The following is a 56,242-nucleotide window of genomic DNA, read 5'->3' on the forward strand; positions in this document are numbered from 1 at the left end:
GGAAGCCGAGGCCGGGCGTGATGCCGTCAGCCGTGATGACGCGGCGCGACTTGAACAGCACCTCTTCCTGGCTCACATAAGGCTCCCAGGTCGACCAGGCGTCGACCGAACCTTGCGTGTAGGCGACCTTGGCATCCGACGGCGCGAGGAACACGATCTGCACGTCGTTCGCCTGCCAACCCCTGGATTCCAGCGCCGCCAGGATCAGCTGATGGCCGATCGAGCCGCGGCCGGTTGCGATCTTCTTGCCGCGCAGATCGTCGAAGCTCTTGATCGCGGAGTTCTCCGGCACCACGACCGCGAGCCCGTCGCGCGACTGCCGCACCGCGGCGATCGCCTTGACCGGAATTTTGGCGGCCGCCGCGAAGGTGAACGGCGCGTCGCCGACCAGCCCGGTATCGATCGCGCCTGCGCCCAGGGCCTCCAGCAGCGGCGCGGCTGCGGCGAACTCCTTCCACTCGATCTTGTAGGGAACGTCCTTGAGCACACCGGCCGCTTCCATCACGGCCTGCGAATTGCCCTTCTGGTCGCCGACGCGCAGCGTGGTCTGCGCGAAGGCCGCGTCGACGGCGACGAGCGCAAGCACTGCCGCAACAATGAGACGGATCATTCGGCGGCAATCCCCCGCTGCTGGTCGCGCGCTTCGATCAGCTTGCGGGTCAGCGGGATCAGCGCCCGGCCATAATCGATCGCATCGACCAGCGGGTCGAAGCCGCGGATCAGGAAGTGGCTGACGCCGAGATCGTAATAATCGCCGAATACCTCGGCGACCTGCTCGGGTGTGCCGACCAGCGCGGTGGTATTGCTGTTGGCGCCCGTCAGTTTGGCGATCTCGGTCCACAGCCGCTTGTCGATGCGCGTACCCTGATCGGCGAGCGCCAGCAGCCGCTTGGCGCCGTCGGTCGCGTGGTTGGGACGGCGATAGCCGGTCTGGTCCTGCAGCGCGGTGGCGCGCTCGAGGATATGTTCCGCCTTCTTCCACGCCTTCTCTTCGGTGTCGGCGAGGATCGGCCGCACCGACAGACTGAAGCGCGGCGTCGGCCTTCCGTGCCTGGCCGCGGCGGCGCGCACCCGCGCGGTGACGTCGCGCACCTGCGCGTAGGACTCGCCCCACAGCGCGAAAGTATCGGCGTGCTTGCCCGCGACCTCGACCGCGGCGTCCGAGCCGCCGCCGACGAAGGTGTAGATGCCGCCCTTCTGCAACGGCTTCACCTGCGAGAAGCCGTTCTCGACGTTGTAATACTTGCCGCTGTAGTTGAACGGCTTCTCGCTGGTCCACTCCAGCCGCACCACGTCGAGGAATTCGCTGGTGCGGGCGTAGCGCTCGTCCTTGTCGTCGAGCGTGTTGCCGTCCTGGCGCAGCTCGATGGCGTTGCCGCCCGTGATGACGTGCAGCGAGACGCGGCCGCCGTAGAACTGATCCAGCGTCGCGAGCTGGCGCGCCAGCAGCGTCGGCGCGGTGAAGCCCGGTCGCTGCGCGATCATCACCTTGAGCTGCTTGGTGATGGTCAGGACATGCTGCGCGACCTGCAACGCATCCGGCGTGGTGGAATGGAACGCCAGCAGCGCGCGATCGAATCCGGCGAGCTCATGCGCCTTGGCCACCGTCTCGATATAGGGTGGATCGAGCACCGGGCCTGAGCGGACGATGGTCTCGGAGGCATTGTTGTTGGTGATGAAGCCGATGAACTCGACCGGCATAACGGGAACTCCGTTGTTGTTGGCTGTTGTTTTCAGACGCCCAGCGCGGAGCGTCCGGCGGAGACACGGGTGGCATCGTCTTGCGGGGTATGGACGCGGCCGCACAGCACGTCACGGTAATGCCGCTCCAGCGGATTGGTGCGCGACAGGCCGTGATTGCTGGTCAGCGACAAGGCATCCTCCACCACTGCCGCGGCGTTATTGGTCACCGTCAGCTTGATGATGTTAGACTCGATCGCGGACAGCGGGAAGCCGTTATCGAAATCGGCGGCGAAGCTGTCGATCAGGCGGGCATTGACCGCAAGCCGCGCCTCGATCGCGCCGACGACCTCCTGCATCCGCGGCAAGGTCGCGAGCGCCGCGCCGAGATTGGCGGGCACCCGCTGCTTCAGGAATGTGACCAGCCAATCGCGGGCCGCGCGGGCGATGCCGTCATAGATCGCGGCGACGAAGATCGCATGCACGGTCGCCTGGGTAACGTCAGGAACCTTCCAGTCGTCGGGCGTGCGCACGTCGATCTCGTAATCCAGCGGAAACACGACGTCGTCGAAGATCACGGTGTGGCTGCCGCTGGCGCGCAGGCCGAGATGGTCCCAGGTCTCCTCGATCCGCGTTCCCGGCAGACCGGCGGGAACCAGAAACAAGCCGACACGGGTCTCCTGCTCGTCGGTCTTCGCCCAGACCGAATACCATTTCAGGATCGGCGCGCCGGTCGAATAGATCTTCTTGCCGGTCAGCCGCCAGCCGGTCTCGGTGCGGCGCGCCGTCGTCGCCGGCAGGCCACCGCGCGCGGGCGAGCCGAGCTCGGGCTCGACGCGCAATGCGTTGATCAGCGCCACGCCTTCGACCGTTTCCTTGGCGAGCTTGCGCGACAGCCGGCCCGGCCAGCGCGTGCTGCGCGCCATCACCAGATGCTGGATGTAATGCATCGACAGCACCAGCGCGGTCGACGGATCGGCCTTGCCGATGATGCCGAGCACGCGCGTGGCGTCGCGGGCGCCCGCTCCGCCGCCGCCGAGCGCCGCCGGCACGGTCAGCGCCAGCAGGCCCTCGCGCGACAGATCGGCGAAATTCTCGAACGGAAAGCTGGCGTCGCGGTCATGCGCCGGTGCACGCGCCGCAAACACGTCGGCGAGCCGCAACGCGCGCGCGATGTGCTCCGGCCCGTCCGCCGGATGCAGCTCCCTCGCCGCAGATCTCACCATGTCGCCTCCAGTCCGAGCAGGCCGAGAATCTGCTTGCGCAGCTCAGCCAGATAAGGGTCGCCGCGATGCCGCGGATACGGCCGGGCGACAGCAATGTCCGCCTTGATCCGCGCCGGCCGATCGGAGAGCACGATGACGCGGTTGGCGAGCACCAGCGCCTCCTCGACGTCATGGGTGACCAACAGCGTGGTGAAGCCTTTGCGCTGCCACAGCGCGACGAGTTCTGACTGCATGGCGATCCGCGTCAGCGAATCGAGCTTGCCGAGCGGCTCATCGAGCACCAGGATCTTCGGATCGTTGACCAGCGCGCGCGCCAGCGCCACGCGCTGCGCCATGCCGCCGGACAGCTGGTGCGGATAAGCGTTGCGGAACGAGGACAGGCCGACCAGCTCGATGACGTCATCGACGCGGTGGCGCTGCGCCTTCAGAATGCCCTGCGCTTCGAGGCCAAGCGCAACATTGTCCCACACCGTGCGCCACGGAAACAGCGTCGGGTCCTGGAACACGACAACCCGCGACGGATGCGGTCCGGCGATGCGGACTTCATCCTCGCGCAGCGTGCCCGCGCGCGGCTTCTCCAGCCCGGCCACCAGCCGCAGCAAGGTCGACTTGCCGCAGCCGGACGGGCCGAGCAGCGCGACGAACTCGCCCGGCGCGATCGCGAGGTTGACATTGTCGAGCACCGGCAGCGTGGCGCCATCGATATCGAAGGCGTGGCTGACGCCTTCGATATCGAGCTCGGCGCCGACCGCCAGATAGGTGATCGCCTCAGCTGCGGACTGCGCTACCATTTGACGACGCCCTTCTGCCAGACCAGCAGGCGGTCGCGGGTGCGGAACAAGAGCGTGATCGCGCCGGAGCAGAGCAGCGACATCACGATCAGCGCCGCATACATGTTGGCATACGCCGCCCAGCCCTGCGCCCATTGCAGGTACCAGCCGAGCCCGGCCTTGACGCCGATCATCTCGGCGACGACGAGCACCGCGAAGGACGAGCCGAGCCCCATGAACAGGCCGACGAACACATGCGGCAGCGCGGCGGGGATCGCGACCTTCAGCACCAGGAATGACGGTTTTGCGCCGAGCGTGCGCGCGACGTCGTAATAGGCGCTGCTGACGCTCGCGACGCCCGACCAGGTCAGGACCGTCACCGGAAAGCCGGTGGCAAGCGCGATCAGGAAGGTCGAGGCGCTCCAGCTCGACGGAAAGGTGAAGAAAGCGATCGGCAGCCAGGCGGTGGCCGGCAGCGGGCCGATGAAGCGCAGCACCGGATGCACCCAGTAACCGATCTTCTGCGACCAGCCGATCGAGACACCGGTGATAAAGCCGACGGTTGCGCCGATGATGTAGCCGCCGAGCTGCAGCTTGATCGAGGCGAACACGCTATCGAGCAGTTTCGGCAGATCGTCGGTATAGACCTCGAGGATCGACTGCGGCGGCGGGAAGAACGGCAGCGGCAGCCAAGCGAACTTTGCGGTGGCCACCTCCCACAACGTCACGAAGGCGCCGAACGCCACCAGCCATGGCGCGCGCTTGCGCAACGCCTGCCCGGCGCCGCCGAGATAATCCGCGCTGAATGTGCCGAACAGGATGAACGCGGCGATGACGATCGCGCCGATGCCGAGCGATCCGGTCCGCGACCAGTCGCCGACATCGGGCCAATAAAGGCATGAGAGGCCGAATGCGAGCCAGACGAGGCTCGCCGCAAGGCCGACACCGTAACTGCCGGAGAGGTTCGAGAACGTGACCGCCGCACGCGGCGCGGCCGCGGCCGTCGCGTCAGACACTGAATACGTCGACATAGATCCGCTCCGCGAATTTGGCCGTGTCGGTGCTCTGCTTGAACACCTGCACCGTCTTGAGGTCGTCGGCGTAGCCCTTCAGCTCGCGCTTGAGCACCTCGCCGGTCGGATGATGGTGATGGGTGTGGTAGCGCGCCATTGCCTCGAGATCGGCGAGGCTCGCCGCCTTCGGCGCATAGGGCTGGAACGACTTCGCCGCCTTGTCCGGGTTCTGCGAGGTGAACATCGCGGCGTCGAGCAGCGCCTGGGTGATGGCGCGCGCGACTTGAGGCTCCTCGCGCACCAGGCTGCCGCGCAGGCCGACGATGCAGCAGCTCTTGTCGCGATATTCGCCGTCGAGGTTGGAGGCGACCTCCTTGTACTGCGCATCCTTCAGCCAAAGATAGGCCAGCGGGTCCGACGACAGGAAGGCCTGCACCTCGCCCTTCTCGACCGCGACATTGAGCAGATTGCCGGGATAGGCGCGCCAGTCGACGTCCTTGATCGGGTCGATGCCGAGCTTGGCAAGCTGGATCGAGAAGAAATTCTTGTCGGGACCGGCGAGATCGCCGACCGCGACGATCTTGCCCTTGAGATCGGCGAGCTTGTCGACCCCGGAATTAGTTCGGGTCAAGACGCGCATGCAGCCGCCATGGGTGCCGGCAGCGATCTTGACGTCAAAGCCCTGCTCCAGCGGCTTCAGCCAGCGCAGCGCCATGCCGAGACCGGCGTCGCTCTTGCCGGTGGCGATCGCCTCCAGCAGCTGGTCGGTCGAGCCCGAATAGTTGACCAGCTCGACGTCGAGATTCTGTTTCTGGAAGAAGCCGTGGTCGATCGCGACCGGCAGCGGCGCAAGGCAGACCGCGCCGGCGTTCCAGGACAGCTTCAGCTTGCGCGGCGCGCCGGTCAAAGCCGGTGCATCGGATGCGGTCTTGCAGACCGGGAATTCCGAGAAGTCGATCGCCGGCGTGACCGCCCGCGGCGCGAACGCCTGCGCACTATACGCCCCGATCGGCGCGGCAAAGGCCGCGGCGGCGCCCGCACGCAGCAATGTGCGGCGATCCATCACCGTCTTCTTGTTATCCGTCGACATCTTCACTCCTGCATTTCGGCAAGGCTCCGCCCCGCGCGCAAAACGTCTCCGTTTGAACGCCCCGTCGTTCGAAGCACATGGTTCAGAAAAAAGCGGATTTCTCCGGCGCGATTGCACTCAAAGCAACATGCAAATGATGCGGCGCGACAAGATCATCGTCAATGAAATGGAATTTCGAATGTTGTCGGCGCCACAGCTGAACTCTCCACGATCGCATCGCGCGGCGATGAAAGGATTTTCACGATCGTCCCAGACGGAGATGCGGCGCGATCACCCGTGACTGCATCAAATCTAGGCGTTTTGCGGCCGCATGCGCGATGTCTTCTACGCGCGGCCTGCTTGACGAGATCATCCTTGCCACGCAGCCGGCGAATTCAGATTTCCGTTTCGTTGACGGCGAACGGCTTGCTCATAGACTTGATCGAACGCTGCCGCGCGTTCCGCGGCGCAGCGAATGAATCAGGAAGAAAATTCATATGCGCAAACTGACCCGCTCGGGCCCTGCCTATTCTCTCACCCGCCGCACGGCGGCAGCGCTGATCACGGCCGTGATCACGCTGTCGACATCGGCTGCGGCGCTCGCGGCCGACGCGATCGTGCTGCGCGTCGGCGACCAGAAGGGCGGCAACCGCTCGCTGCTGGAGATTTCCGGCCTCGCCAAGGATCTGCCCTACAAGATCGAGTGGTCGGAATTCCCCGCCGCAGCCCCGATCCTGGAAGCAATCAACGCCGGCGCGCTCGACGTCGGCTACACCGGCGATCTGTCCTTCCTCACGGTCTATGCGTCGGGCGCGCCGATCAAGGCGATCGGCGGCACGCGCTCCGATGCGCGGACGCAGGCGATCCTGGTGCGCGGGGATTCGCCGATCAAGACCGCGGCCGATCTGAAGGGCAAGCGCCTCGCCGGCACGCGCGGCGGCTGGGGCCAATTCCTGATCAACGCGACGCTGGAAAAAGCCGGCAGCAGGATCGAGGACGCGACCTTCGCCCCGCTCGGCCCGGTCGACGCCAAGATCGCGCTGCTCGCCGGCTCGATCGACGCCTGGGCGGTGTGGGAGCCGTATATCTCCTACGCCACGCTGAAGGACAAGGCGCGCGTCGTCGCCGACGGCGAAGGGCTGACGCCGACCATCACCTTCATCGTCGCCTCCGACAACGCGATCGCAACCAAGCGCGCGGCGGTGCAGGACCTGGTGCAGCGGCTCAACAAGGCGCGGCTGTGGTCGCTCGACCATCTCGCCGAGTACGCCAGGAACACGGCCGAGCTCACAAAACTGCCGGAGGACGTGCTGCTCGCCGCCTACACCGCTCAGAAGACGAGCCCGATCGCGATCGACGAGGCCGTGGTGAAGGAGGTGCAGGCCGCCTCCGATCGCGCCACGCGCTACGGTATCCTCGGCAAGACGCTGGATGTCGGCAAGGCCGTCGACCGCAGCTTCACGGCAAGCGCGCGCTCGAACTAGCGGCGCGCGTGAACCGGGCACGCTCTTTCCTCACCTCCCCTTGCAAAGGGGAGGTCGGATTGCACAGCAATCCGGGTGGGGATCCTGCCTCCACAGACGCCGGCGTCGGTGGAGAGCAACCCCCACCCCGCCCTCCCCCTTTCAGGGGGAGGGAGACAGACGGCGGTGCTCGCCTGACGACAAAAAAGATGCGCACCACCATGGAGATCTCCGATGTCCGGTCCGCTCCATCTCGCACTGATTGTCACAGCACACCTGCTCTGCATGACCTTGTTGGTCGCGCTGTCGGTTTGATAGCGTCCTCTCCGGGCCAGCCCCAGGGAGAACAACAATGAACCTATCAATGAAGGACCGCGTCGCGGTGGTTACCGGCGGCAGCAAGGGCATCGGGATCGCGGTGGCGCGGCGGTTTGCCGAATCCGGCGCCAGGGTCGCGATCCTCGCCCGCGGCGCCGCCGATCTCGCTGCGGCGCGCGAAGCGCTCGCCAGGGACGGCCTTGTGGTACGCGATTATGTCTGCGACGTCGCGAAGGCTTCCGACATCAGCAAGGCCCACGACCAGATCGTCGCGGATCTCGGCAAGATCGACGTGCTGGTCAACAACGCCGGCACGGCACGCACGCTGGCGTTCGAGAGCATCAGCGACGAGGCCTGGCAGGAAGACCTCGACCTGAAACTGTTCGCCGCGATCCGTTTCAGCCGCCTGGTGTGGCCGGGCATGAAGCAGCGCAAATGGGGCCGCATCATCAACGTGCTCAACACCTTCGCCAAGGCGCCGGCCGGCAATTCCGCGCCGACCTCGGTGTCGCGCGCGGCCGGCATGGCGCTGACCAAGGTGATGGCCAATGAAGGCGGCGAGCACAACATCCTGGTGAATGCGCTGCTGGTCGGCCTGATCATGAGCGATCAATGGGTCAAGCGGCATGCTGCCCAGGCGCCGAGCACGGATTTCGGGGAATTCGCCAAGGGCCTTGCCAAGGGCACCCCGCTCGGCCGCATCGGCACGGCGGAGGAGTTCGCCAACCTCGCCTGCTTCCTGGCCTCGGAGCAAGGCTCCTACATCACCGGCACCGCCATCAATGTCGATGGTGGCCGGTCGCCGGTGGTCTAGAACTCCGGTGATCTAGAACTCCGGTCCTGGCTCAGCCAGAACCGGAGCTCCGGATGCTTGCTTTGGCGCGTTTCCACATGCGAGCCGGTGTCCATTGCGCTCGAACACTCTCGCGGGCAGGCAACCTACTGCGGCTGGCTAACGGCTCAAAAGCAAAAGGCCTCCGTCACCGGAGGCCTTTCATCTTAAACCGCGTCCTTGGCGGCCTTGACCGGCCGTGCGCGGACGATCTTCCGGGCCGGCTTGGCCTTGAACATCATCTCTTCGCCGGTGAAGGGGTTGGTGCCCTTGCGCGCCTTGGTCGCAGGCTTCTTGACCACAACGAACTTCGCGAAGCCGGGGACGAGGAACACCCCGGCCTTCTTCAGCTCCTTGTGGCCGACATCGACAAGCGAGTCCAAAACGTTCTTGACGTCGCGCTTGGAGAGTTCGGTGGTGGTCGCGATCTTCTCGATCACTTGCGACTTCGACAGTTGGGTAGCCATGGTTGCTCCATTGATTCTGGAGTGGCACGATATGGCGGAAAACGCCGAGAAAAACAGTGTTTTCTGCACTCCCCACCACAATATCGCTGTGGACAGCCGCCGAATCAGGGTTTTTTCCAGTGTTTTTTCAAGTCAAGGCGCTTCCGACCCCTAAAATTACAGGGTTTGCGCGGCTTCGGCGCTCCCGAAACGTCCCTTCGAGAGAATCACCAGACGCAACTCGCGCGGCCCAAACTGCGACAATGCGGCGCCCGATCCGGGTTGCGAAGCGTCGCAATGCGCCACTTCAGGTTTCGGAAACGATCCTCCAAAAGGCCGAGGCGTTAGAAAATGACTCGGGTTCCCATTCCATCGTAACATCGCAAAGCGGCGCCACGACCGATCCGGCTGGTCGCCCGATGCAAGCCTTTATGTAAGTACCGGAGACCCGCGTATGGATTTGAGCCGCCTCGAGATCAACCGCCGCACGGCCCTTCTGACCTCGGCCGCGATTGCGGCCAATGTCATCAATCCGATGCGGGCCTTCGCGCAGGAGGCCCCGCGCAAGGGCGGCGTGTTCAACGTCCATTACGGCGCCGAGCAGCGCCAGCTCAACCCGAGCATCCAGGCCTCGACCGGCGTCTACATCATCGGCGGCAAGATCCAGGAGAATCTGGTCGACCTCGACGCCGACGGCCAGCCGGTCGGCGTGCTCGCCGAGAGCTGGGAGGCGACCCCGGACGGCAAGACCGTCACCTTCAAGCTGCGCAAGGGCGTCACCTGGCACGACGGCAAGCCGTTCACCTCTGATGACGTCGCTTTCACCGCGATGAACATGTGGAAGAAGATCCTCAACTACGGATCGACGCTGCAGCTGTTCCTCACATCGGTCGATACGCCCGATCCGCAGACCGCGATCTTCCGCTACGAGCGGCCGATGCCGCTCAACCTGTTGCTCCGGGCCCTGCCCGACCTCGGCTACGTCTCCGCCAAGCATCTCTACGAGAGCGGCGACATCAGGCAGAACCCGACCAATCTGGCGCCGGTCGGCACCGGCCCATTCAAATTCGTCAAATACGAGCGCGGGCAATACATCATCGCCGACCGCAACCCGGACTACTGGCGGCCGAACGCGCCCTATCTCGACCGCATCGTCTGGAAGGTGATCACCGACCGCGCCGCCGCGGCCGCCCAGATGGAGGCCGGCGAGCTGCACTACAGCCCGTTCTCGGGCCTGACGATCTCGGACATGGCGCGGCTCGGCAAGGACAAGCGCTTCGTCGTCCAGACCAAGGGCAACGAGGGCAACGCCCGCACCAACACCATCGAGTTCAACTTCCGCCGCAAGGAACTGGCGGACATCCGGGTCCGCCGCGCCATCGCGCACGCGATCAACGTGCCGTTCTTCATCGACAATTTCCTGGGCGATTTCGCCAAGCTCGGCACCGGCCCGATCCCCTCGACCTCGACCGACTTCTATCCCGGGCCGAACACGCCGCAATATCCCTACGACAAGGCCAAGGCGATCGCGCTGCTCGACGAGGCCGGCTTCAAAGCCTCCAGCGGCAACCGCTTCTCGCTGAGACTCCTGCCGGCACCGTGGGGCGAGGACATCTCGCTGTGGTCGACCTTCATCCAGCAGTCGCTGGGAGAAGTCGGCATCCAGGTCGACATCGTACGCAACGACGGCGGCGGCTTCCTCAAGCAGGTCTATGACGAGCACGCCTTCGATCTCGCGACCGGCTGGCACCAGTATCGCAACGACCCCGCGGTCTCGACCACGGTATGGTACCGCTCCGGCCAGCCCAAGGGCGCGCCGTGGACCAACCAGTGGGGCTGGGAGGACAAGACCGTCGACAAGACCATCGACGATGCCGCCACCGAAGTCGATCCGGCCAAGCGCAAGGCGCTCTATGCCGATTTCGTCAAGGAGGTGAACACCGAGCTGCCGGTCTGGATGCCGATCGAGCAGATCTTCGTTACCGTGATCACGGCCAAGGCGCGCAACCACTCCAACACGCCGCGCTGGGGCTCGACGAGCTGGCACGATCTTTGGCTGAGCGCATGAGGCCACATCTGCGCTAGGCGTGGCGCCCTCTTCTCCCTCGCCCCGCTCTTGCGGGAAGAGGGTCGGGGTGAGGGGCTCGCTCCACGATATTGCTCCATCGATAGACCTGTACCCCCTCACCCGGATCGCATCTGGCGATGCGATCCGACCTCTCCCCGCAAGCGGGGCGAGGTAAGAAGGGGCCGGTGCCCACCCCGAACCGGTGTCCACATCGTTCGAAAACGCTATAGATAAAATATGCGTATCCTGAGCCTTGCGGGGCGGCGGCTCGCCGCCTCGATCCCGACCCTGTTCCTGATCCTGATCGGCGTGTTCCTGCTGCTGCAGCTCGCGCCGGGCGACACCGTCGATGCGCTGATGGCGCAGATGGGCGGCGGCGACGCCGCGACCGCCGAGGCGCTGCGCAAATTCTACGGGCTGAACCTCTCGGTTCCGGCGCAGCTCGGGAACTATCTGTGGCACCTGGTCCGGCTCGACCTCGGCTTCTCCTCGATCTACGGCAAGCCGGTGGCGACCGTGATCCTAGAACGGCTGCCGCCGACCATCCTATTGATGACGGCGTCGCTGTCATTCGCGTTCTTCTTTGGCCTCGTGTTCGGCGTGATCGCCGCGCGCGGTGTCAACCGCTGGCCGGACACGATGATCTCCACCCTCGGCCTGATCTTCTACGCCACGCCGTCGTTCTGGTTCGGGCTGATGGCGATCGTGGTGTTCTCGGTCTATCTGCAGTGGCTGCCGCCGGGCGGCTTCGAGGATATCGGCAACGTCCAGACCGGAATCTGGCGCATGCTGGATATCGCGGCGCATCTGGTGCTGCCGACGCTGACGCTCGGGCTGATCTTCCTCGCGATCTATTTGCGCATCATGCGCGCCTCGATGCTTGAGGTCCTGAACCTCGATTTCGTCCGCACCGCCCGCGCCAAGGGGCTGGACGAGACCCATGTCATTACCCGCCATGTGCTGCGCAACGCGCTGCTGCCGATGGTGACGCTGATCGGATTGCAGGCCGGCACCATGCTCGGCGGCTCGGTCGTGGTGGAGAGCGTGTTCTCGCTGCCCGGCCTCGGCCGTCTCGCCTATGAATCGGTGGTGCAGCGCGACCTCAACACCCTGCTCGGCATCGTCTTCGTGTCCGCGCTGCTCGTCATATCCGTGAACTTCGTCGTCGATCTGCTCTACGCGCGGCTCGATCCGCGCATCGCGGCGGAGGGCTGACGATGGATGCCGTGAAGCGCTACTTCCGCAGCCCGGCCGCGGTGATCGGCCTGATCCTGCTGCTGCTCGTGATCGCGATGGCAATCAGCGCGGGTCTCCTCTATCCGCGCGATCCGCTCGCCCTTGCCGGCCGGCCGCTGATCTGGCCGTTCTCCAATCCGCGCTTCCTGCTCGGCACCGACAATTCCGGCCGCGACATCGCCGCCCAGATCTTCTACGGCGCGCGGATCTCGCTGCTGATCGGCGGCGTCGCCACCGTGATCGCGATCCTGATCGGCATCCTGGTCGGCGCCTTCGCCGGCTATTACGGCGGCTGGGTCGACAATGTGCTGATGCGGATCACCGAGGCGTTCCAGACGCTGCCGAACTTCGTGCTGCTGCTGGTCCTGGTCGCGGTGTTCGGCTCGACCCTGACCACGGTGACCATTGCGGTCGGCGTGGTGTCATGGCCGGCGCCGGCGCGGCTGACTCGCGCCGAGTTCCTGTCGCTGCGCAACCGCGAATTCGTCCAGGCCGGCAAGACGCTCGGCATGAAGGACGTCCAGCTCATTCTCGGCGAAATCCTGCCCAACGCGCTGCCGCCCGTCATCGTCTATGCCAGCGTGGTGATGGCGGTCGCGATCCTGCTGGAAAGCGCGCTCGCCTTCCTGCGTCTGTCCGATCCCAACGTCGCCTCCTGGGGCAATCTGATCGGGCTCGGCCGCGACGTGCTCCGGGTGCAATGGTACGTCTCGGCAATCCCTGGCATTGCGATCCTCGTCACCGTGCTCGCGGTGTCGCTGGTCGGCCAGGGCCTCAACGATGCGCTCAATCCGAGGCTGAAGAGCCGATGAGCGACACGGTCCTTTCGCTCGACGCCCTGACGGTGCGCCTGCCCAAGGGCGCCGACCGGCCGCATGCGCTGTCCGACGTTTCGCTTTCAATTGCGTCGAACGAGATCCTCTGCGTGGTCGGCGAGTCCGGCTCCGGCAAATCGATGATGGCGAACGCCATCATGCGGCTGCTGCCGAACGAGGTGACGATCGAACGGGGCCGGATGATGTTCGACGGCCGCGACCTCTGCGCCGCCGACAGCGCCGAGATGCGCGATGTGCGCGGCGCCGGGATTGCGATGATCTTCCAGGAGCCGATGACCGCGCTCAATCCGCTGCGCACGATCGGCGACCAGATCGGCGAGATGTTTGCGATCCACACCGCTCTCTCGAAGGCCGAGATCAGTGCTCGTGTGCTGGCGCTGCTCGAGGACGTCCGCATCCCCGACCCCAAGGCTGCCGCAAAAGCTTACCCGCACGAGCTGTCCGGCGGCCAGCGCCAGCGCGCGATGATCGCGATGGCACTCGCGCTCGACCCCAAGCTCCTGATCGCGGACGAGCCGACCACCGCGCTCGACGTGACGACACAAGCACAGATCCTAAAGCTGATCCGCGATTTGCGGCAGCGCAAGAAGACCGCGGTGCTGTTCATCACCCATGATTTCGGCGTGGTCGCCGAGATCGCCGACCGCGTCGTGGTTATGCAGCATGGCGCGATCGTCGAGCACGGCACGGCCGACAAGGTGCTGAACGATCCGCAGCATGCCTACACGAAGCAGCTGATCGCAGCCGTTCCGCCGCTGAAGGCGCCGCCGCCGCGCATCCTTTCCGGCAAGGACATCCTGACCATCGACGGCGTCTCCAAGACCTACCGCACCGGCGGCTTCCTCGGCCGCGGCGCGCGGATCACGGAGGCCGTCAAGAACGTGTCGCTGCACCTGCCGCGCGGCGCGACGCTCGGCATCGTCGGCGAATCCGGTTCGGGCAAATCGACGCTCGCGCGCTGCATCGTGCGGCTGATCGATCCGGACACCGGGTCGATCGTGCTCGACGGCAAGGACTGGGCAAAGCTCGGCCGCGACGATATCAGGCGCGAGACCCGCCACATCCAGATGGTGTTCCAGGATCCGTTCGCCTCGCTCAATCCGCGCCGCAAGGCGGCCGAGCTGGTGGCGCAGGGACCGATCGTGCACGGCACCGACCGCGCCACCGCGATCGCGGAAGCGCGAAAGCTGTTCGAGCTGGTCGGCCTCGATCCGTCCGCGGGTGACCGCTACCCGCACGAATTCTCCGGCGGCCAGCGCCAGCGCATCGGGCTCGCCCGGGCACTCGCGTTGAAGCCGGATGTGCTGGTTGCCGACGAGCCGGTCTCGGCGCTCGACGTCTCGGTGCAGGCGCAGGTCTTGAAGCTGCTCGCCGGGCTGCGCCAGCAGCTTGGCCTCTCCATCATCTTCATCACCCACGATCTGCGCGTCGCCGCCCAGATCTGCGATCTCGTCGCCGTCATGAAGGACGGCGCCGTGGTCGAGCATGGGCTGACCGCCGAGATGTTCGGCAAGCCGCGGCATCCCTATACGCAGGCGCTGCTGTCAGCGATCCCCGGCGGCGCGTTTGCGCGCGAGCACGGCACCGCAACCGTGTAGCCGGGCACGCGCGGCCCTACTCCGCCGCTTGTGGCTTGGGCTCCTCGCGCAGCCGGAAGCGCTTCAGCAATCCGGATACCGTGTCGCGGAAGCCGCCATATTCCAGCTCTGAATAGGGCAGCATCGCAGCGCCGGACCAGCCCTGGCTGCGCATCTCGATCGCCTTGCGCTGCGCGCGCTGGCGGACCTCGTCCCAGGCAAGGTTGTCAAAGAAGTCGGTATAGGACTCCGAGAACTTCCCGTCCCGGTCGATCGAGAAGCCGACGCAGGACACGATCGGCAGGCAATACATCCCCGTCACCGGGGTGTTGAGCGGCACCGGCATGAGCGGCATCACATGCGAGCCGCGCGCATCGCCGCCCACGAAGTGCGCCTTGGCGAAGGGCGAGATGATTTCTTCGGGCGCCGCGAAAATGCCCTGGTTCCTGACGACCGCGACCGGATCATCCTTGCCGGTGTACTTGCCTGCGATGGAGTGAAGGCGCTGCGCCGACACGGCGACGGCGACCTCGCCATAGGTTTTCGAGACGATGCGATCAATGCCGAAGCGCTCGTTGTCGCGAAGCAGCGCCGCAATGTGATAGCCGTCCGCGGGCGCATCGAGTTCGATCACGCTGTCGCCGGCCGTGTTGTCCATATCGATGATATGGAAACGGAAGCCCTTGATCATCGGGGGCAGCATCAGCCCGGCGCAATACATGGGATCGGCAAAAGCCAGATAGAGCGGCAGGTTGTAGGCGCCGGGGCCGCACTTGTCTGCGGCGAACACCATGAAGGACTCCGCGGGTCTCGCGCCCGAGAGGCTGTGGTCGAAGCTGAGCTCGGCGACAGCCGGGCCCGCGCCGCGAACGTTTCCGGACGGGGCGTCGACGAGAAGATCCTGGCCGGCGCCGTAGAGCCCGGAGGTCTTCGCGACCGCAGTGGCCGCGAGAAACGTCTTCCAGGCGAATTGGTGGACTTCGGAGCTCCCTTCGCCCCGCGTGTGCGTCATGATGATCGCAATATCGTCGCCGGTATGGCGCACGAAACCGTCGATCAGGAGACCGTTTTCGATCGCCTTCGCGACCTCCCCTTCGACAGCCGCCATCATGCGCGCAGATGGTTTCGTGTGGCCCCCGACGGAGCCAATGTCAGCCTTGATGACCGAAATGGTGAGTTTCATGAGCATCCCTCCGACCGCAGCGCAGCGCCTTCGCCTCGGCGCTCGCTGCGCCGGGGGCGACGGCGCGCTCATTTGCAAAAAAGAACGTCGTGTGGTGCGACAGGTTCCCTGCGCATATTGCTTGCGGAACTATGGCCCCTCCGTCACCGCGTGTCGATACGGGCTATCGACGCATCTGGAATAGCTCGCCCTGCCCGATGGGGTTACCACCCGCCCTATGAAGCGCGGTTGAGAAAGATCGGCAGGCCCCGCTTGTTGGAATAGAGAGGACGGTAGCGCTCGGTATTGTACGCGCTTGCGACGTCCAATTTGCGTGGCCCGAGCTTGGCGTCGGGGATCGGCACGAGGTCGTATCGGCCCTCGACCAGGGCCGACATGAGGCCGGTTTTGCCTTCCAGGATCGCATCGTAAGCCATGTTGCCGAACGTCAGCGCCACAAGCTTGTCGATGAAGTCCGGATCGCCTGACCGCAGGTCGTAGGTGAGGTCAGAGACGATGGTCTCCTCGCCGGTGCGCCGCTTGATCTCGTCGGCGAATGCTTCGGCCACGCTCGCCTTCCTGCGGTGACCGTAGGCGTCAGGCTCGCCGAATTCCTGCACCTTGTAGCCCTCCCACTCGGCGCCCTCGCTGAGCACGATCAACGCGTAGTTGCTTGGGTTGCCGTGCTTGTCATCGAGGAGAAGCTGGATCAGCTTGTCGAGATTGACCTTGTACTCCGGTATGGCGCATCGGATCGAGGTTGCGTATGCGGTATAGAGTGCCGTAAAGCCGGCATCGCGACCAAAGACGCGGAAGATGCCGATTCGCTCGTGCGAGCCGACGGTGGTGCGCTGGCGCTGGATGGCATCGCTGGCACGGGTGATCGCGGTCGAAAAGCCGATGCAGTATTCGGTGTTGCGAACGTCGTTGTCCATCGTCTTCGGGATGGCAATGATCTTGACGCCTCGCCTGTTGAGCTTGTCCGCGTAGCTGAGAGTATCGTCGCCGCCGATGGCGATCAGATGTTCGATACCGAGCCCCGCGAGGTTCGCAAGCACCTCGTTGGTGAGGTCCCACGTCGTGGTTGCGATGCCACCCTTGGTGCTCTGGGAAACCGGAAAGTCGCGGCCCGCGAGATGATTGGGCAACTTCTTCATTTTGGAGGGATTGGTGCGGCTCGAGTGCAGCACGGTGCCGCCGCGCCGGTCGATGACGCGCGTATTTTCGCGGTTCAGCGGGATGATGTAATGGGACTTGCTCGACGGGTCGTCGAGGTTCAGGTGCGTGAGGGCCTCCCAGCCCCGGCGGAGACCGACAACCTCGATGTCGTCCTCACTGCCGCGATAAGTCACGCTCTTGATCACCGCGTTAAGGCCGGGGACGTCACCGCCTCCCGTGAGAATACCAATGCGCTTCCTCGCCATGCCCACCTCCCAGGGTTGCTATCTGGCAATAACGCCTGCGTCGCGTCGGGGTTTCCACAACGCTATCCGCCAACGGCGGAATCCTCGTGATCGCGGCACCCACCCGAACCTGCTTGGGCCCCAATCTTCCAGCGACGTCCTCTGACCAGTCCCCAACTCGGGCGGCTTGCCCCTCCATGCCTCTCGCGTGCATGGCGCGACGTTGCTCCGCGCCTACCGCGAACGGCGCGAGGCGAGGAAATACTCCGCCCATCGCAGCAACTCGAAACGATCGCCCTTGACCAACTCCTGTGCATCGCGGCGCCGGTAGAGCATCAGCATCCAGGGCGCGAGCTTGCGGAGCACGCCGTGCGCCATGTACTGCACCGGCTCGGAGAACGGCAGCGCCAGCTCGCTTTCCGGCACGCCTTGGACCGCGCGCGCCAATTCGCGGCCGAGCGGGATCGTCAGCGCGACGGCACGGCCGTTGCAGCCGGTCCAGCCATAGGCGTTCGGTCCCAACCGGTGCATGCGCGGCAGGAAATCCGCCGTCATCCCGACATAGCCGTTCCAGACATAGTCGAAGGAGACCTCGCCAATCTGCGGCCACAGGCGCTGCAACCGCTCGGTCACCCGCGCCTTCAGCCGCCCGGTCTTGTCGCCCGGACCGAGCACGGCACCGCCGGTGACGAGGCGATTGCGGGCATCGTAGCGCGCGAAATATAGCTCGCCATGGGTGTCCGACATCGCCTGCCGGCCGGGGATGATGGTCTTGCGCACATTGTCCGACAGCGGCTGCGTCGCCATCTGCCAGGACAGCACCGGCATCACCTCGGTTGCAATCTCAGGCACCAGCGATTTCGCGAACTCGCCGCTATAGGCATTGGTCGCGACCACCAGCGCGCGGCCGGAGATTTCACCCTTTTCCGTCTTCACCACCCAGCGATCGCCGCGGCGCTCGAAACTCGTCGCAGGCGAGCGGGCATAAATCCGCGAGCCGAGGCCGAGCACGGTCCGCGCAAGGCCGCGCGCCAGCGCCAGCGGATTGACGTGACCGCCGGTCCTGTTCCAGAAGCCGCCGTACCAGGCATCCGAGCCGAGCATGTCCCGGGTGTGATCGCGCGACAGCAATTCGACCGGCGCGCCAAATTTCGACCATTGCCGCACCCGCCGCTCGGCGATCTTGATACGGCCCGGCGAATGCACCGGCTGCACCCAGCCGGCCTGCTCCTGCTCGGCCGCGATGTTGTAGCGCCTGACGACGTCGAACAGATCAGCGGCACTGTCACGCAGCATCGCGACGAAGCGCTCGCCGGCCGCGCCGTGCCTCGCGATGATGTCATCCGGATCGGGGCGCGACAGCGTCGGGATCACCTGGCCGTTGTTGCGCCCCGAGGCGCCCCACCCCGGTTCGGCGGCCTCGACGATCGCGACGTCGACATTGGCCTCGCGCAGATGCAGTGCGGTCGATAGACCCGTGAAGCCGCCGCCGATGATGACGACGTCGGCCTGCTGCGCGCCAGTCAGTTCGGGACAATCGGGGCCGGAGGGCGTCACTGCTGCCCAGAGCGAATTGGGCCAGCGCACGGCATTGCTGTTCATCATGATCCTTCCTTGCGGCCGCCCGGTCATTCTGGTTACTTTACTCTACCCTCCTATTCCAGCCGGGAAGACAACAAGTGGCACTCAAGAACGTCATCGGAATCGATCACGCCGTGGTCATGGTGAAGGACCTCGACAAGGCGGCCGAGAACTACAAGCGGCTCGGCTTCACCGTGTCGCCGCGCGGCACCCATAGCGCGCATATGGGATCGGGCAATTACACCATCATGTTCGACCCCGATTATATGGAATTGCTCGGCGTGCTGACCCCGACCGAACACAACGCTCCGGCGCGCGCCTTCCTCGAGAAGCGCGGCGAGGGCATCGAACGCATCGCGTTCACCGCGGTGGATTCCGCTGCTGGCGCCGAGGAGATTCGCGCGCGCGGCTATGCGCCGATCGGGCCGACCGATTTCGAACGCCCGGTGACCTTGCCGAACGGCACGATCTCCGCGGCGAAATTCCGCACCTTCCAGTGGCCGACCGCGGAGGCGCCCGGCGGCGTCCGCATCTTCGCCTGCCAGCACAAGACCCGCGAGACGGTGTGGATTCCCGAATTGATGACGCACGCCAATGGGGCAAAACGCCTCAAGCAGGTGCTGATCGTCTCGCCCGATCCCGCAGCCGATGCCGCGCATCTCTCCAGGATGATCGACGTCGCCGTCAGGAACGACGCCGACGGTGCGGTTGCGGTGCCGTCCGGCGGCAACCGCGCCGACTTCGTGTTCCTGACCAGGGATCAGCTCGGCAAACGTTATCCCGGCGTATCGCTGGATGGCCTGTCCGACCGCGGCGGCGCCGGCCTCGTGATCGCGGCCGACCTTGCCGCGAGCGAGAAAGCGCTGGGCTCAGCCGGCGTGAAGAGCGGCAACAGCATCACCGTGCCGCCGGCTTCCGGCAACGGCACCCTGCTCGCTTTCGTCAAGGCATAGCTGCCATACCATGCGCGGCGCAGCGTTATGCAACGGTGCCGCGCATGTGGGACTAGGCACAGAAAGTTGAGGCGCTAGTATCTCTCGCAAACAAGAACCGTCCAGGGAGAGAAACATGTCGCATCACCTGATCTCGCGCCGGCAGATGCTGGCCGGCACCGCGGCCGCCGGCGCGGTTGGACTGACCGGATTTCCGGCCCGTGCCGACATCAACTGGAAGAAATATTCCGGCACCACACTCGAAGTGATCCTCGCCAAGGGGCCGCGCGGCGACAATCTGCAGAAATACATCAAGGAATTTACCGAGCTCACCGGCATCAAGGTCGAGTCGGAACAGATCCCCGAGCAGCAGCAGCGCCAGAAATGCGTGATTGAGCTGTCCTCGGGCAAGCCGAGCTTCGACGTCGTGCACCTGAGCTATCACGTGCAGAAGCGGCAGTTCGAGAAGGCCGGCTGGCTAGCCGACATGTCGGGCTACCTCAAGGATCCGAGCATGACGCCGCCGGACCTCGTCGAGAGTGATTTCTCGGCGGCCGGCCTGCAATATGCGCGCAACGACAAGGGCCAGATGCTGTCGCTGCCATGGTCGGTCGACTATTTCATCCTCTACTACAACAAGGAGCTGTTCCAGAAGAAGGGCGTCGAGGTCCCGAAGACGCTCGAGGAGATGGCAATCGCGGCCGAGAAGCTGACCGATCCGAAGGAAGGCATCTACGGCTTTGTCGGCCGCGGCCTGCGCAACGCCAACATGGCGATGTGGACCAACTTCTATCTGAACTATGGCGGCGAATTCCTCGATGCCAAAGGCAACATCCTGACCGACGGCCCCGAGGCGATCGAAGCCACCAAGCTCTATCAGCGCCTGCTGACAAAATGCGCGCCTCCCGGCGTCGCCGGCTTCAACTGGATGGAGTCGATGGCGTCCTTCACGCAGGGCAGGTCCGCGATGTGGATCGACGCCGACGGCTGGGCGCCGCCGCTGGAAGATCCCGCCGCCTCGCGCGTCGTCGGCAAGGTCGGCTACACGCTGGTACCCGCCGGTCCCAAGGGCAAGTTCTCCTCGACCTATGGCGACGGCGTCGGCATCGCCGCGGCGAGCAAGAACAAGGAAGCCGCCTATCTGCTCTGCCAATGGGTGGTCTCGCGCGGACAGGGCGCGCGCCTGCTGCAGGCCGGCGGCGGCGTGCCGTTCCGCAACTCCATCGTCGACGATGCCGAAGTCGCCAAGGGCGTGAAGACCAAGGAATGGCTGCAGTCGGTGGTTGACTCCGCCAAGATCTCCAAGCTCGGCCTGCCCGTCATCATCCCGGTCGCCGAATTCCGCGACATCGTCGGCGCCGCGCTGACCGCGACGCTGTCGGGCGCCGATCCGGCCACCGAGCTGAAAAAGGCGCACGAGCAATTCCGCCCCATCCTGGAGCGTAGCGAAAAAGCGTGAGCGTGGTGACACAGACTGAGCCGGCGGCGGCCGGCAAAGCGTTTTCAAGCGAAGTGGGTACCGGTTCGCGTGAAGAAAACGCGTCAAAGCAAGAGTCCAGAGCCGCAGGCTCTGGAGACGCCGCCCCGGCGCGTGAATGGCGTCCGCCGTCGTACTGGCCGTTCGTGATCCCGGCGCTCGTCGTGGTGCTGGCGGTGATCATCTTTCCGTGGGTCTTCACGATCTGGATGAGCCTGCAGGAATGGAAGGTCGGCTCGCCGACCGTGTTCGTGGGGCTCGCGAACTATCTGCGGCTGCCGACCGATCCGCGCTTCGTCGAGGCGGTCGGGCACACGCTGTCCTATACAGCGCTGTCAGTGCTGTTGCCGCTGGTGTTCGGCACGCTGGCGGCGGTGGTATTCCATCAGAAATTCGCCGCGCGCGGTTTCCTGCGCGGCATCTTCATCATGCCGATGATGGCCACGCCGGTGGCGATCGCGCTGGTGTGGACCATGATGTTCCACCCGCAGCTTGGCGTCTTGAACTATCTGCTGTCGCTGGTCGGGCTGCCGCCGCAGCTCTGGGTGTTCAACCCGGCGACGGTGATCCCCTCGCTGGTGCTGGTCGAGACCTGGCAATGGACGCCGCTGGTGATGCTGATCGTGCTCGGCGGCCTCGCCGCGATCCCGACCGAACCCTACGAGAGCGCGCAGATCGACGGTGCCAATTTCTGGCAGGTGTTCCGCTTCATCACGCTGCCCTTGATCATGCCGTTCCTGTTCATCGCCGGCATGATCCGCATGATCGACGCGGTGAAAAGCTTCGACATCATCTTCGCGATCACGCAAGGAGGGCCGGGCTCGGCGTCGGAGACCATCAACGTCTATCTCTACAGCGTCGCCTTCGTCTATTACGACCTCGGCTACGGCTCGGCGATCGCGGTGGTGTTCTTCCTCCTGATCGTGGCGCTGGCGGCACTGCTGCTTTACTTGCGCAAGCGCCTGCTGTGGACATCTGAACTCGGGGGCGAGGCATGAACCCGCGCCAGATTCTCGGGCGGATCGGGCTTTGGCTGTCGGTGTTCGTCATCGTCTCGCCGGCGATCCTGTTCTTCCTCTGGATGGCCTCGCTGTCGCTCAAATTCGAGATCGACAACGCCTCCTACCCGCCGGTGTTCTTTCCGGAGCATATCGCCTGGAAGAACTATGCCGACGTGTTCGCCTCCAACCGGTTCCTGACCTATTTCAGCAACAGCCTTGTGGTCACCGGCTGCGCCACGGGCCTTGCGATGCTGGTCGGTGTGCCCGCGGGCTACGGGATCGCGCGGATGGCCGCGCATAAATCGGCGATCGTGATCCTGATCGCGCGCATCACGCCCGGCCTGTCGTATCTGATCCCGCTGTTCCTGCTGTTCCAGTGGCTCGGCCTGCTCGGCACGCTGGTGCCGCAGATCATCATCCATCTCGTGGTCACGGTGCCGATCGTGATCTGGATCATGATCGGCTATTTCGAAACCACGCCGCTGGAGCTGGAGGAAGCTGCGCTGATCGACGGCGCCACCCGCTGGCAGGTGTTCCGCCATGTCGCGCTGCCGATCGCAAAGCCCGGCCTTGCGGTTGCCTTCATCCTCGCGGTGATCTTCTCCTGGAATAATTTCGTGTTCGGCATCGTGCTGGCCGGGCGTGAGACCCGCACGCTGCCGGTCGCGGTCTACAACATGATCTCGTTCGACCAGCTGAGCTGGGGCCCGCTCGCCGCCGCCGCCTTGATCGTGACGGCGCCGGTGCTGCTGCTCACCGTGATGGCGCAGCGGCAGATCGTGGCGGGACTGACGGCGGGTGCGGTGAAAGGCGGCTAGTCCCCGAGCGCCTCCAGCACGGCAGCTGAATCGGTGACCCAACCAAAGATGCCGCCCTGGGCCTTGATCATCTTCAGACCCATCTCGTGGAATTCCGGGAAGTAGGACGCGCAGCCGTCGGAGATCACGACGCAGCGGTAGCCGCGATCGTTGGCCTCGCGCACCGTGGTGTTGACGCAGACCTCGGTGGTGACGCCGCAGACCAAGAGATTCTCGATGCCGTATTTCTGCAGGATGTCGCCGAATTCGGTGGCGTAGAACGCGCCCTTGCCGGGCTTGTCGATCACGATCTCGCTGTCGAGGGGATAGAGCTCGGGAATGATGTCGTGCCCCGCCTCGCCGCGGATCAGAATCCGTCCCATCGGTCCGGGATCGCCGATCCGAAGCGACGGCGCGCCCCGCTCGACCTTCGCGGGCGGTGCGTCCGAGAGATCGGGCAGATGGCCCTCCCGGGTATGGACCACGAGCAGCCCGGCGTCGCGCACGGCCGCGAGCACTGCGGCAATCGGCTTCACCGCGCGGGCAAGCCGGCTGACGTCATTGCCGAGCGTCTCGCCGAAGCCCCCTCGCTCCATGAAATCGCGCTGCATGTCGATGATGACGAGCGCGGTCCTGCTCCAGTCGAGCGTGATCGGCGCCGGCTCCGCCGCGATCGTCCCGCTTGAATTCGCCATGACGCACGCCCCGAATGCGAGAAAACCCGCATTTGATTAAGCAAACCGCGTGCCATTGCGCAATGATGCGGCGCATCGCGGCGATCCCGATCAGCATGTGACCGTACGCTGCATTTGCGCATTCTGCGATCTTGCTGGCATGATCGTTGCTAGCTGGGAGCCCGACCGAACGAAGATCATCGTTCGCGAAATGACAGCCCATTTCAAGCAGGCGGGAGGACAGGCATGAATGGACTTGGCGGTCTCAACAAATCACCGAACGGCGTCGTGATCGGACTGGTGCAGCTGCAGTTGCCTGTGGTTGCGACAAGGTCCGACCTGGCACGGCAGACGGAGCGCATCGTATGGATGGTCGGCAAGGCGCGGCGCAACCTCGGAACCATGGACCTCGTCGTGTTCCCCGAATACTCGCTGCACGGCCTCTCGATGGATACCAATCCGGAGATCATGTGCCGGCTCGACGGGCCTGAAGTCGCGGCTTTCAAGCGGGCCTGCATCGAGAACAAGATCTGGGGCTGCTTCTCCATCATGGAGTTCAACCCGCATGGTAATCCCTATAATTCAGGGCTGATCATCGACGATCACGGCGATATCAAGCTGTACTACCGCAAATTCCATCCCTGGATTCCGGTCGAGCCGTGGGAGCCCGGCAACATCGGCATTCCCGTGATCGATGGACCGAAAGGCGCGAAGATCGCGCTGATCATCTGCCATGACGGCATGTTCCCGGAAATGGCCCGCGAATGCGCTTACAAGGGCGCGGAGATCATGATCCGCACCGCAGGCTACACCGCGCCGATCCGCGACAGCTGGCGCTTCACCAACCAGGCCAACGCGTTCCAGAACCTGATGGTGACGGCCAATGTCTGCATGTGCGGCTCGGACGGGTCGTTCGACTCGATGGGCGAAGGCATGATCGTCAATTTCGACGGCAGCATCATCGCGCACGGGACCACGGGGCGGGCCGACGAGATCATCACCGCCGAGGTGCGGCCCGACCTCGTGCGCGAGGCGCGGATCAACTGGGGCGTCGAGAACAACATCTATCAGCTCTGGCACCGCGGCTATGTCGCGGTGAAGGGCGGTGCGATGGATTGCCCCTACACGTTCATGCAGGACATGGTGTCCGGCCGCTTCCGCCTGCCCTGGGAAGATCAGGTCAAGATCACCGACGGCACGTCCTGCGGCTTTCCCGCACCGACACGGATGTTCGGCAAGACCGCGAAGGCCGCCGAGTAGCCGGCCCTTTGATGTGAGCATGATCTCTTCGGAAAACCGCTTTACACTTTTCCGGATCATGCTCTACTTGAAGAAGTGCACGAGGCCGATGCTCAAGCCCAGCAGCAGCATCAACGACAGCGTGACGGCGGCCGTCACCCGGCCGCCGACGGTCGAGAGCACGCGGACATCGACGCCGAGCCCGAGCGCTGCCATCGAGACGACGGTGAGGATCGCCGCCGTCTTGGTCACCGGCGCGATCGCGATGTCGGGCACGAGCTGGAATGAGCGCAGCGCGGCCAGCGCCAGGAAGCCGATGATGAACCAGGGCACCAGCTTGAACGGGCTGATCGAGGCGGCCTTCGAGGTGCCCTCCCTGGCGGCGCCGGCCTTGCGCCGCCGCGCCACCAGCAGCGAGAGGCCGATCACGATCGGGCCCAGCATCAACACCCGCACCAGCTTGACCAGCGTGCCGATCTGGGTCGAGACGATGCCCGCCGGCACGGTCGCTGCCAGCACCTGCGGCACGGCATAGACGGTGAGGCCGGCGAGGATGCCGTATTGCGTCGCCGTCAGCTTCAGCAGCGGAATCAAGAGCGGCAGGCCGAGCACCATCAGCACGCCGAGAATGGCGGTGAACGAGATCGACGAGGCGATGTCGTCGCCATCGGCCTCGATCACCGGCGCCACCGCCGCGATCGCCGAGTTGCCGCAGATCGAATTGCCGCAGGCGATCAGGATCGCGAGCTTGGTCTTGAGCCCGAGCATCCGGCTGAGGCCATAGCTCACCGCCAGCATGATCGCGACGGTCACGGCGATGGCGCCGATCAGCAGCCCGCCCGACGCCACGATCGCGGCAAAGCTGATGGAGGCGCCGAGCAGCATCACCGCGACCTCAAGCAGCTGCTTGGCGCTGAAGGCAATGCCCGAGCGCCAGCGCGCCGACGGCTCCCAGGCGGTGCGCACCGCCATGCCGAGCAGGATCGCGACGACGAGGGCCTCGATATAGGGATGGTCGAAAACGCGCTCCTCGGCGGCCTGGATGCCGAGCGAGATGACCGTGACGACCCCGCAGAGCAGAATCCCCGGAATGAGCTGGAATATGCGCCGCAGCGCCCCCTGCTTCTGCCCCTGGTCTTGTTCTTGTTCCGGCACAAAATCCTCTTTTCGGAGAAGATTTTATGCGCCAAGGCACACCTCTTGGCTAATATATTTTCGGACTGCCCCAATAGAGAGAAGTTATGTCCCTCAACCTGCATCTGCTCCGCCTGTTCGCGGCCGTGGCGAGGACCGGAAGTTTCTCCCGCGCCGCCGACCTCCTGCACATCAGCCAGCCGGCGATCTCCAAGGGCGTGCGGGATTTCGAGCTGCAGGTCGGCTGCCGGCTGCTCGACCGCACGCCGAAGGGGGTGCGGCCGACCCGGGAGGGCGCGGCGCTGGCGCGGCATGCCGAGACGCTGTTCGCGGCCGAACGCGCCGCCGAGGACGAATTGCAGGCGCTGCGCAATCTCGACAGCGGTTCGCTGCGGATCGGCGCCAGCACCACGATCGCGACCTACATGATCCCGGAATATCTCGGCGTGTTCCACCGCGCCTTTCCCGGCATCGATCTGCATGTCGTCAGCGCCAACACCAGCGACATCGCCGCGCTGATGCTGGGACACGAGATCGAGATCGCGCTGGTCGAGGGACCGGTCGAGGACGAGAATTTGGTCAGCGAAGCCTGGCGTACCGACGTGATGGCGCTGATTGCGGGTCCGGATCATCGCTTCGCAGCGGTCCAGGGGCCGATCGACATCCGGTCGCTGAACGACGAGATCCTGATCGTGCGGGAACCCGGCTCAGGCACGCGCGAGGTGGTCGCGCAGGCGCTGGCCGCCCACCACGTCGAGCCGCAGCGGACGCTCGAGATCGGCAGCACCGAGGCGATCAAGCAGGCGGTGGCATCAGGCGTCGGCGTCGCCATCGTGTCGATCGCAACGATCGACGATCAAGTGAAGCTCGGAAAGCTGAAGGTGATCCCGATCAAGGGCATCCATATCGAGCGCACGCTCTGGCAACTGAAATCGCCCGGCCGGCTCGAGGTGCCAGCGGCGGTCGCGTTCGAGGGGATCATTCGGGAGGCGCAAAGGGCCAGGACGGCGCCGCGCGGACCTGCGGCTAGAGCGCGGCGAACAGACCCTGCGCCCAGGCAACGGCATGCTCGAAGCTGAACACGCCGGGCTCGAAATAGACGGCCCGTGCCAGCACGATGCCGACCACCAGCACCCAGAACACGCTGGTGCCTGCGGTCTTCAGCCATTTCGACACGCCCTCGCTCGCGATCGAAGGATCGACCGCGGGGACCGGCTCGCCGAAGGGATCGAATGCGGATTGGCTCATCGTCGTAACCATCAGGAATACCCTGAGAATGTCGCGACGACGGGGGCAGAAGCAAGGGTAGTGGAATGCCTTTTGCGGCGGTTACTTGGAAGGACGTTTTCCGGTCCGAAAGCCGGGGAGCATTTCCTTCTCGTCGCCCCCTGTAGCCATCAACCATCGGTCACGCGCCGCGGCGCCACGCGTGGCAGCGTGATGCGCATGCGTGTCCCCATACCCGGCGCACTTTCGAGATTGAGCTCTCCGCCGAGCCGGTTCGTGACGATGTTATGAACGATGTGCAGACCAAGCCCGATGCGGCCGATGTCGCGGCGCGTGGTGAAGAATGGATCGAAGGCCTGCCGCAGCACGTCGTGATCCATCCCGCAACCGTTGTCGGCGAACAGGATCTCGACCTGGTCCGCGCCTGAGGCGCGGAGCCGGATCGCGATGATGCCGCCCTTGCCATCCGGGAACGCATGCGCCACCGAATTGACGAACAGGTTGGTCAGCACCTGGCCGTAGGGGCCGGGATAGCTGTTCATGGCAAGACCGGGCGGGCAATCGACCTCGAGCGCCAGGTTGTTCTTCGGCAAGGCCGGACGCAGGCTCGAGAGAACCTGCTCGGTCGCCGCGCCGAGATCGAACTGGCTCCGGTCGAAATAGCTGCGATCGACGGCCACCTGCTTGAACGATTGCACCAGGTCTGCCGCGCGCTTGAGGTTGCCGACAAGCAGCGACGAGGCGCTTTCGACGACCTCGATGAAATCGCTCAGGCTGGATCGCTTCAGCTTGCCGCGCGCAGCCTCGGCAGCGAAGTCGGCGCATTTCTGCTCCAGCACCGAGGCGACGGTGAGACTGGTGCCGACCGGACTGTTGATCTCGTGCGCGACGCCGGCCACCAGCCGGCCCAGCGCCGCGAGCTTTTCCGCCTCGATCAGCGACGCCTGGGTCTCCTGCAGATGGTGCAAGGCCTTCTCGGCTGCATCGCGCGCGGCGCGGATCTCGCGTTCGCTGCGCTTGCGATCGGTGATCTCTTCGGCCGCAACGTTGACGCCGACGATGCTGCCGTTCGGTTCGCGCTGCGGATGCCAATGCGTGATCCAGCATCGCTCGTCATTGTGGCCGGGGCGCTGGCCGTAAACCTCCACGTCGGTGACGGGCTCTCCCGTCTCCATGATCGAGCGAACGATACCTTCGACGGCCGAAGCCAGCGCGGGCACGCAATCATGCACCGTGCGCCCGAGGTGACCTTCGACCGAAATGCCGCAGATCTCGGTGAGCCGCTGGTTGATCTGAAGGTAACGGCAATCCGGTGAGAGATAGGCGAGCCCGATCGGTGCAGTGTCATAGATCAGCTGCAGCGCCGGTTGTTTTGGGAACTGAACGTCCTGGACGACGGACGACCTCATGTCCACTACCCCCCGTTGCACCAAGTCTAGCGCTTCACGCCCGGCCCGCAAATAGGCCAGCTGAGCCGGAAACGGTGGTCTGATCTGTCCGGATCAGGCATGGGTCGGGCCGGCAGCGGCCCCTGACCAGTGCCTGCGGCGTGCTGACGCAACTTGGGCAGCAAGCGCCCCTCGGCGCAGGCCTGCGAAGCGCGCAATTTTAGCTATTCACTGCAACGTGCGGACGAAAATTCTCGACGACGCGCAGCAGCACCCGCGCGCCGATGTCGGCATCGGCGAGTTCGACATGCTCGGCCGGATTGTGGCTGATCCCGCCGCGGCAGCGCAGAAAGATCATGCCGATATCGGCGACATCCACCATCGCCATCCCGTCATGCCCCGCCCCGCTCGGCAGCTCGAACGCGGCATAGCCCTCGGCCGCGACGGCCTCGGCGATCTGCGCCTTGAGCCACGGCGCGCAGGGCACGCTGCGGTTCTCGTGGGTGACGTCGATCTGCAAGGCGAGGTCGCGGCGTTTTGCGATCGCCTCGATCTGCCGCACGATGTCGGCGACGGCGCGCTTGCGATGCATGTCGTTCTGCGAGCGGATATCCATGGTGAAGGACACCTTGCCCGGGATCACATTGGTGGCGCCCGGCATCGCGTTGACATAGCCGACGGTGCCGACGAGGCCTTGTTCGTCGGACCTGCAAAACTGCTCGATCGCAACGATGCATTCGGCAGCACCCGCCAGCGCATCGCGCCGCAGCTTCATCGGCACCGTGCCGGCATGGCCGGCGACGCCGGTGAGACTGGCGGCAAGCCTTGTCGCGCCCGAAATCGCGCTGACGACGCCGACCGGCAGCGCCTTCTCTTCCAGCACGGGACCCTGCTCGATGTGCAGCTCGACATAGCCGAGCAGTTCGCGGCGGGCGCGCGCCGCCTTGCCGATATGATCGGGATCGAGCCCGAAGGCGACCAGCGCATCGCGCATCGAGATGCCGGCGCGATCGCGCGTGTTGACCACGCTCTCGTCGAACGTGCCGGCCACCGCGCGGCTGCCGAGCAGGGTCGAGGCGAAGCGCACGCCCTCCTCATCAGCAAAGCCGACGATCTCGATCGCGAACGGCAGCCGCTTGCCGCGCCGGTTCAGATCGGCGACGCAGGCGATCGCAGTGATGACGCCGAGCGGGCCGTCCCATCTGCCGGCGTCGCGCACGGTGTCGTAATGCGAGCCGAGCATCAGCGCCGGCAGGCCCGGCCGCTCGCCTTCATAGCGGCCGCAGACATTGCCGATGGCGTCGAGATGCGCGCTCATGCCGGCCTCGCGCATCCAGGACAGGATGAGATCGGCCGCCTTGCGGTGCTCCTCGGTGAGGAAGATTCGCGCCAGATGCTCAGGCGTCTCGGAGATCGTCGCGAGCTGATCGATCCGCGCCACGATCTCTTCGCCAAGGGAAGACGGTTTCGAGGACGGTTTTGTCTCGCTCATGCTGTTTCCCATCAATCCAACGCCGCCGCCGGAGCCCGCTTCACTCGTAGCAGGCCCGATCCGATTCACCAGCCGGCAAATGGCGCGTTGTGCGCAGGTCTCGACCGGGCTCGCACCGGCTGTCCGGCGGTTATAGACTGCTTAACGGCATTGCATACAACAGCGATCGATCGCTCACAAAATAGGCAAATCGATCTCAATCGGCTTCCGAGCGTTCCGGGACCGATCACCATTCTCACGTACATTCAATCATTTACGGAAGACTGATCGCCAAACATGCTCTGGCATGAAGCTTGCGACACTTCCCCTAAGCTCCGCCGTCAGGCGGCGGCGACAGGGACAGGCGGGCCGGACCCGCCGGAGGGAGCGAGCGATGGATTTTGGCAGGATTTCAAGAAGGCATTTATTGCAGGGCAGCGCCGCACTGGCGCTCGGCAGCACGCTCGGCATTCGTGGCGCGGCGGCAGCGGAAACCACGATCGGCTTCATCTATGTCGGGTCCCGCGACGACTACGGCTACAACCAGGCCCACGCGCAAGGAGCCGCGGCGGTGAAGAAGCTTCCCGGCATCAAGGTGGTCGAGGAAGAAAAGGTGCCGGAGACCGATGCAGTCGAGAAGACCATCGAGTCCATGATCAATCTCGACGGCGCCACGCTCATGTTCCCAACCTCGTTCGGCTACTACAACCCGCACGTCCTCAAGATGGCAGGCAAGTTTCCAAAACTGCGCTTCGAGCACTGCGGCGGCCTGTGGTCCGACAAGGACCCGAAGAACGCCGGCAGCTATTTCGGCTATATCGACGAGGCGCAATACATCTCCGGCATCGTGGCCGGCTATTCGACCAAGAGCGGCAAGCTCGGCTTCGTCGCCGCCAAGCCGATCCCGCAGGTGCTGCGCAACATCAACGCGTTCACGCTCGGCGCCCGGCTCGCCAATCCGAAGGCGACCACCCAGGTGATCTTCACCGGCGACTGGTCGATGCCGGTCAAGGAAGCCGAGGCTACCAACAGCCTGATCGACCAGGGCGTCGACGTGCTGACCTGCCATGTCGACGGACCGAAGACGATGGTCGAGAACGCCGCGCGCCGCGGCGCTCTCGTATGCGGCTATCACGTCAACCAGTCGCCGCTGGCGCCGAAGGCCTATCTCACCGGCGCCGAGTGGAATTGGGAGGCGCTCTATCCGAAATTCGTCAAGATGATCACCGCCGGCGAAGCGATCCCGAACTTCTATCGCGGCGGCCTCAAGGAAGAGATCGTCAAGGTGTCGCCCTATGGCGAGATGGTGTCCGCCGAGGCGCGCAAGCACGCCGACGACGTCAAGGCCAAGTTCATGGCCGGCGAGTTTACGATCTTCAAGGGCCCGCTCGTCGACAACAAGGGCAAGACGGTGATCGCGTCCGGCACCGATCGCGGCCAGCAGGATCCCGAGCTCGAGAAGATGGACTATCTCGTCGAGGGCGTGATCGGAGCCACCGCGTGACGACGGAAACGGCGGAATCGGTGGAGGCGGCCGGCATCGCTCCGGCCGCCGATCCCGGATTCCTCCAGCGCCACGGCGCGAGCATCGAATACATCCTGATCCCGGCCGCGGCGCTGGTCGGCGCGCTCGCGGTGTTCGGCGGCTTTGTCGCGCTCTACGGCAAGAACCCGCTCGATCTGTATTTCTACATGTATTACGGCGCGTTCGGCACCGCCTTCTCCTGGCAGAACACGCTGACCCGCGCCGCGCCGCTGATCCTGACCGCGCTGTGCACGGCGCTGCCGGCACAGCTCGGCATGGTGATCATCGGTGGCGAAGGCGCCCTTCTGATCGGCGCACTGTCGGCGACCGCGGCGGCGCTGGCGCTGCAGGGCGCGGCGCCGATCGTGGTGCAGATCGCCATGGTGATCGCGGGCATGATCGGCGGCGGCCTCTGGATCACGCTGTCGGGCGGCCTGCGGCAATATCGCGGGGTCAACGAGACGATCTCGAGCCTGCTGCTGGTCTATATCGCGCTTGCGATTCTGAACCATCTGGTCGAGGGGCCGATGCGCGATCCGGCGAGCCTCAACAAGCCGTCGACGCGCGAGATCGGCGCCGCCAACATGATCGGCACCATTCCCGGCACCGACGTGCATTGGGGCCTGGTGTTCGGCCTCGTCGCCGCCATCGCCGCCTACATCCTGATCTATCACACCACCTTCGGCTTCGCCGCGCGCGTCGCCGGAGGCAACATCCGCGCCGCCAAGATCGTCGGCCTCAGTGTCGGCAAACTGATCCTGACCGTGTGCTTCCTCGCCGGCAGCTGTGCCGGGCTGGCCGGCATGATCGAGGTCGCGGCCGTGCAGGGCCGCACCAACGCCAACCTCGCGGCGGGCTACGGCTTCACCGGCATCCTGGTTGCGTTCCTGGCGCGGCAGAATCCGCTGGCGATCATTCCGGTGGCGATCCTGCTCGGCGGCATCTCGGCCTCCGGCGGCCTGTTGCAACGCCGGCTCTGCCTGCCCGACGCCTCCGTGCTGGTGCTGCAAGGCATCATCTTCGTGTTCGTGCTGGCCAGCGACGCGCTCTACGGGCGCATCGGCTTCCTGAAGGGAAAGTCCTGACATGGCGGACGCATCGCTCGGCCTCTGGACCGTCCCGCTCGCCGTGTTCGGCGGCGCCATCCGCGTCTCGACGCCGTTCCTGTTCGTCAGCCTCGGCGAGTGCATCACCGAGCGAAGTGGCCGCATCAATCTCGGCCTCGAGGGCACGCTGGTGATGGGCGCGATGAGCGCCTACGGCATCTCCTATCTGTCGGGCTCGCCGTGGCTCGGGGTGCTCGCGGCCGGCATCACCGGCGCGTTGTTCGGCGCGCTGCATGCCGGCATCTGCTCGCTGCCGCGCGTCAACGACATCGCGGTCGGCATCGCGCTGATGCTGCTCGGCACGGGGCTCGCGTTCTTCCTCGGCAAGCCGCTGATCGAGCCGACGGCGGCCCGGCTGCCCGCGATCGATTTCGGCTGGTGGAGCGACATCCCGCAGGTCCGCGCGGCGCTGCGCATCAACGTGCTGTTCCTGATCGGCGTCGCGATCGCGCCGCTGCTCTATTGGGCCTTCAGGACCACGCGCTGGGGCCTCTTGATCCGCACCGCCGGCGAGAGCGCCGATGCGGCGCGCGCGATGGGCCATTCGGTGCTCTTGATCCGGTTGCGCGCCACCATGGTCGGCGGTTTCCTCGCCGGCATCGGCGGCTCGTTCCTGTCGCTGTTCTATCCCGGCAGCTGGAACGAGGGCCTTTCCTCGGGACAGGGCATCACGGCGGTGGCGCTGGTGATCTTCGCGCGCTGGGACCCGATGCTGTGCCTGTGGGCCTCGCTCGCCTTCGGCGGCGCGGCCGCACTCGGGCCCGCGCTGCAATCGGTCGGCATCACCTCCGGCTATCATTTGTTCAACGCCGCGCCCTACATCCTGACGCTCGCGATCATGATCATCACCTGCTCGCCGAAGCGCACGCTGACCGGCGCGCCCGCCGAATTGTCCATCACCCGATAGCATCTCGAAAGATCATTTCATGCCCGAGCGCTTCATCAAGTCCGAGCCCTACGCCTGGCCCTACAATGGCGATCTGCGGCCGCAGAATACCGCGCTCATCATCATCGACATGCAGACCGATTTCTGCGGCGTCGGCGGCTATGTCGACAAGATGGGCTACGACCTCTCGCTGACCCGGGCGCCGATCGAGCCGATCAGGAAGCTGCTCGCGGTGATGCGCGCGCAGGGCTTTCACATCATCCATACGCGGGAGGGGCACCGCCCCGACCTCGCCGACCTGCCCGCCAACAAGCGCTGGCGCTCGCGCCAGATCGGCGCCGGCATCGGCGACCCCGGCCCCTGCGGCCGCATCCTGGTGCGCGGCGAACCCGGCTGGGAGATCATTCCCGACCTCGCGCCGCTGCCGGGCGAACCTGTTATCGACAAGCCCGGAAAAGGCTCGTTCTGCGCCACCGACCTCGAACTGATGCTGCGGCTGCGCGGCATCGAGAACATCGTGCTGACCGGCATCACCACCGATGTCTGCGTTCACACCACGATGCGCGAGGCCAACGATCGCGGCTTCGAATGCGTGCTGGTCGAGGACTGTTGCGGCGCGACCGACAAGGGCAATCACGACCACGCGCTGAAGATGATCAAGATGCAGGGCGGCGTGTTCGGCGCGGTGACCAAATCCGCCGACCTGATCGGGGCGCTGTCGTGATCATCGGCGAGCCGCCCGCACCATCAGGCGCGTTCGGCGTCGACGCCATCGCCATGACGATGCGGTTCGGCGATTTTACAGCGCTCGACAATGTCGAGCTCAAGGTGCGTCCCGGCTCGTTCCACGCGCTGCTCGGTGAGAATGGCGCGGGCAAGAGCACGCTCGTCAAATGCATTATGGGCTATTACCACGCCACCGAAGGCGACATCCTCGTCGGCGGCCGCCAGCAGGCCATTGCCAATCCGAAGGACGCGCATGCGCTCGGGCTCGGCATGGTCTACCAGCACTTTACACTAGTGCCGGCGATGACGGTCGCCGAGAATTTGGTGCTGGCGCGCGACGACGTGCCTGCCGTGGTCGACTGGCGCAAGGAGAAGAAGGAGCTGGAGGCCTTCCTGGCGCGGATGCCGTTCAAGGTGCCGCTCGATGCAAAGGTCTCCGACATCTCCGCCGGCGAACGGCAGAAATGCGAGATCCTCAAGCAGCTGTACCTGAAGCGCCGCTTCCTGATCCTGGACGAGCCGACCTCGGTGCTGACGCCGGGCGAAGCCGACGAGGTTCTCGGCATGCTGCGCGCGATGGTGGTCGCGGGCGAGCTCACCGTCCTGATGATCACGCACAAGTTCCGCGAGGTGATGGCCTTTGCCGACGAGGTGACCATCCTGCGCCGCGGCAAGCTCGCCGGCAGCGGCCGGGTTGCCGAGCTGACGCCGGACGAGATGGCCCGCACCATGATCGGCGCCGAGCAGCTGACGGTGCAGCCGCCGCGCACCGGCGAGACCGGAGCGGCCCGGCTCGAGCTCGACAAGCTCACGGCGCTTGACGATGCCGGCGCGATTGCCGTGCACGGCGTATCGCTGACCGTGGAAAGCGGCGAGATCGTCGGCATCGCCGGCGTCTCCGGCAACGGCCAGCGCCAGCTCGTGGAGGTCCTGGCCGGCCAGCGCGAGGCCGAGAGCGGCGTGATCCGCGTCCAGGGCGAGACCTATGCGGCGAGCCGCGCGGAGATGCGGCGCCACAGGATGTCGCTGTTGCCGGAAGAGCCGCTGAAGAACGCCTGCGTCGGCGGCATGAGCGTCGCCGACAACATCGCATTCCGCGAGTTCGATCGCGCCCCGTTCGCGCGCGGCGGCTGGTGGCTGAACCGTGCCGCCTTCCGCAACGACGCCGAGCGCAAGATCAACCGCTACAAGATCAAGACCCGCACGCCGGAGACGCCGATCGCGGCGCTGTCGGGCGGCAATGTCCAGCGCGCGGTGCTGGCGCGCGAGCTTTCGGGCGACGTCGAGGTGCTGATCGCCGCCAATCCCTGCTTCGGACTCGACTTCGCGGCGGTGGCGCAAATCCACGCCGAGATCATGGCCGCCCGCAACCGGGGCGCGGCGGTGCTGTTGGTCAGCGAGGACCTCGACGAGCTGCTGGAGCTGTCGGACCGGCTGGTCGTGATGTTTCACGGCGCGTTCGTGCATGAGGCCCGCGCCAGCGAGGCCGATCTCACCGAGATCGGCCGGCACATGGCAGGGCACTAGAGCGGATCACGGATCAGCTGCGCGCCGGCGCCGCCGCGCGCTGCCGTGCCGGCGCTCCGCGCAGGAACGCCCGGCCGAAATCATCGACCGCGGGCGCCAGGATCGCCCGATCGCGCGGCAGCGCGTCTGGCATCTCGTCACGGATGAACGCCAGCAGCTTCTCGCGGATCTCGCAACGCAGGTCCCAGGATTGCGGTGCATTCCGTGCACTGATCAGCGCGCGCAGCTCGATGGTGCGCGGGTGGGTGTCGATCACCTGCAGATTGACCACCGCGCCGTCCCAGAGCCGCGACTCCTTCGCTGCCTGCTCCAGCCTTTTGCGGATCGCCGGCACGTCGGCGCTATAATCAACATGCAGCGCAATCGCACCGATCAGGGATTGCGCGTCGCGCGTCCAGTTCTGGAACGGGCGCTCGATGAAATAGGACAGCGGTACCACCATGCGCCGCCAGTCCCACAGCCGGATCACGACATAGGTTGAGGCGATATCCTCGACCCAGCCCCATTCGTTTTCGATGATGACCGCGTCCTCGATCCGGATCGGCTGGGTGACGGCGATCTGCACGCCGGCGATCAGATTGCTCAGCAACGGCCTTGCGGCAAGACCGACGATCAGGCCGGCGGCGCCGGCGGAGGCGAACAGGCTGACGCCGTATTGCCTGACCGAGTCGAACGTCATCAGCGCGGTGGAGACCGCGATGATGACGATCAGCGTGTCGGTGACCCGCTTGAAGACGCGCACCTGGGTGACGTGCTTGCGTGCCAGGAAATTCTCGGCAACGTCGAGGCGAAATTTATCGAGATATCTAGCCGACGCCATGTCGACGGCGCGGATCGAGATCCAGCCGATCAGCGCGATGACGGCGACGCCGAAGAAATGGCTGAGTGTCAGCCGCAGCAGATCGTTGAGCGGCGCCAATGGCAACACCAGCGCGAGGGCGGCAAGACACAGCGCCAGCCGTGACGGACCGGCTGTCCGGTCAAGCAGCATCGGCGCGACGGAATTCTTTGGTCCCACCATGCGATGGACGATGCGTTGCGCGATGGAGTGAACGACGAGCGCAACGGCGATCGCAGCCGTGATCAGGACGAGGCCGACCACCCAATCCGGAACCCAGCGAAATGTGTGTTCCAATCCGGTTACGATCTCCTGGACGTCTTGCATGAAACCCGCCTGCTCCCGCATTGCAGGCTGCTAACGCGTGGAATCCGGGATCGCTTCTGACGTCTGTGCAACGCAGCAATTCACCCGATGCAATTCGAATGCGCAGGATGTTGCGTCAATTCGGCTGGAGTGGCACCGGCGCTAGCCGATCTCAAACGCTTCCGCGGCGAGATGCTTCATATTGGCGTGCCAATGCTCGGCGATCTGAAGCCGGGTCGGCGCCCAGACGTGCTCGTGCTTCTGGATGTAGTCGAGAAAGCGCATCAGCGCGGCGGCGCGGCCGGGACGCCCGACGACGCGGCAATGCAGACCGATCGACATCATCTTCGGTGAGGTTGCGCCCTCGGCATAGAGCACGTCGAAACTGTCCTTCAGGTAGGTGTAGAACTCCTCGCCGCCGCCGAAGCCCTGCGCGTTGATGAAGCGCATGTCGTTGGCATCGAGCGTATAGGGGATCACGAGATGCGGCTCGGTGCCGGCTGCCTTGATCCAGTACGGCAGATCGTCGGCATAGGAATCGCAGAGATAGCGCAGGCCGCCCGCCTCCATTAGAAGCCGCAGCGTGTTGATCGAGGAGCGGCCGGTGTACCAGCCGAGCGGCCGCGCGCCGGTCGCCTCGGCATGCACGGCAATGGCGCGGGCGATCTCCTCGCGCTCCTCGTCCTCCGACATGTCCTTGTGCTCGACCCAGCGCAGGCTGTGGCTCGCGATGTCCCAGCCCGCCTCCTGCATCGCGGCGACGACGTCCGGATTGCGCTTCAGCGCCATCGCGACGCCGAACACCGTGGCCGGCAGCTTCCGCTCGGTGAATATCCGCCACAGCCGCCAGAAGCCGGCGCGCGCGCCATATTCGAACATCGTCTCGATATTGGCGTGCCGCCGGCCGACCCAGGGCTGCGCGCCGAGCACGTCGGACAGAAACGCTTCCGAGGCGCGATCACCGTGCAGGATGTTGTTCTCCCCGCCCTCCTCGAAATTGACCACGAATTGCACGGCGATGCGCGCCGCGTCGGGCCATTTCGGATCGGGCGAATTGCGGCCGTAGCCGCGGAGATCGCGCGGATAGCGGGCCTCGGTCACATCAGATTTCCTCGAAGCGGATGTTCTGCGCGCCCTTCCACAACACGGTCTTGCCGAACGCGGTGAGGTTCTCCAGCCCCGAGGTCAGCGTGATGAAGTGATTGCCGGCGAGCTGGCCCATCTTGCTGGCGAAGTGCACGCCGCCATAGGCGAGCAGGATCTCGGTCTCGCTGATGCCGCCCGGATAGAGGATGATCTGGCCCGGCGCCGGATAGCTGGTGTGGTTCTCGTAGGACACGCCGAAGTCGAGATCGCCGAGCGGCATCCAGACGCCCTCGCCGCTCCAGCGCACGTGGATCGCCTGGCTCTCGAACGGCATCGCCTTGCGGAACGCGGCGACCGTCTTCGGCGCCAGCTGCTCCTCGAAACGGGCGTCAAAGGTGAACTCGCCGGCGCGGACAATCAGTTTGCTCATCGATCTCTCGTGGGTGGGCTAAGAAGTGATGTCCCAACCATTGCCGCCGGCCCGGGCCGGACGCAAGGCCGATTCCGGCCCCGGAAGCCGGTTTTTCGCCGCGCGGCGGCCTCCAACGCAGATTTGAGCAGAGTTGCATTGCGCCGCGCCTTCCCGTTTGCGAGCCTGCGAGGGTACGTCGAACAGGGTGACCTTGATGACAACAAGCAGTCTGCACGGACATGTGGCGCTGGTGACCGGCGGATCGCGCGGCATCGGCGCGGCGATCGTCAAGATGCTGGCGGATCCCGGCGCAGCCGTCGCCATCAATTATCGCGAGCGCTCGGCCGAGGCGGAGACGCTAGCGAAGGGCATCATTGCCGCCGGCGGCCGCGCCGTCGCGATCGCCGCCGACGTCTCGGAAGCTGCCGCCGTCACCGCGCTGGTCGAGCGCGCCAAATCCGAGCTCGGCCCGGTCGACATCCTCGTCAACAATGCCGGCATCGCCATCGTCAGGGGTGTCGACGACCTCACCGAAGAGGATTTCGACCGCACCATCACGGTCAATCTCAAATCGGCGTTTCTCTGCACACAGGCGGTGCTGCCGATGATGCGCACCCGGAAATGGGGCCGCATCGTCAACATCTCCTCCGGCGCGGCGCGCGGCGCCGGCTCGATCGGGCCGCACTACAACGCATCCAAGGCGGCGATGGAGGGGATGACCCGCGGCTATGCCGCACGCCTTGTCAAGGAAGGCATCACCGTCAACGCCGTGGCGCCGTCACTGATCGAGACCGACATGATGAAGAGACAGAGCGAGCTCGTCAGCCGGATCCCGGTCGGCCGCTTCGGCACAGCGGAAGAGGTGGCACAGGCCGTGATGCTGCTGGTCAACAATCCCTACATGACCGGACAGACCATCGCGATGAGCGGCGGCATGGCGTTCAACTAGGGCACGTACCATAAACACAGTGGCGTCATGCGATGAAGCTTACGTCCGCGTTGTCCTTATAGCGGTCATTTGTGCAGCATCGGAACATGTCGCGATGGGCCAACTCCGGACTCTTGCATCGCAAGTGTCCCGCAAAATGACGAGCCAATTCAAATGTCCGTCCGGAGTGGTGCCTGCTACTTGCAGCCGCGGCAAATCGTAAGCTTGCCCTTTAGTTTGTCATCGTCCCCGGGGTCGACCGATTGCTGCCGAGAGACACGATCCGCTTCTTGATCGAGCTTGGGCTGCTTTGCCCGGTGTGACCTGACGGGTCGCGTCGTCCGGCTTGACGTGTCGTCGTCGATGCCGACGCTAAAACCATCGTAATCGGGGACCGGTCTAGCCGACGACGGCGACCTGTCGATCACTTGTGCTGGCGAAGCGCTGCCTGACTCTACCGGCGTGTGTTCGACAGTGGCAGATCGCGGGGCAGTGGAGCGTGGCAAAGAATCTTCAGCGGCCCGGGGCGGTACCGATCTCTTAGCGGTCGCCGTCGGCGGCCAGACGCTGTTGGTTGCGCCCGGAGATGCCGATCCCTCATCCGGCGGCGGCGGCGCAAGCGAAAGCGGAGGGGAAAGCGAGGTCTGACATCTCGCGCTGTCTTGTGACCAAACTCCCGCCGCCAACAAACCAAGGGCCAACAGTGTTGCGTTCTTCATTACTCGTCCTGCAAATCACTTGGAATGAAAGCATTGATCGCGTGACTCCTATCGCCACGCTTCGGCAAGAATTTCCACATCTGACATGGCGATCAAAAATTGACGGAAGTTGGGAGCCATGGGCGGATACATGCGCGCTTTGGTCCACCCTCGTTACTGGCCCCACTGCCCACTTCGGGTCCAATCGCGACCGTTTGGCCCGGCCTCGGCAAGATCCGGTATGCACCTCACAGCGGACCGTTGGCGGTCGGCTGCATTGATCGCGATGGGCCATCCGCGGTGGTTCAGCCCTGCCTCATCCAGGGTAGCCCCCAAAACCAGGGCTCGACAGGCCTCCGGGCCACCAGGCTCCGGCCCAATTCGCGGGACCAACAACCCGGTGACGAAATACCCAAACCGGCATAGCATCCGCGCATTGGAGGCGATCATGTTCAACCCAACTCAAATTGTCATCCAAGCGTTTGTCGATCAGCTTAAGGGTACATACGGCCAAATCTACGGAATCCTCGAGCCCGCCTATCCGGACATCATCGGTTTCGTTGGGCGCCTCGCGTTGGAGAATATTGCCAATAGCGATGCGGCCTACCACGACATGAACCACACCATCATGGTGACGTTGGTCGGACAGAACATTTTACTCGGCAAGCATACGAGCGAAGGCGGCGTCAGGCCGCGCGACTGGCTCCATTTCATGATTTCGCTCTTATGCCACGACATCGGCTATGTACGCGGGGTATGTCGAGGCGACCGGGACGGACTTTATGTTTGTAACGAAAATGGTGATCGCGTCCGGATATCTGCTGGAGCCACGGACGCATCCTTGACCCCCTATCATGTGACACGATCCAAGCTCTTTGTCCGCGAGCGTTTCGGCAAGGTGAGCTTGACCTCCATCGACACAAAGGAAATCGAGGCGAACATCGAGCACACGCGCTTTCCGGTACCGGGGGAAGAGGAGCATACCAGTACGGCGGATTATCCCGGCCTGCTTCGTGCCGCGGATTTGATCGGCCAATTGGCCGACATTGACTATTTGCGGAAGACGTCAGCCTTGTTTGCCGAATTTCGGGAGACTGGCGCAAGCGAGAAACTCGGATATCAGACCCCCGATGATCTACGTGCAGCGTACCCTGCTTTCTTCTGGAAGGCCGTCTGCCCCTATATCGGCGACGCACTTCGATATCTGCGGGTCACGCAGGAAGGTAAGCAATGGATCGCCAACCTTTACGCGCACGTGTTCTCGGAGGAGCACAGGGGAGCGATTACTCGAGCATAGCCGGGTGGAAGAATAACTGGCTATGCCGTCTTGACCGGCTCGTTCGATTGCCTTACGCCTCACGCCATGAACCGCTCGATCCTGATCGCCAATCTCTGGTGGCTCGCCGACTGACAGGCGGGCCGAACGCGTTCATGCATTTCGGGGCCGCCGCATTGGGCGGCCTTTTTCTTTCACCTCATCCAGCCCGCATGCGGTGTCCCCATTCAAACGAATGGAGATAAGCCGTGACCAAACCGATCATCCTCACCGGCGACCGCACCACCGGGCCGCTGCATCTCGGCCATTACGTCGGCTCGCTCAGAAGCCGTCTCGCGTTTCAGGACAGCCATGAGCAATACCTGCTGCTCGCCGACATGCAGGCGCTGACCGACAACGCGCACGACATCGGCAAGGTCCGCGGCAACGTCATCGAGGTCGCGCTGGATTATCTCGCCGTCGGCATCGATCCCGAACGGACCTCGATCTGCCTGCAGTCGCAGCTTCCGGCGCTCGCCGAATTGTCGATGCTCTATCTCAACCTCGTCACCGTCGCGCGGCTGGAGCGCAATCCCACCATCAAGGACGAGATCCGCGCCCGCGGATTCGGACGCGACATCCCTGCGGGCTTCCTGTGCTACCCGGTGACGCAGGCCGCCGACATCACCGCGTTTCGGGCGACCGTCGTGCCGGTCGGCGAGGACCAGGCTCCCCTGATCGAGCAGACCAACGAGATCATCAGGCGTGTCAACGCGCTCGCCGGTCGTGCGCTCCTGCAGGAGGCGGTGGCCGTCATACCGCGCGCGGGACGGCTGCCGGGCGTCGACGGGCGCGCGAAGATGAGCAAATCCGCCGGCAATGCGATTGCGCTCTCGGCCTCGCCCGGTGCCATCACGGCCGCGGTGCGCGCGATGTTCACCGATCCCGATCATCTGCGCGTCGGCGACCCCGGCAAGGTCGAGGGCAATGTCGTCTTCTGCTATCTCGACGCGTTCGACGACGATCACCACGCCGTCGAGGAATTGAAGGCACGCTATCGGCGCGGCGGTCTCGGCGACGCAGCGGTCAAGCGGCGGCTGGAGGACATCCTGCAAGCCCTGATCGCGCCGATCCGGGCCCGACGCGCCGAGCTGGCAGGCGATCGCGACCATGTCGCTGACGTGATTAGGCGCGGAACCCTGAAAGCCCGGGAGATCACCGAGCGCACCAAGCGCGATGTGATGGCGGGACTCGGCTTGTTCCAGCTCTGAATGCGCCGTCATCAAAACCATGGCAGGAACTGTGCTTGCCTGTAACGGTTGTCCGCTTGGCGAAAACCGGATTTGGAGCCTGTCGTGATCGATCCGAAAGCGCTTCTCGAACGCGCCGCGCAATTGACCGATCAGGCCAAGGGCGAGGAAGATGCCGGCATCCGCGAGCGGCTGCTGCGCATGGCCGAACATTACCGCGACCTGGCCGCGCATGAGGCCTGGGCGAACGAGAACCCGCCATCGGTCGGCGCGATCACCAGTGCGCTCAGCCCCCGCACCCATTGACCTGTTCTTCGTCAGCTCACGCGAATGCGATAGCCCAGTGACTGCCGCGCACCCGGCGCGATGTGCATGAGGCCGGGCTTGCCGGCGAACTCGCCATCGAATTCGACAGGGCTGGCGAAACCGTACCACGGCTCGATGCAGAGGAACGCCGCGCCGCCGACCTTCGACCAGATGCCAAGTTCGCGAAAGCCGCGCCAGGACAGCTCGATCGCGGGTCCCTGCGCAGCAGCAAAGCGAACCGACGCGCTCGCAACCTGATCGAGGATCATGGCATCGTCATCGAACAATTGCTCGGACAACGCCAGCACGCTGCCCTTGATCGGACTCGGCTCGGCTTGCGGCCGCATCAGGCCCTCCGTCAGCCGCCGGATCGGCGCCGGCTCATCCTTCGCGAAGGTCAGCGCGTACGCCTCCTTTGCCAATCCCGGAAGCAGCGGCCAGTTGAAGGCAGGATGACCGCCGAGCGAGGCCGACAGCGTCTCGGCGCCGGTGTTGACGATGTCGAAGGCGACATCGAGATCGGCGCCATCAACGGTATAGGTGACCTCGAGCCTGAACGCGAAGGGATAGCGCGCACGCGTCTCCGTATCGTCGGTGAGCGCAAGCTTGCAGGATCGGGGCCCCTGCTCCACCCAGGCAAAGCGGCGATCCCGCGCGAAGCCGTGCTGCGTCATCGGATAGGTCTTGCCGTTGTGGCGCAGCGTATCGTTCTTCAAGCGGCCGACGATCGGGAACAGGATGGGCGCATGGCGCGGCCATTGCGGGCCGGCCTGCCACAACAGTTCGGTCCCGTCGGCATTTCTGAGCGACGACAATTCGGCGCCCTGCGCCGAAATGGTCGCGGCGATTCCTTCGCCGCGCAGCGTGTGACTGTCGCTCATGCCTCGCCTCGCCGGGTTGCGCTATGCCCCGACAGGAGATGTTCGAAGCCGGCGAGGCCGTCAACCCCAAAGCAATAGCGCCGCCCACGCGTGGCGGGCCACGCTCCGGGCCTAACCGGTAATCTTGGAGAAATCGGGCTGGCGACGCTCGGCAAAGGCGGCAAAGGCCTCGCGTGCTTCCGCACTCATCAGTCGCTCCTGGAAGATCTCGCCCTCGCGCGCCATTTGCGCGCTGATCCTGGCGGGGTCGCGCATCAGCGCCTTGGTGTGCTGGAGCGAGCCGAACGGCCGCTTCGCCAGCGCGTCCGCCGCCGCGCGTGCCTTGGCGCGCAGGTCCGCGAGCGGCACAACCGCGTTGGCGAGGCCGATCGAGACCGCCGTCTCCGCCTCGACCGGTTCGCCGAGCGCGAACATCGCATAGGCCCGCGCATAGCCGATGCGCTGCGGCAGCAGATAGGTCGAAGCCGCCTCCGGCACCAGCGCCAGATTGACGAACGGCGTGATCAGCCGCGCGGTCGGCGCGAGGTAGACGAGGTCGCAATGCAGCAGCATGGTGGTGCCGATGCCGACCGCATTGCCCTGCACGGCGGCAACCAGCGGCCGCGTCGCCTTGGCAAGTCCGGCGAGGAAGCGCGTCACGTGGCGCTCGCCCTGCACGCCGCGCGACACCGCCGCGAAATCGGCGAGATCGTTGCCCGCGGTAAAGCTGTCGCCGTCGCCCTGCAGCAGCACTGCGCGGATCGCGGAATCGCCCTCCGCGCGCGCGAGCGCGTCGGCCATCGCGCCATACATCGCGTTGGTGATCGCGTTCTTCTTGTCCGGGCGCGCCATCGTCATGGTGAGGACACCGCCGTCCAGCGCTACGACCACTTCACTCATGCTTCACTCCTGTTGCTCGCTTCTTGCTTGAGGCGTCTTCTTCACGCGAACCGGTAGCCGCTTCGCTCGAAAACGCTCTAGCTGTCTTAGTCCTTCGGAAACTTGTCTTGCAGGCTGGTCAGCCAGCGCGACACCACGTCGATCTCCGCGTCCGAGAACCCGTCCATCAGACGGTTGTTGATCGCCCTGGTCCGCGTTGCGGCGCGTTTGCCGAACTCCTGCCCCGCCGCGGTCAGGAGGAGCCGCTGGCTGCGGCCGTCCTCGCCATCGCGCCGGCGTTTCACGAGGCCTGCACGTTCCATCCGGTCGGCGAGGCCGCTCATCGCCGACGGCACGATGTCGAGCGCCTGCGAGACGTCGCCGATCAGCGCGCCGTCATTGCGCCCGAGAAAGAACAGCACGCCGGCCTGGGCCGACGTCAGATCGTGCGTGGCCGTCTCCTGCTCGATGGCGCGCTGCAACCGGCGATAGGCCACGGTCAGAAGAAAGATCAGCCGGTGTTCCGCTTTCATGCCGTCCGTTATATATTTCGTACGCGAAATATCAAGATACTTCGTGCACGAAATATCCGACGCTGCGGCGAAGTCCGCTGGCTGGTCGGGCCGGAAACCGTGGTGTTCCCTCAAAAGCCCGGCCTGCATATCGACTGGAATGAGCTCCCGCCAACGGGTTGATTGCGACATTTTGATCCTGTCGCTGGATCGTCGCACTGCGGCCCAGCAGAAAATCCTTGATCGACATCGATCAAACGGGAAATCTTCCCACCCGGGAGCCGCCCGGTTGCGTTGCGGCACCGGCGGGGTCACGAGAGTGTCATGACGTTAGCGGCAAGTCCGGCCAAGGAGCGTGTTGTCCGCCCAAAGCGGCCGCGCCATCTAAGCGAAGCCATGCGCTGTGAGACCGCGTTTCGCCTGATCCTGTCCGAATGCCTCGAGGAAGTCGCCACCAATCACGAGGCCACAAGTTCCGGCGATTCCGCCGCGCTGCACCAGACCCGTATCGCGCTGACGCGGCTGAAGGCGGCGATCGCCTTCTATGGGCCGATGGTGGCGGACACCGAATGGACGCGACTGAAATCCGAGTTGAGATGGCTGAGCGCCCATCTCGGCGCCACGCGCGACCTCGACGTCGCGATCGAGAACAGCAAGGGCCTGCCTGAAGAAGGCATGCTCCAGACGGCGCGAACCGACGCGTTCGAGGCGCTCAAGGAGGCGTTGCAAAGCGATCGATACTGGCGATGGTTCGACGGCATGTGGGACTGGGTCGGCAGCGGCCCCTGGACCACGCGGCAGGACCCTCGCGCCGCGCAGCGGCGAGCCGTGCCAGTCGCGGTGTTTCACGCGCGGCGGCTGGCGCGGTGGCATGGCAAGCTGTGCCAGAAGAGCCGCGGGCTGCAAGGCATGGGCAAGAACAAGCGCCACCGCGTCCGTCTCGCCAGCAAGCGGCTGCGTTACGCGATCGAGTTCTCGGAGGGCGGCTTGCCCCCCGACGAATACGCGTCATGGCGGATCATCCTGAAGCATCTGCGCAAGGGACAGCAATTGCTCGGCGAATTGAACGATGACGAGGTGCGTCGCGGGCTGCTCGAGAGCGTCGATGCACCCGCGCAACGCGCCCACGAGCGCAAGGCCAAGCACCAGCGCGTGCACGAACGAAAGCGCAAGAGCCGGCTGCTGCGCCACGCCGCGGCGGTCTATCGAAAAATCTCCGACTGAACGCGCGTCAGCGCAACTCCGTCGGCGCGCGGATACCGCTCGCGTTGAGGACTGCGCCTAGGAATGATGTATAAAACATCACTTATTGCCCTTGTGCCATCATTACTTGATGTGCATAAATAACATTAAAATAGACGCGAGTCTCAGATCGACGGCCATCAATCGATGATCACCGCGGCGCAGCTACGAGCGGCCAGAGCCTTGCTCGGCATCGACCAACGGCAGCTCGCCGAACTGTCCGGACTTTCGGTGCCAACCATCCAGCGGATGGAGGCGAGCGAAGGTACCATTCGCGGCAACGTCGACTCGCTCGTGAAACTGATCGATGCGCTCGGCGCAGCCGGCGTCGAGGTCATCAATGAGGGCGCCGTCAGCAGTGGCGGCGGCCGCGGGGTGCGATTGAAGGCCGGATCGGGCTCACCGAAGGTGCAGACATGATCCCGGCGGTCACTCAGCAGATCTGGTGTGTAGCCGCCCTGCTGGGAACGACCGCTCTCGCGATTACAACGAGCAGATCGCGCCAATCGACAGCCATCGTCTACGGCGCGACTTTCGCGATTTCGCTGATCGCGCTGGCCGGGGCCATGATTTCGCTCATCTCCCGTACCAGCGCGACGGAACTGGCCCTGCCGATCGGGTTGCCCTGGCTGGGATCGCATTTCCGCCTCGATGCGCTCGCCGCGTTCTTTCTCGTCGTGGTCAATCTCGGCGGTGCGGCCGCAAGTCTTTATGGCCTCGGCTACGGCAGCCACGAATCCGCGCCGCAGCGCATCCTTCCCTTTTTCCCGGCGTTCCTGGCCGGCATGAATCTCGTCGTGCTCGCCGACGATGCGTTCACCTACCTCTTGTGCTGGGAATTCATGTCGCTCGCCTCGTGGGCGCTCGTCATGGCGCATCACCGTGACGCGGATAATGCCCGCGCAGGCTACGTCTATCTCGTGATGGCAAGCTTCGGAACGCTGGCTCTGTTGCTTGCCTTCGGCCTGCTGGCGGGAGCGGGCGGCAGCTACAGCTTTGCGGCCATCCGCGCTGCTCAGCACACCCCGTCCGAAGCCGCACTGGTGCTCGCGCTGATGTTGCTCGGCGCCGGGTCGAAAGCCGGCCTGATCCCGTTGCACGTGTGGCTGCCGCTGGCTCATCCCGCCGCGCCGAGCCATGTCTCGGCGCTGATGAGCGGCGTGATGACGAAGGTCGCGATCTACGGATTCATCCGGGTCGTGTTCGATCTGCTCGGGCCGCCAAGCTGGTCGGCGGGTGTCGCGGTTCTCATCCTCGGCGGCGCCACGGCCGTCATGGGGATCCTCTACGCGCTGATGGAGAAGGATCTCAAGCGCCTGCTCGCCTACAGCACGATCGAGAACATCGGCGTCGTCTTCGCAAGCCTCGGCCTTGCGCTGGCATTTCAGGCGAACGGCCTTGGCCTCGCGGCCGCCCTCGCCTTCACGGCCGCATTGTTCCACGTGCTCAACCATTCGTTCTTCAAGAGCCTGTTGTTCTTCGGGGCCGGCGCGGTGCTGACGTCGACCGGCGAACGCGACATCGAGAAGCTGGGCGGCCTGATCCACCGCATGCCGCTCACGAGCTTCGTCTTTCTGGTCGGCTGCGTCGCGATCTCGGCGCTGCCGCCGTTCAACGGGTTCGTGTCGGAGTGGCTGATGTTTCAGGCCGTCCTGCAGAGCCCCGACCTGCCGCAATGGCTGCTGAAGATCATGGTGCCCGCGGTCGGCGCCTTGCTGGCGCTGGCCGCGGCGCTGGCCGCTGCATGCTTCGTCAAGGCCTTCGGCATCACGTTCCTCGGCCGCGCGCGGAGCCCGGCCGCGGAAGCCGCCGGCGAAGTCGATCGCTATTCGCTCGCCGCGATGTTCAGCCTTGCCGTGCTCTGCTTCCTCGCCGGCATTCTGCCCGGCCTGGTGATCGACGCGCTTTCACCGGTCGCGCAGACCGTGATCGGCCACCGGATGCCGCTTCAGGCGGACGATCCCTGGCTCTCGATCGTGCCGATCGAGGAGAGCCGCAGTTCCTACAACGGATTGCTCGTCTTTGCTTTCATCACCGCCGCGGCGTCGCTCGCGGTGTACTTTATCCATCGCTTTGCGTCGCGCGCGATCCGGCGCGGACCGGCCTGGGGTTGCGGCTTCTCCGACCCGACACCGGCGGCGCAGTATTCCGGCGTGAGCTTTGTGCAGCCGATCCGCCGCGTGTTCGGCACGCTGGTTTTCCAGGCCCGCGAGCATGTCGACATGCCTGCGCCGGGCGAACTGCGGCCGGCCCGCCTCAGGGTCGATATGCACGACCTGGTCTGGAAGCGGCTCTACACACCCGTGACTGACCTCGTGTGGTTCTTCGCCGATCGGCTGAACCAGCTCCAGTTCCTGACCATCCGCCGCTACCTCAGCCTGGTGTTCGCAACCCTCGTCACATTGCTGCTGGCGCTCGCGATATGGTCGTGATCTCGGACATCCTCGTTCAGCTCGGCCAGATGGCGCTCGTGCTGCTGCTCGCGCCGCTGCTGACCGGCGTCGTGCGCAAGATCAAGGCCCGGCTGTTGCGGCGGAAAGGACCGTCGATCTTCCAGCCCTACCGCGACCTGCTGCGGCTGCTGCGCAAGGAGGTCGTGCTCGCCGAAAACGCCTCCTGGCTGTTCCGTGTCACGCCCTATGTGACGTTCGCGGCCATCTGGGTCGCGGCGGCGCTGGTCCCGACCTTTGCGACCGGCCTGCAATTCAACTGGAGCGCCGACCTGATCGCGATCGTCGCCCTGCTCGGCAGCGCGCGCTTCTTCCTCGCGCTTGCCGGCATGGACGTCGGCACCAGCTTCGGCGGCATCGGCTCCAGCCGCGAGGTGATGATTGCCGCGCTCGCCGAGCCGGCCATGCTGTTGATGGTGTTCTGCGTCGCGCTGATTGCCGGCTCGACGCAGCTGTCGACGGTCGCGACCTTCATGGCGTCGTCGGAAGTCGGACTGCGCGTCTCGCTCGGCATGGCGATGATCGCCCTCATCATGGTGGCGCTCGCCGAAAACGCGCGCATCCCGGTCGACAACCCGGCGACGCATCTGGAGCTGACCATGGTGCACGAGGCGATGATCCTCGAATATTCCGGGCGCCACCTCGCCATGATCGAGTTCGGCGCCTTCCTCAAGCTGCTGCTCTACATCTCGCTGATCATCTGCGTGTTCTTCCCGTGGCAGATCACCACCGAAGGCGCGGGCCCGCTGTCCTATCTCGTGAGCGTTGCCGCCTACATCCTCAAGCTTGCGGTCGCGAGCTTCCTCCTTGCCGTGTTCGAGACCGCGACGGCCAAGATGCGGGTGTTCCGCGTCCCCGAATTCCTCGGCGCGGCGCTGATGCTCGGCCTGCTCGGCACGCTGCTTCGGTTCGTGTCACGGGGCTTCTGATGCACAACCTCGCCTTCGACATCGCCCATCTGCTCGCCGGCGGGCTCGTGCTGATCAGCTTCATGATGCTGTACCAGGACCGCCTGTACGCGCTGCTGAACATCTTCGCACTTCATGCCGTGGTGCTCGCAGCTTCCGTCGCCTGGCAGGCCTTCATCCAGAATGCGCCGCATCTCTACGTCACCGCAGCGATCGCACTGGTCTTCAAGGCGATCGTCATCCCGGTGGCGTTGCATCGGATCATCAAGCAGCTCGGCATTCATCGCGATATCGAGACCGCCGTGAGCATCGGTCCGACCATGCTTGCGGGCATGGGGCTCGTCGCCCTGTCCATGGTGCTGATGCTGCGCGTGACCGGCGCGGCCGATCCGCTGGCGCGGGAAGACCTTGCCTTCGCACTGTCGGTGGTGCTGCTGGGATTGCTCGTCATGGTGACGCGGCGCAACGCCGTCAGCCAGGTCGTCGGCTTCATGTCGCTGGAAAACGGCCTGGTGCTGGCCGCGACCGGCGCCAAGGGCATGCCGCTCGTCGTGGAGATCAGCGTCGCCTTCTCGATCCTGATCGCATTCATCGTGATCGGCGTGTTTTTGTTCCGCATTCGCGAGCGGTTCGACACCGTCGACGTCGGTGCGCTCGATGAATTCAGGGGGGAGCGCCGATGACTGCCGCGTCGGATGCCGTCACCTGGGTCCTGTTGATACCGATCACCGCAGCGGCGGTGCTGGCCGCGCTGCCCGGTTACCGGCTGACCGCGGGCCTCAATGTCCTGGCCAGTCTCGGCACCTTGCTGGCCGCGCTTTCGCTGCTCGTGGTCGAGCGCCCGCAACCCGGCCAGTACCTGCTGATCGACGACCTCAACATCGTCTTCATCGTGCTCAACACCTTCGTGGGATTCACCACGAGCGTGTTCAGCGCCAGCTATATCGCCCATGAACTCGAAACCGGACGGCTGACGCCGGGCTATCTGCGATTCTACCATGCCATGTATCAGGTGATGATGTTCGGCATGAACCTCGCATTCGTGTCGAACAATATCGGCCTGATCTGGGTCGCGGTCGAGGTCGCGACGCTCACCACCGTGCTGATGGTCGGCATCTACCGGACCCATGCGGCGCTGGAAGCGGCCTGGAAGTACTTCATCCTCGGCAGCGTCGGCATCGCGCTGGCGCTGTTCGGCACGATCCTGGTGTACATGGCCGCGCTGCCGGTGGTCGGCGAGGGTCAGGATGCCATGGTGTGGACGGTGTTGATCAACCGTGCGGCGACGTTCGACCCGGCATTGCTCAACGTGGCCTTCATCTTCCTGCTGCTCGGATACGGCACCAAGGTCGGCCTGGCGCCGCTGCACGCCTGGCTTCCGGATGCGCATGCCGAGGGCCCGACCCCGATTTCCGCCGTGCTCTCCGGCCTGCTGCTCAACGTCGCGCTCTACGCGGTGCTCCGCTTCAAGATCCTGCTCGCCGCCAATCCGGATGCGATATCGCCGGGCCCGCTGATGGTGACGATGGGGCTGACTTCGCTGTTGTTCGCGGCCTTCATGCTTTACCGCCGCCGCGACATCAAGCGGCTGTTCGCCTACTCTTCGATCGAGCATATGGGCATCATCGTGTTTGCGTTCGGCATGGGTGGCCCGCTCGCCAACTTTGCCGGCCTGCTGCACATGGTGATGCACAGCCTCACCAAGTCGGGAATCTTCTACGCGGTCGGCCACATTGCGCAGGTGAAGGGCACGCAGCGGATCGCCAACATTCGCGGCCTGACCGAGTCGCATCCGGCACTCGGCTGGAGTCTCGTGATCGGCGTGGTCGCGATCGCCGGCCTGCCGCCGCTCGGTATCTTCATGAGCGAATTTCTCATCGTCAGCTCCACCTTCGCGCGCCAGCCGCTGCTCGCCATCCCGCTGGTGTTCGGCCTGCTGCTCGCCTTCGGCGCGCTGATCCTGCGCCTGACCAGCCTTGCGTTCGGCGAGCCGCGCGGCAATGCCGCGCCGGCGGATGCGTCCTATTTGCCGATGTTCGCACATTTCGCACTGGTGCTGACTGCGGGCATCTACCTTCCGGGACCGCTGGTCGTCTGGTTCCAGCACGTCGCCAACCTGCTGGGTTAGCGCGAGGGAGAGCAGGATATGCCGAGGTTGATCGATCTGATCCGGGCGGGCCACAGGATCGAACGACATCATCCATGGCCGCGCGCCGTGGTCGACGGCGATACCTGGCGCGCCGCCGCTCACGCGCTTGCGGATGGCGGCCTGAGCCTGCTCGGGCTGTGGGGCGAGCCCTCGCGCGTGCACATGGCCGTCCTCGACGACCGCACGTCCGATATCGGCGTGATCAGCCTGGATTGTCCCGATCGCCAATTTCCTTCGGTTGCGGCCCATCATCCGTCGGCGCTTCGATTGGAGCGCACCCTGCACGACCTCTTCGGATTGCAGGCGACAGACACACCGGATTCCCGTCCCTGGCTTGATCACGGCCGTTGGCAAACGCGCTTCCCGCTCGGCGAACATCGCGATGCATCGGCGGACGCAGCGCCTTATCAATTCCTTCCGGCCGAGGGGGACAGCCTGCATCAGATCGCAGTCGGTCCGGTGCATGCCGGCATCATCGAGCCCGGGCATTTCCGCTTTACCGCGAGCGGAGAGACGGTCGTCCGCCTCGAGCAGCGGCTCGGCTACACCCACAAGGGTGTCGAAGGGCTGATGACGGGCAGCACGATCGAGCAGGCCGCGCGGCTCGCCGGCCGGGTCTCCGGCGACAGCACAGTCGCCTATGGGCTGGCGTTCGCGCAAGCCGTCGAGGCCGCGCAGCGGATTGCCGTGCCGCCGCGCGCATTGCTGTTGCGCGCGCTGATGGCCGAGCTCGAGCGGCTGGCCAATCATCTCGGCGATATCGGCGCGATCTGCAACGATGCGTCGTTTGCGCTGATGCAGGCGCATTGCGCCGTGCTACGCGAATCCGTGCTGCGCGCGGCCGACGCTGGATTCGGCCACCGCCTGATGCGCGACCTCATCGTTCCCGGCGGCGTCGCGCGCGATATCGCCGGCCATGGAGCCGACGCGATCCGGGCCGCGCTCGACCAGATCCGCCGGCATTTCCCTGCGCTGGTCGAGCTCTATGACAACACTGCCTCGTTGCAGGACCGCACCGTCAGCACCGGCATCGTTGCTCCAACGCTCGCCCGGCAATTCGCCGCCGGGGGCTATGTCGGGCGCGCGAGCGGCCGCGATCATGATGCCCGACGCAAGCCCGGCTATCTCCCCTATGATGGCCTCCGCTTCGAAGTCCCCGTCCTCAGCGACGGCGACGTCAACGCCCGGGTCTGGATCCGGATCCGCGAGGTTGAGCAGAGTCTCGCGCTGGCGTACCAGATCCTCATCGGCCTCGAGGCCGGCCCGGTGCAAGTGCCACTGCGCAATACGGCGGAGCCTTGCGAAGGCATGGCGCTCGTCGAAGGTTTCCGCGGCGACATCCTGGCCTGGCTGCGCCTGAACGGCGATCGGATCGAGCGATGCCATCTGCGCGATCCGTCGTGGTTTCAGTGGCCGCTGCTCGAGGCGGCCATCGAAGGCAACATCGTGGCGGACTTCCCACTCTGCAATAAGTCGTTCAACTGCTCCTATTCCGGGCAGGATCTCTGAGGGCTCGAGGCGATGCGCAAACTTCTGTTCCAGAGCCTGTTTCGCCAGCCATTGACGGAGCAGGCGCCGCGCCCGGACGACGCTGCGCTCGCGGAGCTCGCGGCCATGGTCGGCCGCACCGCACGACGACGCCTCGGCCGCAGCCTCTCGATCCGCGAGGTTGATGCAGGCTCCTGCAACGGATGCGAGCTGGAAATACACGCGTTAAGCAATGCGTATTACGACGTCGAACGATTTGGAATCCGGTTCGTCGCCTCGCCCCGTCACGCCGACGTGCTGCTCGTCACGGGTCCGGTCACCAAGAATATGCGCGAGGCGCTGGAGCGCACATACCGTGCGACGCCAGATCCCAAATGGGTTGTCGCTGCGGGCGATTGCGCCAGGGATGGCGGATGCTTCGCCGGCAGCTATGCCGTGGTTGGCGGAGTCTCCGCGGTTGTTCCGGTCGATCTCCATATTCCGGGTTGCCCGCCTTCGCCGATCGCCATCCTGCGGGGCCTCGTGACCTTGCTCGAGGCGGTCGACGCCGGGGTCGCGGCAAGGTGAAGGCACGGAAAGAAACGAGCACCTCCGCCCGCACCGTGGGCGAGGCGCGCTAGTGTCCCGAATCCGAAGTTCGCATCATTTGCCGCACCTTCGGAGCGAACTTCGGATTCGATAAGGACACTAGCAAACTTATGATTCTAGTGTGCTTTATGAATGCGAAGTTCGTGAAAGTGGCTGCCGCGAAATCGCACGAACCTCGCATTCAGCACACTAGCCGCTGTCGCGCAGCACCAGCTCGAAGCCGAGATCGACGCGGCGCTCGCCGCCGCGCTCCAGCGTCAGCGTCGCCGCGGTACGGCCGATCGCGTCGCCATGCACGCTGATCGTGCTCAGGGTCGGCGAGATCAGCTGGCCCATTTCGAGATCGCCGAGGCCGATCACGGCGACCGGCTGCGCCGATGCAGGCCCGTCGCGCAGCAGGCCGGCCTTGCGCAGCCCGGACATAAAGCCGATCGCATGCGCATCGTTGGCGGCGAACACCGCATCGACACCAGGCAGCCGTGCGTGCGCCGCCACGCTGCCGGAATCCTTGCGGTCCAGGATCAACCGGCGCGGCTCGGCAAGGCCGCCGGCCAGTGCCTCGTCCCTGAAGCCGAACCAGCGGCGCGTGCCGCGTGGATCGTCGCCGCCGATGAAGGCGAGCTGCTTGCGGCCCTGCGCGACCAGATGCTTCGCGACGGCGACACCGGCCTTGTAATTGTCGAAGCCCGCGACCGCGTCGATCGGGTTTGCCGGCAGATCCCAGGTCTCGACGATCGGGATGCGCGCATTGCGCAGCAGGCGGCTGCCCTCCTCGGTCGCCGGCGAGCCGACCATGATGATCGCCTCGGGCCGCCGCGACAGCAGCGCCGCCAGCATGCGGTCCTCGCGCGCCGCGTCATAGCGCGACTGCGCCAGGATCACGGAAACGCCGAGCGGCTCGAGCTTGTCGGACAGGCCCTGCACCGTGTCGGCGAAGATCGAGTTGGCGATGGTCGGCACCAGCACGCCGACCGAATTGGTCCGTGCGCTCGCCAGCGCGCCCGCCACCAGGTTCGGGATATAGCCGAGGTCGCGCATCGCCCGCTCGACCCGCGCCCGGGTCTCCGGCGCGACCAGGTCGGGCATCCGCACCACCCGGCTCACCGTGATCGAGGAAACGCCGGCGCGCTTGGCCACCTCTGAAAGGGTGGGCGCGGCACCGGCCGGGCCGGTCCCGGGGGCGGTCAGTTCGGAGCTCATGGGCCGAAGCCTGCACGATTCCGGGTTGCCAAGCCATGATGTTAGCGCTAGCATCACCTCATGTTAGCGCTAACATGGAACAAAAAGGGAGAAACGGCATGATTTCGGACGAACAGGCCCAGGCTTACAAGCGCGACGGGGTGATCGTGGTCCCCGAGGTGCTCAACCAGGAAACCCTGGCGAAGGTGCGCACCGTACTCGCGCAGCTCGTGGCCGGCGCCGCCAGCGTGAGCGAGCACACCGACGTCTACGACCTCGAGCCGGGCCATTCGCCTGACAATCCGCGCGTCCGCCGCATCAAGGCGCCGCACAAGGTGCACCCGATCTTCGACGAGATCGTGCGCAGCCCCGCCGTGATCTCGATCCTCACCAAGCTGATCGGCCCCGGCCTTCGCCTGCACGGCTCCAAGCTCAACATGAAGTCGGCGCAATACGGCTCGCCGGTTGAGTGGCATCAGGACTGGGCATTCTATCCGCACACCAATGACGACATCCTCGCGATCGGCGTGCTGCTCGACGATTGCGATATCGAGAACGGTCCGATGCTGGTGACGCCGAGGTCGCACACCGGCGCCACGATGTGGGATCATCACGGCGAGGACGGCCACTTCGCAGGCCTGATCGATCCCGACCAGATTCAGGACGACATCAAGCGCGCGGTACCCTGCATGGGCAAGGCCGGCAGCATGTCGTTCCATCACGTGCGCGCGCTGCACGGCTCGGCGACCAACACATCGAACCGGCCGCGCAACCTGCTGCTCTATGAAGTGGCCGCCAGCGACGCCTGGCCGCTGACGGGCGTCAAGGACTTCGACGAATTCAACAGCCGCCTGCTGGCGGGGCCTCCGGTGGTCGCGCCGCGGCTCACCGACGTACCGGTGCGGATGCCACTGCCGCCGGCCAAGCGACAGGGATCGATCTACGAGACCCAGTCGGCGTCGAAGAAATCCTACTTCACGCGCGCCGCTTAAGACCGACCACAATGCCCGCGGCCAGGCCGCGGGCATTGCTGCTTTCACGAGCACGATCCGCCGCGACAAACGCGGAGATCGTGCCCGATCAAGACGACCATAAAAACCAAAACAACGGGGAAACGA

At 65.1% G+C, this 56,242-nt stretch carries 52 protein-coding genes (1 of these 52 running past the window's edge); 30 read left to right on the plus strand and 22 right to left on the minus strand.

Going from position 1 to position 56,242, the window contains the following annotated elements:
• The 6 genes in view from J2R76_RS15800 to J2R76_RS15825 are tightly spaced (at most 32 nt apart) and all read right to left on the minus strand, a layout consistent with a single transcriptional unit that may run on beyond the window.
• Nucleotides 1-610, minus strand: the 5' portion of a protein-coding gene (locus J2R76_RS15800; protein WP_141340950.1) for an ABC transporter substrate-binding protein. The gene continues 332 nt to the left of window position 1, outside the view; 610 of the gene's 942 nt are visible here — the first part of the coding sequence; its start codon is at nt 608-610; its stop codon lies beyond the left edge, outside the window.
• A complete protein-coding gene (locus tag J2R76_RS15805; protein WP_106328824.1) occupies nt 607-1,701 on the minus strand; it encodes an LLM class flavin-dependent oxidoreductase in 1,095 nt (364 codons plus the stop codon). The genes J2R76_RS15800 and J2R76_RS15805 overlap by 4 nt, the downstream gene beginning before the upstream one ends.
• Nucleotides 1,702-1,733: 32 nt before the next feature.
• Nucleotides 1,734-2,906 (minus strand): acyl-CoA dehydrogenase family protein, encoded by a 1,173-nt coding sequence (locus tag J2R76_RS15810; RefSeq protein ID WP_253624145.1) that lies wholly within the window; start codon nt 2,904-2,906, stop codon nt 1,734-1,736.
• Complete coding sequence (locus tag J2R76_RS15815; RefSeq protein ID WP_253624146.1) at nt 2,900-3,697, minus strand: ABC transporter ATP-binding protein; 798 nt, start codon at nt 3,695-3,697, stop codon at nt 2,900-2,902. The genes J2R76_RS15810 and J2R76_RS15815 overlap by 7 nt, the downstream gene beginning before the upstream one ends.
• Entirely contained in the window at nt 3,691-4,707 is a 1,017-nt protein-coding gene (locus J2R76_RS15820; RefSeq protein ID WP_141340949.1) for an ABC transporter permease, read from the minus strand. Before J2R76_RS15820 ends, J2R76_RS15815 begins: the two co-directional genes overlap by 7 nt.
• The gene (locus J2R76_RS15825; RefSeq protein WP_253624147.1) at nt 4,685-5,779 is read right to left on the minus strand and encodes an ABC transporter substrate-binding protein; all 1,095 of its coding nucleotides are present in this window, start codon (nt 5,777-5,779) and stop codon (nt 4,685-4,687) included. The genes J2R76_RS15820 and J2R76_RS15825 overlap by 23 nt, the downstream gene beginning before the upstream one ends.
• A gap of 476 nt (nt 5,780-6,255) precedes the next feature.
• Here J2R76_RS15825 and J2R76_RS15830 point away from each other — a divergent pair, with 476 nt between their 5' ends.
• Nucleotides 6,256-7,242 (plus strand): ABC transporter substrate-binding protein, encoded by a 987-nt coding sequence (locus J2R76_RS15830; RefSeq protein ID WP_156436032.1) that lies wholly within the window; start codon nt 6,256-6,258, stop codon nt 7,240-7,242.
• 331 nt (nt 7,243-7,573) lie between these two features.
• On the plus strand, nt 7,574-8,353 hold the full coding sequence (locus J2R76_RS15835; protein ID WP_057015134.1) for an SDR family oxidoreductase: 780 nt from the start codon (nt 7,574-7,576) through the stop codon (nt 8,351-8,353).
• A 185-nt stretch (nt 8,354-8,538) separates the two neighbouring features.
• On the opposite strand, the gene J2R76_RS15840 is transcribed toward J2R76_RS15835, so the two are convergent.
• Nucleotides 8,539-8,838: an HU family DNA-binding protein gene (locus tag J2R76_RS15840; RefSeq protein ID WP_021077434.1), complete on the minus strand. Its 300-nt coding sequence runs from the start codon at nt 8,836-8,838 to the stop codon at nt 8,539-8,541.
• A 433-nt stretch (nt 8,839-9,271) separates the two neighbouring features.
• On the opposite strand from J2R76_RS15840, the gene J2R76_RS15845 reads away from it, so the two are divergent.
• The 4 genes from J2R76_RS15845 (at nt 9,272) to J2R76_RS15860 (ending at nt 14,555) form a co-directional block, all read left to right on the plus strand.
• The gene (locus tag J2R76_RS15845) at nt 9,272-10,885 is read left to right on the plus strand and encodes an ABC transporter substrate-binding protein (protein WP_057015133.1); all 1,614 of its coding nucleotides are present in this window, start codon (nt 9,272-9,274) and stop codon (nt 10,883-10,885) included.
• A gap of 237 nt (nt 10,886-11,122) precedes the next feature.
• A complete protein-coding gene (locus J2R76_RS15850) occupies nt 11,123-12,100 on the plus strand; it encodes an ABC transporter permease (RefSeq protein ID WP_168857950.1) in 978 nt (325 codons plus the stop codon).
• Nucleotides 12,101-12,102: 2 nt separating this feature from the next.
• On the plus strand, nt 12,103-12,933 hold the full coding sequence (locus J2R76_RS15855) for an ABC transporter permease (RefSeq protein ID WP_016843116.1): 831 nt from the start codon (nt 12,103-12,105) through the stop codon (nt 12,931-12,933).
• Nucleotides 12,930-14,555: an ABC transporter ATP-binding protein gene (locus tag J2R76_RS15860; protein WP_253624148.1), complete on the plus strand. Its 1,626-nt coding sequence runs from the start codon at nt 12,930-12,932 to the stop codon at nt 14,553-14,555. The genes J2R76_RS15855 and J2R76_RS15860 overlap by 4 nt, the downstream gene beginning before the upstream one ends.
• A gap of 16 nt (nt 14,556-14,571) precedes the next feature.
• On the opposite strand, the gene J2R76_RS15865 is transcribed toward J2R76_RS15860, so the two are convergent.
• The 3 genes from J2R76_RS15865 to J2R76_RS15875 form a co-directional block, all read right to left on the minus strand.
• Entirely contained in the window at nt 14,572-15,789 is a 1,218-nt protein-coding gene (locus J2R76_RS15865) for a fructose-1,6-bisphosphatase (RefSeq protein ID WP_305884396.1), read from the minus strand.
• Between the two features lie 143 nt (nt 15,790-15,932).
• Nucleotides 15,933-17,120 (minus strand): 6-phosphofructokinase, encoded by a 1,188-nt coding sequence (locus J2R76_RS15870; RefSeq protein WP_253624149.1) that lies wholly within the window; start codon nt 17,118-17,120, stop codon nt 15,933-15,935.
• Nucleotides 17,121-17,333: 213 nt separating this feature from the next.
• Complete coding sequence (locus J2R76_RS15875; RefSeq protein ID WP_229191498.1) at nt 17,334-18,701, minus strand: FAD-binding oxidoreductase; 1,368 nt, start codon at nt 18,699-18,701, stop codon at nt 17,334-17,336.
• Nucleotides 18,702-18,778: 77 nt separating this feature from the next.
• Here J2R76_RS15875 and J2R76_RS15880 point away from each other — a divergent pair, with 77 nt between their 5' ends.
• The 4 genes from J2R76_RS15880 (at nt 18,779) to J2R76_RS15895 (ending at nt 22,908) form a co-directional block, all read left to right on the plus strand.
• A complete protein-coding gene (locus tag J2R76_RS15880; protein ID WP_168857955.1) occupies nt 18,779-19,633 on the plus strand; it encodes a VOC family protein in 855 nt (284 codons plus the stop codon).
• 115 nt (nt 19,634-19,748) lie between these two features.
• Nucleotides 19,749-21,071: a sugar ABC transporter substrate-binding protein gene (locus J2R76_RS15885; protein ID WP_028339434.1), complete on the plus strand. Its 1,323-nt coding sequence runs from the start codon at nt 19,749-19,751 to the stop codon at nt 21,069-21,071.
• A 53-nt stretch (nt 21,072-21,124) separates the two neighbouring features.
• Nucleotides 21,125-22,087, plus strand: a complete 963-nt coding sequence (locus J2R76_RS15890) for a carbohydrate ABC transporter permease (RefSeq protein ID WP_057015282.1) — start codon at nt 21,125-21,127, stop codon at nt 22,085-22,087.
• Nucleotides 22,084-22,908: a carbohydrate ABC transporter permease gene (locus J2R76_RS15895; protein ID WP_038383999.1), complete on the plus strand. Its 825-nt coding sequence runs from the start codon at nt 22,084-22,086 to the stop codon at nt 22,906-22,908. Before J2R76_RS15890 ends, J2R76_RS15895 begins: the two co-directional genes overlap by 4 nt.
• On the opposite strand, the gene J2R76_RS15900 is transcribed toward J2R76_RS15895, so the two are convergent.
• Nucleotides 22,905-23,582, minus strand: coding sequence for a cysteine hydrolase family protein (locus J2R76_RS15900; protein ID WP_057015261.1), 678 nt, complete (start codon nt 23,580-23,582; stop codon nt 22,905-22,907). The genes J2R76_RS15895 and J2R76_RS15900 overlap by 4 nt on opposite strands.
• 225 nt (nt 23,583-23,807) lie before the next feature.
• Between J2R76_RS15900 and J2R76_RS15905 the strand changes: the two genes are divergently transcribed.
• Nucleotides 23,808-24,821 carry a formamidase gene (locus J2R76_RS15905; protein WP_028339439.1) on the plus strand — a complete coding sequence of 338 codons (1,014 nt, stop codon included), beginning with the start codon at nt 23,808-23,810 and terminating at the stop codon, nt 24,819-24,821.
• A 63-nt stretch (nt 24,822-24,884) separates the two neighbouring features.
• Here J2R76_RS15905 and J2R76_RS15910 read toward each other — a convergent pair whose 3' ends face one another.
• On the minus strand, nt 24,885-25,955 hold the full coding sequence (locus J2R76_RS15910; protein ID WP_225643482.1) for a putative sulfate exporter family transporter: 1,071 nt from the start codon (nt 25,953-25,955) through the stop codon (nt 24,885-24,887).
• Nucleotides 25,956-26,041: 86 nt separating this feature from the next.
• Between J2R76_RS15910 and J2R76_RS15915 the strand changes: the two genes are divergently transcribed.
• The gene (locus J2R76_RS15915; protein WP_057015258.1) at nt 26,042-27,013 is read left to right on the plus strand and encodes a LysR family transcriptional regulator; all 972 of its coding nucleotides are present in this window, start codon (nt 26,042-26,044) and stop codon (nt 27,011-27,013) included.
• Here J2R76_RS15915 and J2R76_RS15920 read toward each other — a convergent pair.
• The 3 genes from J2R76_RS15920 to J2R76_RS15930 all read right to left on the minus strand — a co-directional run bounded on the left by J2R76_RS15920 (nt 26,961) and on the right by J2R76_RS15930 (nt 30,041).
• Nucleotides 26,961-27,182, minus strand: a complete 222-nt coding sequence (locus J2R76_RS15920) for a hypothetical protein (RefSeq protein ID WP_038377517.1) — start codon at nt 27,180-27,182, stop codon at nt 26,961-26,963. The two genes, J2R76_RS15915 and J2R76_RS15920, sit on opposite strands and share 53 nt — an antisense overlap.
• A 149-nt stretch (nt 27,183-27,331) precedes the next feature.
• Nucleotides 27,332-28,570: an ATP-binding protein gene (locus J2R76_RS15925; protein WP_057015257.1), complete on the minus strand. Its 1,239-nt coding sequence runs from the start codon at nt 28,568-28,570 to the stop codon at nt 27,332-27,334.
• A gap of 199 nt (nt 28,571-28,769) precedes the next feature.
• Nucleotides 28,770-30,041 (minus strand): allantoate amidohydrolase, encoded by a 1,272-nt coding sequence (locus tag J2R76_RS15930; protein WP_057015256.1) that lies wholly within the window; start codon nt 30,039-30,041, stop codon nt 28,770-28,772.
• A gap of 373 nt (nt 30,042-30,414) precedes the next feature.
• Here J2R76_RS15930 and J2R76_RS15935 point away from each other — a divergent pair, with 373 nt between their 5' ends.
• Genes J2R76_RS15935 through J2R76_RS15955 form a run of 5 tightly spaced genes read left to right on the plus strand, consistent with a single transcriptional unit; the run spans nt 30,415 to nt 35,790 of the window.
• Nucleotides 30,415-31,524, plus strand: coding sequence for a BMP family ABC transporter substrate-binding protein (locus J2R76_RS15935; RefSeq protein WP_057015255.1), 1,110 nt, complete (start codon nt 30,415-30,417; stop codon nt 31,522-31,524).
• Nucleotides 31,521-32,630 carry an ABC transporter permease gene (locus J2R76_RS15940; protein ID WP_253624150.1) on the plus strand — a complete coding sequence of 370 codons (1,110 nt, stop codon included), beginning with the start codon at nt 31,521-31,523 and terminating at the stop codon, nt 32,628-32,630. The genes J2R76_RS15935 and J2R76_RS15940 overlap by 4 nt, the downstream gene beginning before the upstream one ends.
• Nucleotide 32,631: 1 nt before the next feature.
• On the plus strand, nt 32,632-33,558 hold the full coding sequence (locus tag J2R76_RS15945; RefSeq protein ID WP_018270387.1) for an ABC transporter permease: 927 nt from the start codon (nt 32,632-32,634) through the stop codon (nt 33,556-33,558).
• Nucleotides 33,559-33,577: 19 nt separating this feature from the next.
• Entirely contained in the window at nt 33,578-34,261 is a 684-nt protein-coding gene (locus J2R76_RS15950; RefSeq protein ID WP_057015253.1) for a cysteine hydrolase family protein, read from the plus strand.
• Nucleotides 34,258-35,790, plus strand: a complete 1,533-nt coding sequence (locus tag J2R76_RS15955) for an ABC transporter ATP-binding protein (RefSeq protein WP_253624151.1) — start codon at nt 34,258-34,260, stop codon at nt 35,788-35,790. The genes J2R76_RS15950 and J2R76_RS15955 overlap by 4 nt, the downstream gene beginning before the upstream one ends.
• 13 nt (nt 35,791-35,803) lie before the next feature.
• Here J2R76_RS15955 and J2R76_RS15960 read toward each other — a convergent pair whose 3' ends face one another.
• The 3 genes from J2R76_RS15960 to J2R76_RS15970 form a co-directional block, all read right to left on the minus strand.
• Entirely contained in the window at nt 35,804-36,955 is a 1,152-nt protein-coding gene (locus tag J2R76_RS15960; RefSeq protein WP_253624152.1) for a mechanosensitive ion channel family protein, read from the minus strand.
• Between the two features lie 141 nt (nt 36,956-37,096).
• Nucleotides 37,097-38,035: an allantoinase PuuE gene (puuE, locus tag J2R76_RS15965; RefSeq protein ID WP_253624153.1), complete on the minus strand. Its 939-nt coding sequence runs from the start codon at nt 38,033-38,035 to the stop codon at nt 37,097-37,099.
• 1 nt (nt 38,036) lies between these two features.
• Nucleotides 38,037-38,450: a DUF3830 family protein gene (locus tag J2R76_RS15970; protein WP_016843084.1), complete on the minus strand. Its 414-nt coding sequence runs from the start codon at nt 38,448-38,450 to the stop codon at nt 38,037-38,039.
• Between the two features lie 196 nt (nt 38,451-38,646).
• Here J2R76_RS15970 and J2R76_RS15975 point away from each other — a divergent pair, with 196 nt between their 5' ends.
• The 4 genes from J2R76_RS15975 to J2R76_RS15990 all read left to right on the plus strand — a co-directional run bounded on the left by J2R76_RS15975 (nt 38,647) and on the right by J2R76_RS15990 (nt 42,869).
• The gene (locus tag J2R76_RS15975) at nt 38,647-39,381 is read left to right on the plus strand and encodes an SDR family NAD(P)-dependent oxidoreductase (protein ID WP_253624154.1); all 735 of its coding nucleotides are present in this window, start codon (nt 38,647-38,649) and stop codon (nt 39,379-39,381) included.
• 1,125 nt (nt 39,382-40,506) lie between these two features.
• Nucleotides 40,507-41,355 carry an Npun_R2479 family HD domain-containing metalloprotein gene (locus J2R76_RS15980; RefSeq protein WP_076824479.1) on the plus strand — a complete coding sequence of 283 codons (849 nt, stop codon included), beginning with the start codon at nt 40,507-40,509 and terminating at the stop codon, nt 41,353-41,355.
• 227 nt (nt 41,356-41,582) lie between these two features.
• Nucleotides 41,583-42,584 (plus strand): tryptophan--tRNA ligase, encoded by a 1,002-nt coding sequence (trpS, locus tag J2R76_RS15985; protein WP_253624155.1) that lies wholly within the window; start codon nt 41,583-41,585, stop codon nt 42,582-42,584.
• A gap of 84 nt (nt 42,585-42,668) precedes the next feature.
• A complete protein-coding gene (locus J2R76_RS15990; RefSeq protein WP_253624156.1) occupies nt 42,669-42,869 on the plus strand; it encodes a hypothetical protein in 201 nt (66 codons plus the stop codon).
• Nucleotides 42,870-42,880: 11 nt separating this feature from the next.
• Here J2R76_RS15990 and J2R76_RS15995 read toward each other — a convergent pair whose 3' ends face one another.
• The 3 genes from J2R76_RS15995 to J2R76_RS16005 form a co-directional block, all read right to left on the minus strand.
• Nucleotides 42,881-43,750 (minus strand): aldose 1-epimerase family protein, encoded by an 870-nt coding sequence (locus J2R76_RS15995; RefSeq protein WP_253624157.1) that lies wholly within the window; start codon nt 43,748-43,750, stop codon nt 42,881-42,883.
• A 111-nt stretch (nt 43,751-43,861) separates the two neighbouring features.
• Nucleotides 43,862-44,629: an enoyl-CoA hydratase-related protein gene (locus tag J2R76_RS16000; protein ID WP_253624158.1), complete on the minus strand. Its 768-nt coding sequence runs from the start codon at nt 44,627-44,629 to the stop codon at nt 43,862-43,864.
• Nucleotides 44,630-44,715: 86 nt separating this feature from the next.
• Nucleotides 44,716-45,141 carry a MarR family winged helix-turn-helix transcriptional regulator gene (locus J2R76_RS16005; protein WP_253626011.1) on the minus strand — a complete coding sequence of 142 codons (426 nt, stop codon included), beginning with the start codon at nt 45,139-45,141 and terminating at the stop codon, nt 44,716-44,718.
• Nucleotides 45,142-45,444: 303 nt separating this feature from the next.
• Here J2R76_RS16005 and J2R76_RS16010 point away from each other — a divergent pair, with 303 nt between their 5' ends.
• The 8 genes from J2R76_RS16010 (at nt 45,445) to J2R76_RS16045 (ending at nt 53,924) form a co-directional block, all read left to right on the plus strand.
• Complete coding sequence (locus tag J2R76_RS16010; protein ID WP_253624159.1) at nt 45,445-46,344, plus strand: CHAD domain-containing protein; 900 nt, start codon at nt 45,445-45,447, stop codon at nt 46,342-46,344.
• A 165-nt stretch (nt 46,345-46,509) separates the two neighbouring features.
• Nucleotides 46,510-46,782, plus strand: a complete 273-nt coding sequence (locus tag J2R76_RS16015; protein ID WP_050421592.1) for a helix-turn-helix transcriptional regulator — start codon at nt 46,510-46,512, stop codon at nt 46,780-46,782.
• Entirely contained in the window at nt 46,779-48,794 is a 2,016-nt protein-coding gene (gene hyfB, locus J2R76_RS16020; protein ID WP_253624160.1) for a hydrogenase 4 subunit B, read from the plus strand. The genes J2R76_RS16015 and hyfB overlap by 4 nt, the downstream gene beginning before the upstream one ends.
• Entirely contained in the window at nt 48,785-49,741 is a 957-nt protein-coding gene (locus J2R76_RS16025; RefSeq protein ID WP_028334457.1) for a respiratory chain complex I subunit 1 family protein, read from the plus strand. Before hyfB ends, J2R76_RS16025 begins: the two co-directional genes overlap by 10 nt.
• Nucleotides 49,741-50,403, plus strand: coding sequence for a hydrogenase-4 component E (locus J2R76_RS16030; RefSeq protein ID WP_016843065.1), 663 nt, complete (start codon nt 49,741-49,743; stop codon nt 50,401-50,403). The genes J2R76_RS16025 and J2R76_RS16030 overlap by 1 nt, the downstream gene beginning before the upstream one ends.
• Entirely contained in the window at nt 50,400-51,848 is a 1,449-nt protein-coding gene (locus tag J2R76_RS16035) for a hydrogenase 4 subunit F (protein ID WP_057015242.1), read from the plus strand. Before J2R76_RS16030 ends, J2R76_RS16035 begins: the two co-directional genes overlap by 4 nt.
• An 18-nt stretch (nt 51,849-51,866) precedes the next feature.
• Nucleotides 51,867-53,378 (plus strand): NADH-quinone oxidoreductase subunit C, encoded by a 1,512-nt coding sequence (locus tag J2R76_RS16040; protein WP_253624161.1) that lies wholly within the window; start codon nt 51,867-51,869, stop codon nt 53,376-53,378.
• A gap of 12 nt (nt 53,379-53,390) precedes the next feature.
• Nucleotides 53,391-53,924, plus strand: coding sequence for an NADH-quinone oxidoreductase subunit B family protein (locus J2R76_RS16045; RefSeq protein ID WP_057015240.1), 534 nt, complete (start codon nt 53,391-53,393; stop codon nt 53,922-53,924).
• A gap of 210 nt (nt 53,925-54,134) precedes the next feature.
• On the opposite strand, the gene J2R76_RS16050 is transcribed toward J2R76_RS16045, so the two are convergent.
• Nucleotides 54,135-55,145, minus strand: coding sequence for a LacI family DNA-binding transcriptional regulator (locus J2R76_RS16050; RefSeq protein WP_057015239.1), 1,011 nt, complete (start codon nt 55,143-55,145; stop codon nt 54,135-54,137).
• A gap of 98 nt (nt 55,146-55,243) precedes the next feature.
• Here J2R76_RS16050 and J2R76_RS16055 point away from each other — a divergent pair, with 98 nt between their 5' ends.
• Nucleotides 55,244-56,116 (plus strand): phytanoyl-CoA dioxygenase family protein, encoded by an 873-nt coding sequence (locus J2R76_RS16055; protein ID WP_253624162.1) that lies wholly within the window; start codon nt 55,244-55,246, stop codon nt 56,114-56,116.
• The last annotated feature ends 126 nt before the right edge of the window (nt 56,117-56,242 follow it).

It is taken from the genome of Bradyrhizobium sp. USDA 4532, assembly GCF_024171315.1.
GTDB classification, from domain to species: domain Bacteria; phylum Pseudomonadota; class Alphaproteobacteria; order Rhizobiales; family Xanthobacteraceae; genus Bradyrhizobium; species Bradyrhizobium australafricanum.

Bases quoted from the DNA above. Each gene is read 5' to 3' on its own strand.
- J2R76_RS15830 (WP_156436032.1), top strand. From the start codon at position 6,256: ATGCGCAAACTGACCCGCTCGGGCCCTGCCTATTCTCTCACCCGCCGC.
- J2R76_RS15865 (WP_305884396.1), bottom strand. From the start codon at position 15,789: ATGAGCGCGCCGTCGCCCCCGGCGCAGCGAGCGCCGAGGCGAAGGCGC.
- J2R76_RS15950 (WP_057015253.1), top strand. From the start codon at position 33,578: ATGCCCGAGCGCTTCATCAAGTCCGAGCCCTACGCCTGGCCCTACAAT.
- J2R76_RS15885 (WP_028339434.1), top strand. From the start codon at position 19,749: ATGTCGCATCACCTGATCTCGCGCCGGCAGATGCTGGCCGGCACCGCG.
- J2R76_RS16005 (WP_253626011.1), bottom strand. From the start codon at position 45,141: ATGAAAGCGGAACACCGGCTGATCTTTCTTCTGACCGTGGCCTATCGC.
- J2R76_RS15820 (WP_141340949.1), bottom strand. From the start codon at position 4,707: ATGTCGACGTATTCAGTGTCTGACGCGACGGCCGCGGCCGCGCCGCGT.
- J2R76_RS15845 (WP_057015133.1), top strand. From the start codon at position 9,272: ATGGATTTGAGCCGCCTCGAGATCAACCGCCGCACGGCCCTTCTGACC.
- J2R76_RS15960 (WP_253624152.1), bottom strand. From the start codon at position 36,955: ATGCAAGACGTCCAGGAGATCGTAACCGGATTGGAACACACATTTCGC.
- J2R76_RS15855 (WP_016843116.1), top strand. From the start codon at position 12,103: ATGGATGCCGTGAAGCGCTACTTCCGCAGCCCGGCCGCGGTGATCGGC.
- J2R76_RS16050 (WP_057015239.1), bottom strand. From the start codon at position 55,145: ATGAGCTCCGAACTGACCGCCCCCGGGACCGGCCCGGCCGGTGCCGCG.
- J2R76_RS16040 (WP_253624161.1), top strand. From the start codon at position 51,867: ATGCCGAGGTTGATCGATCTGATCCGGGCGGGCCACAGGATCGAACGA.
- J2R76_RS16010 (WP_253624159.1), top strand. From the start codon at position 45,445: ATGACGTTAGCGGCAAGTCCGGCCAAGGAGCGTGTTGTCCGCCCAAAG.
- J2R76_RS15825 (WP_253624147.1), bottom strand. From the start codon at position 5,779: ATGTCGACGGATAACAAGAAGACGGTGATGGATCGCCGCACATTGCTG.
- J2R76_RS15835 (WP_057015134.1), top strand. From the start codon at position 7,574: ATGAACCTATCAATGAAGGACCGCGTCGCGGTGGTTACCGGCGGCAGC.
- J2R76_RS15810 (WP_253624145.1), bottom strand. From the start codon at position 2,906: ATGGTGAGATCTGCGGCGAGGGAGCTGCATCCGGCGGACGGGCCGGAG.
- J2R76_RS15905 (WP_028339439.1), top strand. From the start codon at position 23,808: ATGAATGGACTTGGCGGTCTCAACAAATCACCGAACGGCGTCGTGATC.
- J2R76_RS16030 (WP_016843065.1), top strand. From the start codon at position 49,741: ATGCACAACCTCGCCTTCGACATCGCCCATCTGCTCGCCGGCGGGCTC.
- J2R76_RS15930 (WP_057015256.1), bottom strand. From the start codon at position 30,041: ATGAGCGAGACAAAACCGTCCTCGAAACCGTCTTCCCTTGGCGAAGAG.
- J2R76_RS15875 (WP_229191498.1), bottom strand. From the start codon at position 18,701: ATGAACAGCAATGCCGTGCGCTGGCCCAATTCGCTCTGGGCAGCAGTG.
- J2R76_RS15850 (WP_168857950.1), top strand. From the start codon at position 11,123: ATGCGTATCCTGAGCCTTGCGGGGCGGCGGCTCGCCGCCTCGATCCCG.
- J2R76_RS15900 (WP_057015261.1), bottom strand. From the start codon at position 23,582: ATGGCGAATTCAAGCGGGACGATCGCGGCGGAGCCGGCGCCGATCACG.
- J2R76_RS15935 (WP_057015255.1), top strand. From the start codon at position 30,415: ATGGATTTTGGCAGGATTTCAAGAAGGCATTTATTGCAGGGCAGCGCC.
- J2R76_RS15860 (WP_253624148.1), top strand. From the start codon at position 12,930: ATGAGCGACACGGTCCTTTCGCTCGACGCCCTGACGGTGCGCCTGCCC.
- J2R76_RS16045 (WP_057015240.1), top strand. From the start codon at position 53,391: ATGCGCAAACTTCTGTTCCAGAGCCTGTTTCGCCAGCCATTGACGGAG.
- J2R76_RS15915 (WP_057015258.1), top strand. From the start codon at position 26,042: ATGTCCCTCAACCTGCATCTGCTCCGCCTGTTCGCGGCCGTGGCGAGG.
- J2R76_RS15815 (WP_253624146.1), bottom strand. From the start codon at position 3,697: ATGGTAGCGCAGTCCGCAGCTGAGGCGATCACCTATCTGGCGGTCGGC.
- J2R76_RS15975 (WP_253624154.1), top strand. From the start codon at position 38,647: ATGACAACAAGCAGTCTGCACGGACATGTGGCGCTGGTGACCGGCGGA.
- J2R76_RS15920 (WP_038377517.1), bottom strand. From the start codon at position 27,182: ATGAGCCAATCCGCATTCGATCCCTTCGGCGAGCCGGTCCCCGCGGTC.
- J2R76_RS16035 (WP_057015242.1), top strand. From the start codon at position 50,400: ATGACTGCCGCGTCGGATGCCGTCACCTGGGTCCTGTTGATACCGATC.
- J2R76_RS15895 (WP_038383999.1), top strand. From the start codon at position 22,084: ATGAACCCGCGCCAGATTCTCGGGCGGATCGGGCTTTGGCTGTCGGTG.
- J2R76_RS15805 (WP_106328824.1), bottom strand. From the start codon at position 1,701: ATGCCGGTCGAGTTCATCGGCTTCATCACCAACAACAATGCCTCCGAG.
- J2R76_RS15925 (WP_057015257.1), bottom strand. From the start codon at position 28,570: ATGAGGTCGTCCGTCGTCCAGGACGTTCAGTTCCCAAAACAACCGGCG.
- J2R76_RS15980 (WP_076824479.1), top strand. From the start codon at position 40,507: ATGTTCAACCCAACTCAAATTGTCATCCAAGCGTTTGTCGATCAGCTT.
- J2R76_RS15870 (WP_253624149.1), bottom strand. From the start codon at position 17,120: ATGGCGAGGAAGCGCATTGGTATTCTCACGGGAGGCGGTGACGTCCCC.
- J2R76_RS15945 (WP_018270387.1), top strand. From the start codon at position 32,632: ATGGCGGACGCATCGCTCGGCCTCTGGACCGTCCCGCTCGCCGTGTTC.
- J2R76_RS16000 (WP_253624158.1), bottom strand. From the start codon at position 44,629: ATGAGTGAAGTGGTCGTAGCGCTGGACGGCGGTGTCCTCACCATGACG.
- hyfB (WP_253624160.1), top strand. From the start codon at position 46,779: ATGATCCCGGCGGTCACTCAGCAGATCTGGTGTGTAGCCGCCCTGCTG.
- J2R76_RS16015 (WP_050421592.1), top strand. From the start codon at position 46,510: ATGATCACCGCGGCGCAGCTACGAGCGGCCAGAGCCTTGCTCGGCATC.
- J2R76_RS15840 (WP_021077434.1), bottom strand. From the start codon at position 8,838: ATGGCTACCCAACTGTCGAAGTCGCAAGTGATCGAGAAGATCGCGACC.
- J2R76_RS16025 (WP_028334457.1), top strand. From the start codon at position 48,785: ATGGTCGTGATCTCGGACATCCTCGTTCAGCTCGGCCAGATGGCGCTC.
- J2R76_RS15970 (WP_016843084.1), bottom strand. From the start codon at position 38,450: ATGAGCAAACTGATTGTCCGCGCCGGCGAGTTCACCTTTGACGCCCGT.
- J2R76_RS16055 (WP_253624162.1), top strand. From the start codon at position 55,244: ATGATTTCGGACGAACAGGCCCAGGCTTACAAGCGCGACGGGGTGATC.
- J2R76_RS15995 (WP_253624157.1), bottom strand. From the start codon at position 43,750: ATGAGCGACAGTCACACGCTGCGCGGCGAAGGAATCGCCGCGACCATT.